The sequence below is a fragment of the Mesobacillus maritimus genome, from assembly GCF_044803185.1.
GTDB classification, from domain to species: Bacteria; Bacillota; Bacilli; order Bacillales; family Cytobacillaceae; genus Mesobacillus_B; species Mesobacillus_B maritimus_B.
Window position 1 is genome coordinate 3,171,134 of the sequence record NZ_CP085225.1, and the last position, 57,671, is coordinate 3,228,804.

A 57,671-nucleotide genomic window follows, 5' to 3' on the forward strand; every position below is an offset into this window, starting at 1 on the left:
GTTTAGTTCATAGTCCAAACAGGGACGAAGGGAACAGGTACATTGTCCCTAAGAAAGAGGCTGAAATAATGAGTCATGGGGACTGGATTCATAGTCCTGTTGTTAATAACCTAACGGGACACGGTACCTGTCCCCTGTGTCCCACCTTGAACAGCCTTTTTCTCACTTATATAACCCTATTTGTTAATTTTCCTATTGCATCAATCTCCAATTCTACCGTATCCCCTGGTTCTAACCATCGTTGAACATCTGGACCTAGTTCTAACAAACACCCTTTGCCGACGGTACCGGAACCAATAATGTCTCCTGGATATAAGGTAACCCCCTGTGCTGCCCGTTCGATCATCTGCCCAAACGTATAATAGACATTTTTAAAATTTCCTTCTGAAAGGATTTTCCCATTTACTTTTGCGGTCATGTTTAAATCATAACGCTCCCCCATCCGGTATGACTCGAGTTCATCCTTTGTGACGATATAAGGGCCAATCGAATTGGCAAAGTCCTTTCCTTTCGCTGGTCCAAGCCCGACTTTCATTTCTTTGGATTGCAAATCCCTTGCCGACCAATCATTTAGAATCGTATACCCAAAGATATAGTCTTCTGCCTCATCTGCTTGAATATTCTTACCTTCCTTCCCTATTACACAAGCAATCTCTAATTCATAGTCTAGCCAATGACAGAACGGCGGCCTCTCAATTTCTTCATTATGACCGCGAATAGCCAAATGATTCGAAAAATAAAACACAGGAATCTCATACCATTCAGGTGCAACAGGTAAGCCAACACGTTTTCCGGCATTGACCATATGTTCTTCAAAAGCGATGAAATCACGAACGCTAGGAGGATTCGGCAACGGCGCTGTTAACGTAACCTGATTCAATTCGAAACCGCCAGCACCATTCCCCTTTAATTGCTGCCATTTCGGTAGGTACCTTTCGTGATTTTTAATAAATTCAAGCACATTGTCTGGCAAATCTCCGTTACTAGTTTCATAACAATCGTAGATTCTATTGTTCTCAACCCATCCAGCTCGTTTTTCTCCTTTATTATTGAAAAAGGTTGTTAACTTCAAAAAAATCATTCCTCTCACGATTTCTTAGGCATGATAATGTCGATGCTTTTGACAAAGATCCCGACCACTTAGAGTAATTTCTACTTTTCTTCTGATAATCCCAGATTCTTTGAGATAGTGTTGGCGAATGAGTTTAGCTAGAATCACAGAAGCCTTTAATGAATCAAAATCTTTCTCTTTTAGATAGCGATTCAGGGCACCCTGGCCATGCTCCAATTGCTTGAGGAAAACCAAATCATCGATGGAAATGCCATCCTCAGCAAGCTCCTGTTCCTTTTCCGTTAATTCCACCAGCAATAACCCACGCTCTGTTAAGGTAAACGTATAGAAACCTGAACCAACATAACTTTTTCTTTGAATAAGCTGTTTTATATCTAGTGATTCAATCAATTGATTACTAATTGAAGAATCTACCCCTAACAGATCACTAATTTCAGCCATGGTGTTGTAACCTAAATGAATGTACATGATGACCAATTTTTCCTGATCACTAGCGGAGGTCGTACTCTCTACATCTTTTAAAATCGTATTCCAGCCTTTCTCAGCATAGTAACTTGGTTTTGTAGCCAAACTGATTAGGACTGTTGCTAGAACCGTCACCACTAATCCGATGACTCCTACATGGGTGTAGGCAGACAAACTAAAGATGCCAAATAAATCTAACAATGTAAAAGTAACGAGCACAACAATCCCTAATACCGCACCGTAAAATGCCCCTTGAACGGTGGTTCGTTTCCACCAAACTCCAAGAAAGACTAGAACGGATGGCGGTCCGAGCCAAGCAGTTGAAAAGGCAAATAAGTAAAGCGGCCCACCAGGATAAAAGCATAACAGCCATACCAATAAACCTAAAAGAAGCGTTATTACTTTAGATGGAACTGTTAACTGCTTTGAAGTTGCCTTCGGCCTCACATAACGCTGGTACAAATCTCGTACAGCTGTACTAGATGCTCCCATAAGTGCCGTCGTTGAGGTCGAAATCGAGGCGGCCAACGCCCCAAGTAAGGCTAACGCTGCGACTCCGATTGGAACCGCTTGCAAAACAACCCCAAATGCAGCCGTTGGATTTCCTTCACCATATGGAGCAAAGAAATCTGGAAAAACCGAGCTCGCGTAGACACCGATAAAGGCCAAAATAATTCCAGGTATTAACAGGAAAAGTGCTCCAAATACATAAGATAAGGTCGCTGTCCGTTCACTTCTTGTAGACGAAACACGCAACCAGTAATAATTATTCCCCCAAACTAAAAAACAGGCGAAAAGGATTGAGAATGTCAGTATACTGGGATATTGCAAGGAGAAAACGGCTAACGAGCTATCTGCTTGCCCATGTGTCCAATACCCTAGATTCCCCGACCAGTTCTGATCCAAAAAGCTCGCCCCACCGAACTTCGATATAAGGGTAATCAATAAAACAGGTAAGGCGATCATCCCTATGCACACCTGAATGAAATCTGTTAAGGTAACAGCCCAGAACCCTCCGATATACGTAAAGAGCAAAAAGATAAAGAAGATACTACTTAGTGTTCCAATCAATGACCACCCTGTAAAACCTGTGGTCACAATCGCCATTGAAACAACGTTATTCGCCATAATCCCTAAGAGACCAAGCATTGAAGCGATTGTAATCAATGTTCTCGTACGCGCATCAAATCGCATTTCTAGCCATTCCGATAAGGTATGAGCGCCAGACCTACGGATATACTTAGCAAAAATCAAGCCATATAAGGCCAATCCCCCAACACTATAAACAAGACCAAACCCCAGAGCTCCCCAAATTCCAGAAGTTATCGCCAAACTTGGGATCAACGTAATCATTGTGCCGGCAAAGCCAATCGCAGTGACCCCAAAAATATTCGTCAGCATCCCAATCTCGCGTCCAGCGATAAAATAATCATTGGAACCAGAGATCCATTTCCTAGTGATAAATCCAACTCCAACCATAATGGCTACAAAGACGATACAATAAAGAAGAAATACGCCATTAAAATTCACTACTTCCCCTCCCCGCTAGTCTATTATAGCGACTGGTCTTGCCCATCCTGCGCTGGCACCAGTAATTTTCACAGGGAAAACGGCTACCGTAAAACCGGTTCGTTTTGGCAATTTTTCTAAGTTTGCTAGTTTCTCAATTTGGCAGTACTCCGCTTCTTTCCCAACAAAATGTGCCGCCCAGAGAACGCCCTCACGAGGATCCTGTTTATAATCCGCTGCTTGCATTGGAAGCGGAATATCCCATCCCCAACCATCTGTCCCCATGACTTTAATGCCTTTTTGGATCAACCATCTTGTTGCTTCTGCAGAGACCCCCGCATGGGAACTAGCATAATCGTTCTCGAATAAACGTTTATCCGCATCCGTTCGAACTAAGACAATGTCATAAGGTTGCAATTCGTAGTCCATCTCTGCTAACTGTTCTTCCAAGTCTTCCACAGTGATTTCATACCCTGCTTCTTTATCGCTAAAATCAAAGAGAACTCCATCCCCATAAAACCATTCAAGTGGAAGTTCATCAATGGTTCGTGATTTTTCTCCTGCCGTTTTTGCTGCGTAATGCCATGGTGCATCCACATGGGTCCCCGTATGGGTTGTCAGTTTTACCGTTTCTACAGCCCATGCTTGACTGTCCGGAAAATCACTCGCCTTTAACCCTAGTAACCCAGCAGCTTGTTCTGCTCCCTGATCATGTGTTACATACTCAATTTCTGGAGGATATGGCTCCTTTGCTCGATTATCCAATGGTGCACTAAGGTCAATAATTTGAAGCGATTTACGATTCATTTCAAATCCCCTTTCGATTTTTAATTAGGATAGGCCACGCTTTCGTACCTAGTATATTAGGAGACGTTTGTATCTAGTCCTTTGTAGTCCAAATAGTCAGAAAATAGCGATTAATTATATGGACGGTAAGTGTAAAAAAAATTGAAGATTCGTATTAATTCATTTTCTAACGGGGCATCTATAAAGCATGGAGAAAAAGGAATGTTTCTACTGTTTATTTTGTGTGGTTAGTAACAGTTTTTTAGAGACAACGTGGTTCAAAAAGACATCATTCATCCCTCATGGAGAAACAAAAAGCGAGCTATCCCAATCCATGGGAACAGCTCGCTTTTTCGTCAAAATAATTTCAATGTATTGAAAAAAACACAGACAACAAATCTGTGTTTTCATCTTGCCTGGCAACGTCCTACTCTCACAGGGGGAAACCCCCAACTACCATCGGCGCTGAGAAGCTTAACTTCCGTGTTCGGCATGGGAACGGGTGTGACCTTCTCGCTATCGTCACCAGACTATTTAATTAAAGGATAGATATTTTGCTTGCGCAAAAATCTTTATTCCTTCAAAACTAGATAATGTGTAAGAAGTAAAAGTAAAACTTGTATCACGTTGTCCAGCTCCGGCTCCTAGCCTTCGCTTTTCGTTTTGGTTAAGTCCTCGATCGATTAGTATCAGTCAGCTCCACACGTCACCGCGCTTCCACCTCTGACCTATCAACCTGATCATCTTTCAGGGATCTTACTAGCTTGACGCTATGGGAAATCTCATCTTGAGGGGGGCTTCATGCTTAGATGCTTTCAGCACTTATCCCGTCCGCACATAGCTACCCAGCGATGCCTTTGGCAAGACAACTGGTACACCAGCGGTGCGTCCATCCCGGTCCTCTCGTACTAAGGACAGCTCCTCTCAAATTTCCTGCGCCCACGACGGATAGGGACCGAACTGTCTCACGACGTTCTGAACCCAGCTCGCGTACCGCTTTAATGGGCGAACAGCCCAACCCTTGGGACCGACTACAGCCCCAGGATGCGATGAGCCGACATCGAGGTGCCAAACCTCCCCGTCGATGTGGACTCTTGGGGGAGATAAGCCTGTTATCCCCGGGGTAGCTTTTATCCGTTGAGCGATGGCCCTTCCATGCGGAACCACCGGATCACTAAGCCCGACTTTCGTCCCTGCTCGACTTGTAGGTCTCGCAGTCAAGCTCCCTTGTGCCTTTACACTCTGCGAATGATTTCCAACCATTCTGAGGGAACCTTTGGGCGCCTCCGTTACATTTTAGGAGGCGACCGCCCCAGTCAAACTGCCCACCTGACACTGTCTCCCACCCCGATCAGGGGTGCGGGTTAGAATTTCAATACAGCCAGGGTAGTATCCCACCGACGCCTCCACCGAAGCTGGCGCTCCGGCTTCCAAGGCTCCTACCTATCCTGTACAAGCTGTACCAAAATTCAATATCAGGCTGCAGTAAAGCTCCACGGGGTCTTTCCGTCCTGTCGCGGGTAACCTGCATCTTCACAGGTACTATAATTTCACCGAGTCTCTCGTTGAGACAGTGCCCAGATCGTTACGCCTTTCGTGCGGGTCGGAACTTACCCGACAAGGAATTTCGCTACCTTAGGACCGTTATAGTTACGGCCGCCGTTTACTGGGGCTTCGATTCAAAGCTTCGCGTGAGCTAACCTCTCCTCTTAACCTTCCAGCACCGGGCAGGCGTCAGCCCCTATACTTCGCCTTGCGGCTTCGCAGAGACCTGTGTTTTTGCTAAACAGTCGCCTGGGCCTATTCACTGCGGCTTTTCAAGGCTTTAACACCCTAAAAAGCACCCCTTCTCCCGAAGTTACGGGGTCATTTTGCCGAGTTCCTTAACGAGAGTTCTCTCGCTCACCTTAGGATTCTCTCCTCGCCTACCTGTGTCGGTTTGCGGTACGGGCACCTTTTATCTCGCTAGAGGCTTTTCTTGGCAGTGTGGAATCAGGAACTTCGGTACTATATTTCCCTCGCTATCACAGCTCAGCCTTCACGGTAACGGGATTTGCCTCGTTACCAGCCTAACTGCTTAGACGCACATATCCAGCAGTGCGCTTACCCTATCCTCCTGCGTCCCCCCATTGCTCAAACGATAAAGAGGTGGTACAGGAATATCAACCTGTTGTCCATCGCCTACGCCTTTCGGCCTCGGCTTAGGTCCCGACTAACCCTGAGAGGACGAGCCTTCCTCAGGAAACCTTAGGCATACGGTGGATGGGATTCTCACCCATCTTTCGCTACTCATACCGGCATTCTCACTTCTAAGCGCTCCACCAGTCCTTACGGTCTAGCTTCAACGCCCTTAGAACGCTCTCCTACCGCGGACATCGTAAGATGTCCACCCACAGCTTCGGTGATACGTTTAGCCCCGGTACATTTTCGGCGCAGAGTCACTCGACCAGTGAGCTATTACGCACTCTTTAAATGGTGGCTGCTTCTAAGCCAACATCCTGGTTGTCTAAGCAACTCCACATCCTTTTCCACTTAACGTATACTTTGGGACCTTAGCTGGTGGTCTGGGCTGTTTCCCTCTTGACTACGGATCTTATCACTCGCAGTCTGACTCCCACGGATAAGTCATTGGCATTCGGAGTTTGTCTGAATTCGGTAACCCGATGAGGGCCCCTAGTCCAAACAGTGCTCTACCTCCAAGACTCTCACTTCGTGAGGCTAGCCCTAAAGCTATTTCGGAGAGAACCAGCTATCTCCAGGTTCGATTGGAATTTCTCCGCTACCCACACCTCATCCCCGCACTTTTCAACGTGCGTGGGTTCGGGCCTCCAGTAGGTGTTACCCTACCTTCACCCTGGACATGGGTAGATCACCTGGTTTCGGGTCTACAACCACATACTTATTCGCCCTATTCAGACTCGCTTTCGCTGCGGCTCCGTCTTCTCGACTTAACCTTGCATGTAATCGTAACTCGCCGGTTCATTCTACAAAAGGCACGCTATCACCCGGCATTTTCCGAAGGAAATATGCACAGGGCTCTAACTACTTGTAGGCACACGGTTTCAGGATCTCTTTCACTCCCCTTCCGGGGTGCTTTTCACCTTTCCCTCACGGTACTGGTTCACTATCGGTCACTAGGGAGTATTTAGCCTTGGGAGATGGTCCTCCCAGCTTCCGACGGGATTTCACGTGTCCCGCCGTACTCAGGATCCACTCAGGAGGGAACGAAGTTTCAACTACAGGGTTTTTACCTTCTCTGACGGGCCTTTCCAGACCACTTCATTTACCCCGTTCCTTTGTAACTCCATGTTGAGTGTCCTACAACCCCAGATAGGCTTGGCCTTCTGGTTTGGGCTAATCCCGTTTCGCTCGCCGCTACTCAGGGAATCGCATTTGCTTTCTCTTCCTCCGGGTACTTAGATGTTTCAGTTCCCCGGGTCTGCCTTCAATACCCTATGTATTCAGGTAAAGATACTGTTCCATTACGAACAGTGGGTTTCCCCATTCGGAAATCTCCGGATCAAAGCTTACTTACAGCTCCCCGAAGCATATCGGTGTTAGTCCCGTCCTTCATCGGCTCCTAGTGCCAAGGCATCCACCGTGCGCCCTTTCTAACTTAACCTATAAGACAATCATGTCTTTGGTTTCTCTTTTTATTAAAAGAGAGAAAAATTAAAAAAGCGATACAAATGTGTGTTTTACTTTTGCCTTCTTACTTACGATTATCTAGTTTTCAAGGAACAAATTAAAAAGCTTTGAGAGAATTGCACTCTCAAAACTAAACAAACAAGCTGTCAAACATTACGAATCGAAAGATTCGCATTCCGAATGCCCTTACGGCATTATCCTTAGAAAGGAGGTGATCCAGCCGCACCTTCCGATACGGCTACCTTGTTACGACTTCACCCCAATCATCTGTCCCACCTTAGGCGGCTGGCTCTATGCTTACGAAGCAAGTTTGCTCCGCAAACTCTTAGTTACCCCACCGACTTCGGGTGTTACAAACTCTCGTGGTGTGACGGGCGGTGTGTACAAGGCCCGGGAACGTATTCACCGCGGCATGCTGATCCGCGATTACTAGCGATTCCGGCTTCATGCAGGCGAGTTGCAGCCTGCAATCCGAACTGAGAATAGATTTATGGGATTTGCTTGACCTCGCGGCTTCGCTGCCCTTTGTTCTATCCATTGTAGCACGTGTGTAGCCCAGGTCATAAGGGGCATGATGATTTGACGTCATCCCCACCTTCCTCCGGTTTGTCACCGGCAGTCTCCTTAGAGTGCCCAACTGAATGCTGGCAACTAAGGACAAGGGTTGCGCTCGTTGCGGGACTTAACCCAACATCTCACGACACGAGCTGACGACAACCATGCACCACCTGTCACTCTGTCCCCCGAAGGGGAACGCTCTGTCTCCAGAGTTGTCAGAGGATGTCAAGACCTGGTAAGGTTCTTCGCGTTGCTTCGAATTAAACCACATGCTCCACCGCTTGTGCGGGCCCCCGTCAATTCCTTTGAGTTTCAGCCTTGCGGCCGTACTCCCCAGGCGGAGTGCTTAATGCGTTTGCTGCAGCACTAAAGGGCGGAAACCCTCTAACACTTAGCACTCATCGTTTACGGCGTGGACTACCAGGGTATCTAATCCTGTTCGCTCCCCACGCTTTCGCGCCTCAGCGTCAGTTACAGACCAGAGAGTCGCCTTCGCCACTGGTGTTCCTCCACATCTCTACGCATTTCACCGCTACACGTGGAATTCCACTCTCCTCTTCTGCACTCAAGTCCCCCAGTTTCCAATGACCCTCCACGGTTGAGCCGTGGGCTTTCACATCAGACTTAAAGGACCGCCTGCGCGCGCTTTACGCCCAATAATTCCGGACAACGCTTGCCACCTACGTATTACCGCGGCTGCTGGCACGTAGTTAGCCGTGGCTTTCTGGTTAGGTACCGTCAAGGTACCGGCAGTTACTCCGGTACTTGTTCTTCCCTAACAACAGAGCTTTACGACCCGAAGGCCTTCATCGCTCACGCGGCGTTGCTCCGTCAGACTTTCGTCCATTGCGGAAGATTCCCTACTGCTGCCTCCCGTAGGAGTCTGGGCCGTGTCTCAGTCCCAGTGTGGCCGATCACCCTCTCAGGTCGGCTACGCATCGTGGCCTTGGTGAGCCGTTACCTCACCAACTAGCTAATGCGCCGCGGGCCCATCTGTAAGTGACAGCCGAAACCGTCTTTCAGCATTCCCTCATGAGAGAGAATGAATTATCCGGTATTAGCCCCGGTTTCCCGGAGTTATCCCAGTCTTACAGGCAGGTTGCCCACGTGTTACTCACCCGTCCGCCGCTAACCAAGAGAAAACAAAGTTTTCTTAGGTTCGCTCGACTTGCATGTATTAGGCACGCCGCCAGCGTTCGTCCTGAGCCAGGATCAAACTCTCCAATAAAGAGTGATTAGCTCATAAAATAAAACGTTGGCTCATGTTTTTCTATATTAATAGAAGAAACATGATAAATATTGTTTGTTGACGCTTGTTTGTTTAGTTTTCAAAGAACAATCATATCAGCGTCGCTCAGAAGCGACATATATTAATATATCACGTATAACTCATGAAATCAAGTAAAATATTATTTTAATATATTTTAATTCAATGAGCAGTCGCTGTCATCAGCAGCGGATACTTAATATATAACACAATCACTAACTCGTCAATACTTTATTTAAAAAGTATTTTCCGAAGAGTTATATTTTGTTGCTATCTGAAACGGTTTAATAAAAATATCACCATTCCTATTAGTAAATCAATAAAAATATTTTACATTTTTTATTCTCGCAGATACTAATTCCAGACTCATCTATAGGGACCGTCAATGGCCTTCTAGTACGTTAATCCTCCCTGTCTATTATTAAAACTCTTACCATTTTAAATCCCTAGTACAACATAGGATAATGACTTTATCTTTGCGATAAACTAGGGAAGTTATCCTAAAACCGAAAACCCCCGATTGGGTAGCCAAAAAACATCCTTCCGCACGAAATGGTTTAATATTGGTGGAAAAATAAAAACAACAGGTTTCATTCACATACGAATGAACCTGTTTATTGTAAGAATTATTTACAACGGAAACCCTCACATTAAGAAGAGGTTAACAACATTAATAGTAGTCTTTTAATAAAACCCGATTCTTTGCATCAGATATGTTTGGTTTAAGTAAGGGATCCTTTCGTATTAATTCAGGAAGAGTCACGATCCCTAGTCTTAATTCCCTTGTAATAGAATTAACATATTCTTCTTTGAGTCCTGGTAGTCTATCCTCTAAAAACATAGATTGTAACTCATCAGCAATTAATTTTTCGAGTTTCATCGATTTCCCCCAGATCAATTAGTTTAGAAGTAAATCAAATCACCTAATTTCCATGTTATGATTTCGTATTAAAAAAGGTATCATGTCTATTCCAAATCAACTCCCCCATTGAGCAACAAAGTTTTATAAAAAGCCAAAATAAAAAAGTGTACACCGTCTGTACGCTTTTAATTTTATCAAGTAAAATCTCAATGCTTCATTATATGACTAGATGGCTCATGAGAAAAGTGGATAGAAAACATGGATTATATAGAGTAAGGGACAAGGATGCCGAATAATTCGAAGGGAGCGGTTTGTTAGTTTATTTTGTTAATAACACTTTTCAAAAATGATCGATATTCGGCTTTTCCCATAGTAATTAGGCTAATCCTCTTTTCCACCAAATCCGCCCAAAGTTATTTCTCTCAGAATAGACCATGTCTCAAGCTGATTCCATTAAGCGCAAGCATCTTCTTTTTTTCATGCTTGGTCATTCCATGAGTTTTATTGGTTTTGCGTTAAGCCTTTTGGTTCGTTTGATTTTAGCCAAAGTCAATATCCCTAATCCAACGGCGAGAAAACCAACCAATACAGGGTGCTTTGAAGCCTTCACATACATGCTTCCTGACCGCTTCCAACCGATATTCGTTCCTCGTTCGTGCATGCCATACCCTGGATGATATAAGTTGCTTTCTTCACGTGGGTTGGACGGTCGATTAGGGTCATATTGGGTTTGGGGCACGAACCTTTCCATGAATTTATCTGTGATGCGAGGAAAGTTGGTACCAAGAACCATTAAAGCCTTTGCTTGCGAACCAATATACATGTCTCTCTTTGGGTGTTCGGCTGCGTAAAGAATCGCTTCCGCTACCGCTTGGGGCGGGTAAATCATTCCTATATGTACAGGTTGGTTATCCAAATAACTTGTCGCGTGCTCGTTGTAAGGCGTATCGATCCGCCCAGGATGAATCAGGGTGACGGAAACCGGCACGTTTTCTTTTTCTAACTCCATTCTTAAGCTTTCTGTCCATCCGTGCACCGCAAATTTAGAAGGAGCATAGGTCGATTGAATAAGCGTCCCTCGATCCCCAAAGAGGCTTCCAACATTAATAAGGGCGCCTGGAACCCCTCTTTTTTGAAAATGTCTCACTGCTGCCTTTGACCCGTAGACAACACCCCAAAAATTCGTATCAAACATTCGTTTCATATCCTCAATCTTTACATCCATTGCATACCCATAAATAGTGACCCCTGCATTATTTACCCAGGTGTCAAAATGACCAAATTCTTTGATAGCCGTCTCAGCGATTTTGTTTACATCTTCTTCTCTGCCGACATCCGCTACCACTTGGATGGCAGAATGCCCCTTTTCCTGTAACTCCTTAACCAGTTCCTTTAATGCGTCTTCATTTCGTGCTGCTACGACTACTTTTGCACCCATTTCAGCTGCCATTCTAGCTGTGACTAGACCAATTCCACTTGAAGCTCCCGTAATCACTATAACCTGATCCTTAATATTCTTTAAATGAATATTCCTAGTTTCATTTACTCTCCTGTTAACCCTATTGTCCTGATTGCTAATATCCCGTTCCATGAGAATGCCTCCCTTTATTATAGCCAATCGATAAATTCAGCAGTTATCCCCAATAGTCTTTGCCCAAGCCGGAAAATCTTTTATGGATATCACTGGTTTCTTTTAAACGAGCAGGAGAGAAACTTAAAAAATTTTCAACACACCATAAGAAATACCCTTTCTGCTTAGTTATCTCCGTTTTACTTTTTGAAGGATTATTTTACTATGAGGAATACTTGGGATACTTACCATGCTGTAGCTTAAGTCTTGATTAGGAACATCATAATCCATTCTGTTTAGGAGAAAATCCAAACTCTCCCTCATAACTTCCATCGTGACATACTCTCCCGCACAACGATGGCCGATCAAGTACTCGCCACCACCCTGCGGAATGAATCCGAACGGACTTCCTTTCCAGTCATGAAACCGTTGTGGATGAAAGACATCAGGGTTATCCCAAATTTCAGGATCATGATTGGTCCCATACAAATCCAAGAAAGTTAACGTATTCTCTTCAAACTGATAGTTTTTCCACACGAAGTCTTTTCTTACCCTTGCTGCAATGAAAGGAAAAAAGGGAAAATACCGACGAACTTCTTGTATAAACATCTCTGCATATTTTTCATCACCTGATGTTAACTTCTGCCTTTCTTCCGGATATTGATGTAAAGCCAGTAAAGTAAAATTCAAGTAAATGGAAATTGCCACAATTGGCCGTAAAATATTGATAACCTCCACTGAAACCGTCTCCGCATCTAAGAGATTCCCTTCTAAATCACGGTGCGTAGCAAACCGAAATAAAGCAGTTACTTCAGGAGGCTGAATCTTTCCATCTCGCACGCTGTGCACTATTTCTTGTATCCGCTTTTCTACTAGGTTCCTTGCATTCCTACCTTTCCAATGATCTGGCCCTAGCGCGGCCGGTGACTCAAACATTGCCTCCAAATGATTGGTTAGATTTTTCAGTTCATCATCTGGCACTGGTACCCCTGCCCACTCACAAGCAGATCTACATAATATTTCCTGAACTTCTTCATAAAAAACAATCTCATCCTTCTGTTCCCACTTCTTGGCAGCTTTCTCCCAATGTCCTTTGACCAATTCTTTTAAACGGTTGAGATTATCAGGGGTCATGAGCGACATAAACATTTCCTTCCGATGTTTATGCTGTTCCCCGTCCAACGTCTGAACCGCCCCTTTTCCAAACAAAGTCTGTTTGATTCGATTCGGTGCCGAACCTTCCCTCTCAAATTTTTCAGGATCATAAAAAACTTCAGCCGCTTCCTTCCCGCCCATACAAATCGCTTTCTTTCCGAGTAATCGGGTTTCAAAAACATCTGAATGGAAACTATTGCGCCTATTTAAAATATATAAATATCCTTCTCTTATTACATCTAAAGTATGGTCCATTCCGTCTTCATGAGGGATTGGATTAGACATAGAATCAGCTCCATTTTCATCATAATCATTCTATTATTTGAATATTTTTTTCGAATCAAAACATAGCTTTTATTCATAAATTTGATCTGCATTTTTGTAGCGCATTTTTTCCGATTGAATCAGATCATGATTTTGATTCTGTTGGTCACCATTGGGATTTGTAGATTGAAAACCCCTACTATTATTTTTAGAATCAGTTTGTTTGTAACTCTTATCCTTTTCCATCCTTTCAGCTCCAGCTCCTTACTCTATTTGTTTGGTAACAACCTTTCATTAAGTCAAACTTACTTTAACCTTTTTACTTTTTTCCATGTATGTATACGAACTGAAATTTTTCGGGACTAACATATCTATTTTTCAAATAAGTTGCTACTATACTCCTTTGTATGACGAAGATATTTTCATTTCACATGAAATTTAACCAATAAGGTTAAAATATTCCTATCAAGTGATATAGGGGGAATCTGAATGTTTAGTGGGAAGAAACACATCGAGGAAATTTTAGGGATGAGTTTCCGAGCAAGGCATAAAGAGGTCAAAAATACAGAGGCATATCCTAATCTGATTATCCATAAGCAAATCCATGGGGACGAAATTTATACACCCTTAAATACAAAATTATGGGAAAAGTCATAGGGACAGGCACCTTGTCCCGCCATTAAAATCAGCTGGGACAAGGTAATACCTGTCCCTCGCGACCCTACCCAAAAGCAATTTCTACAGGAATTTCAAATACTAAAAAATGCTCTTCTTTTACTAGAAGAGCATCAGTTGAATTGGATGAAAGGTAATATAAAACAAATAAAAAGCATTCTTTGCAGCGGATGAACAATTATCCACAATTTTTTCCATGTCTACTAATCCCGATCATTGACTAGGCTTATGACACCAATAATAGCTTCTTCCATGGCCTGCTCTTTTGTATCCCCAAGGCCATTGTGACAATACCATTCGGAGTTTTCTGCAATGGCAATGGCATGCCAGTGATTTCCATTACGGAAAACATCAACTAGGACGCCACAAGTAGGTTCATCATAATGGTATCGTTCCGTTTCCGTTAATAGGTTTGGGTTAATCCTCATCTATATCTATCCCCTTTTGTTTACTCTTATGAAAATGATGTTTCCTATCGGTCAGAATGTGTATGATTCCTTTAATATAACAGTAAGCCCATACTCTCTGTTTAGTAGTTCCGATATACCAGCAGAATCATACCAAAAAAATTCTACTAAGGGATTAAACTCAAACTAATTTTGCAAAAACAAAAAAAGAACAACCCAATAATCAGCTGTCCTTTCGATTTGCCTGGCAACGTCCTACTCTCACAGGGGGAAACCCCCAACTACCAACGGCGTCGAAGCTTAGGACAGACCCCATTTTTCAATTAATTCGCAGACTCCAATACGATTCTTCTTTTCTCTTTAATAGTTGATAGTTCTCTTCTAAGGCTGTCTTTCTGTTCTTTTAATTTTTTGACCATCTCTGATACATCTTTCTTGGTTTTCATGACTTGATCATAACAATCGGATATCTGACCATGGACAAACCAATCAAAGATAAGACCATCAAAAAAGTAATCAGCAAATGTTAGCAATCCGTCAACTTCCAAATTGGTTTTATAATGATTTTCAATATCTAGCAGTTCATCTTGAAAATAGCGTAATTGCTTTTGAACCCGATGGATATGTCCCTTCGCCTCATCCATATGGCTGTGTTTTACAGCGGTTGATATGAGACCCCCGCCAAACATGTCAAAGGTTGACCATCCTTTTGCTGATTCTAATGATTGTATGGCCTCATTAAGGGTTACTAAACCTTCTTCTCCTGCTTCAATCGCTTCCTGATATTCTTTCAGATTGCTAGAGAGACCTGCTTCTTGCTCTGTTAAATCATAGAGTTCCTCGTTCCAGATCGATTTAGTATCAAGGATTAGCCGTTCCTTCGTACTGAGGATTTCCTTGTACTTTTGAGCCACATCATCAACGTAAAGCAACTTATCCTTATATGCTTGTATTTCCTTCCTTAAATCTTCCACGGTTTCCAATGCTTCTGTGAACTTTAACTTAGCAGCTAAAACTTCTTGTTGTTCTTTATCTAACTTTTCTAACTTGCGCCCAGTGATTGTATAAAAAATATTAGTGAATGAAAAACCTTCTAAGCGTTCGATGTCTTCTTCCTCTTTTAATAATTGCCTTTTCAATTCCTCTTGTTTCTTTTCCTCTTCGTTTAAAAACGCTTCTGCACGCTGTAAGTGATCTTCATATTTCTTTTTCTTCCGCAAATTTTCCTTTATCTCTTGGAGTTCCTTGTTTAAGTCGGTGAACATATTGACTCCTCCTTGTAGGGACAGATTCAGTTAGATAAAATTATACCATTTGCTGGTAGCTAACAATATTGCATATAGATGTATTTTATGAAAAATCTCATCCGTCATTTTAATACACCCCCCCATCGTGATATGATAGAAAAAATTAGAATACTGCTGGAGGGCCAACATGAAAAAACAAATAAAAGTCGTGGCAGCAATCATCGAAAATGACCAAAACGAAATCCTCTGCGCCCTGCGGTCCCCAAAGATGTCGATGGGAAATCAGTGGGAATTTCCTGGTGGAAAAGTAGAGGAAAATGAAGAACCTTACTCAGCCTTAGTGAGGGAAATTTCAGAAGAACTTGGGTGTAGACTCGAAACTTCCCGTGAAATATTTAACGAAAACACCCACGAGTACGATTCCTTCGTCATTAACCTCCTTTCAATCAAAGCTAAAATTGTCCTCGGCACCCCAATAGCAAAGGAACATTCAAAGCTCATCTGGCTGAAAAGAGAAAATCTGGAATCCTTAAAGTGGGCACCGGCAGACCTCCCTGCTGTAATACAATTGATGGACGAAAAATAGTCTTCTCGGCATGAGAAGACTATTTTTAACCATACGACTAGGGGGATTGTCTCATCTATTATGATTAAATTTTCTTTCTTTATTAATTCGATTGCCATATGGATTTGTCCACTATATGAAACCGTTGTCGCATTGATGTATTCTTGGTCAAAGATCTCTGACATCCTTATAATCCGTTGACTTACGATTTGCCCATTTATGGTCGATTTATTTCTAAGGCCTCTAAGAATATGGACACCTTTTGCATTTTTATAGTTACGTGGTTTTTCTACCTTCGTGCTCAAATAGGTATCTTCAACAAGAGCTAACCTAACTAGAACAGCGGTTTCAGCACTCATCGGGATCCTTCTATCCTGTAAAACGATTCTTGGTTATCCTCATCAATATGCTGCATTGTTAATTCTCTCAATTCAAGAAATTCATTTTTATGGCTAACACCGTCGAAAAGCAAGCCAAAATAACACCGTCCTGTGCTTTGTCTGCTTCTAATGGGATTTCGAAGAGCAGTTCCTTTTCTAGAATCAAATTCTCTTTTTAGTAAGTCATCTAACTTTTTTCTAGAATCAAAAGCGATCGCTTGATTGACTCTATATTTAGTCTTTTTGTGGGAAATAGCCTAGGCTATGTAGCGTTCAATCGTTGATTTTTTATCCTGAAGGCTTCTAATCGATTTTGCTTGTAATGATTTCAAAACATTCCTTAATTCATCAATTGTAAAATCGTATAAGTCTTTGTATACCCCCAATTTAAATTGATAATTATTAATGAAATGGTAAAAAATAGAGATTAGGAAAGGAGGGGTTAAGAATGTCAGTGAAAAAGTGGTTAGCAGGATTGGTGGTTTTAGTTGCAATGATTATGGTTGTGACAACTTCAGGCTCAATCGGCGTATTTGCCGAATCCCGTGTTGCAACACAGCCTATAGAGACGGAGAAACCGATTGAAGTCGAGTTGAACGATGATTACTTTAATCCAAAGGTCATCACTATTCCCAATGGAAAGACGACAACGTTGATATTGAAAAACGTTGGTAAGAAAGAACACACCTTCACAGTGAAAGAGCTTAGCATCGACGCAGAAGTCCAGCCGGGAAAAGAAAAAACCATTACCGTGAAACCGGAAAAGCCTGGTACATATGAGCTGATATGTCGTTACCATTTAAATGAAGGAATGGTTGGAAAGGTAATAGTCAATTAAAAAGCAGGGCCAATCGGGCCTTGCTTTTTTAATAGGTAACGGTAACTTGCTTTTTATTAAAACCCAGACATTATCTGTTAGTAAAAAGCTTGGGAATGCAGTAACAAGAAACCAAATCAAGAGATATATCCGCCAAGCATTCCTTGAACTAAAGGACGAGGTTCGTACAGGTAATGATTATGTGATTATTGCTAGGAAACCAGCTGCTGAAATGGGGATGCAGGATATAAAGAAAAGTCTCGAACATGTATTAAAGGTTGCGCGCGTTTTGAAAAAAAGGAACAATGGTCATAATGATGGTAGCACCCGTTTTTCTCCACTTATTGGATAAGAATGCTTTAGTATTAGAAAAGTCTCTTAATTCAGATTGTACTTAAAGAAAAAGTTGCGTTAGTTGAAGAAGACTGTTATTTCAGGGCAAAAAGGATCAGATGAGACTCTGATCCTTTTTTGTGTATTTTACTATCAAAACAAAACCTCTCTAATTGACTTCCCTCTCAAAGGTGGCCCCGTCGCGATAGACGACTTTAATGACAAATCGCATATCCTCTTCGTATGGACTGATTTCCCACAATTGAAAATGCCGCAAGTTTTCGTCCTGATCGTTCTCCAATTGTAATGGTTCCTCCCCCATGAACGTACCATCCTGATATTTTAAAAGATAAGCTTCTTCAACAACAGAGGTTTCGCCGCTTGTTTTGTGCTGCATAAGTGTTACACTAGCCTGCTTTCCTTTCCTATGAAGATCTCCTTGAAGAATACCATATTGGTTTGTACCCAAATAATCGAGCGATTCCGACTGAACCTCACTACTCTTGACGGCATCCCCAGATTCAACCGAAACGAAATACTTCAAGGAGTATTGCTCCATTCGCTCCTCTTCCTTTGCCGTTTCAGTCATCTCTTCCATATTTGAGCGAGATTCAATCACCCTAACATCCCATAGCGGTTCTAACTTAACCGTTATCGGGATCTTTGCTTGGAAAAGACCTTGTTCTAGCTCTTCCGCTTGCAACTTTTCGAATTCACTATTTGTGCCGGTCGCATAATGAAAGAAAACCTTCGAATCCGTTTCCCGCTCCTTTACTTGCCATTTGAAACGAACTTGCGCTTGCCCTTCTTCCAAAGCATTTGTATTCACATCCAGTTCAACTGGACCAAGCCAACTCAGTTCTTCCTTGAATTGATTTAAAATTTGTTGCATCTCGCCTGATTGGCTGTTGACGGAATGAAGGATATTCTGTTGGTCGGAAGAGACATGATCTAAACGGTTGTTAAGGTCATTCACTTTTGAAATCAACATAAAATTCATAATCAAACTACCAGATAATGCCACAGCTAGGAAAATCTTAAAATTCTTTTTTAATTTTTCGGTTTCCATTTTGCCCCCTCCTAATGTTTGTATGTATGTATCTATACCAAAGTTTTACATAAAATGGCTTCGAAATCGGATTCTGTCCTCACTTGTATTATTAAAAATACAGCATCAGGATGAGCTTTTACCCGTTCATCCAATTCACCAAACCCACAGGGATTAAGAACTGTGCGCTGGAGCATGATTCTCTTCGTTCTCGTCTTCCCCGTCAACAATCATCTCTTTTTGCTGATAATAGGATTCAAATAGGTTGCGAGTTTTCTGTATTTTTCCATCCTGGACCACGATCGCTTCAACTATGAATATACCTTTCATAGGTTATATATCATTACCAACGAAAAAAAACAAAAACGTCTAGCGAAGGATTCACTAGACGTTTTTGGGGAATGCTCCTCTTTATTTATCCTCTTACTTTGCCCGCGGGGACCCTACGGACAATGAACCTGTCCCTCCGTCCCTGCTCCTTTAATTCAAGGTTTCACTAATGGTAGGTCATTTACTAGTCGCTTTGGGGAAAGGTGATCAATTGGATAACTTGTTTTCCCCTCTACTAAAAGATCAGCAGCTATTTTCCCCATTACCGGGGACATTTTAAAACCGTGACCCGAGAAACCACACATAAAGACCGTATTTTCGATTTCCGGAACTTCTCCGACAATTGGATGTCCATCCGGTGTACAAGCATCCATATAAGCAGTTGCTCTTACAGGATGTGGAACCAATCCTGGAATTTTTTCTTGAATAAATTGGCTGGCGGTCTGGACTTCCTCTAAAGAAACTTCTTTTTCTAACGTACTTGGATCTCCAACAACTTTAAAAGAAGGATTGTTTGAAGCCTTCACCATACTCCCATCCACCGTTGGGGTACCGGTTAGCTTAAAGTCTATACCTAGGTGAGCAAATACCGGGAAATTTTCAATGGTAAACTGATTCATATCTTTTGGCGCATACCAGGACAAAACAACTCGCTTGACGATTAAGGAGTCTTTTAATTGGGGGAGGAGATTACCTGCCCACGGTCCTGCGGTAATCAACACCTTGCCAACTCGGTATTCTCGATCATTAGCGACAATGGTTACACCATCACGATCAGGTACTATCTTTTCAATTTTCGTATACCGAAGAATCCTTGCCCCTAGCTCTTCAGCACGTTGAACCGCAGAAACAATGGACAATTCCGGACGTATAACCCCTGCATTTTTATCATAGATCATGATTTCATCGGAGGTAAGGTGATGTTGTGGATATTTTGCCTTTGCTTGCTCAGGGGTTAGAATCTCATGCTCCAAATCAAACTTTTTGATTGACTTGATAGCATTTTGCATCTCAACAAATTCCGGATTCCCAATCATCACTCCGCCGTTCAATGTGAGCAAGGTATTTCCCGACTCCTCTTCCAACTGTGACCACAACTTCTTGGCTTCTTTTAAAATCGGGACATATTCATCCCCTTCAAAATATACTGTCCGAAATAACCTCGTTTCCCCACCAGCCGCCGACCGGTCATGTCCTGTACCATATTGATCAAAGCCTAGTACGGATACTCCCTTTCTAGCAAGTTGCCACATAGCCATACTTCCCATGGTTCCGACGCCGATAACACCAATATCTGCATCCACTGAGTATATTGCCTCCTTTCCAGCTTACATACAATAATAAAAACAGGATCCTCAGGCATGCCTGAAGCATGCTTGAGGATTGACGAATCCAATCGTTAATAATCTATTCCTTTCGTAACACGCTCGAATAACTCTTTGCCATATTCCTTTTCTAGTTCAGGCCAAATGTTTTTCCGGATTTCTTTGGCAATAGTGTCTAGTTCTTCATCGGTATACTCAATAATTTCAATCCCGGAATCTTGTAGTTTTTGTTCAAAATCTGCTGTTTCTGCTGGAGCTGCTTCAAACCTTGCTTCTGCCAACTCTTTTGCAGTAGTCTGGAAAATTTCCTGCTCCTCTGCAGATAACTTCTCCCAAGTATCATTGCTGATATAGAGGTACCACATTTCGAAATGCGTATTGATCGGTAGGTAATATTTCGTTAAATCACGGAAGTCAGCATAATATCCTTCTGCCCCAGATCCGACCACTCCATCAACAATACCAGTTTGCATGGATGTAAATGCTTCCGCGAATGGTAAAGGCGTCGGTGTATACCCTAATCCCTTTGCTGCTAATTCAAACGCTTTTGTAGCAGGTACACGTACTTTTATATCTTTTTTACTTAAATCAGCTGGGTTTTCAGGTTTCTCCTTCAGGGCGATTCCACCAAAGTATTTTGGATAAGTGGCTAATAGTTTAATATTCTGCTCTTGCAACATTTCATCAACCATCTTGGCAATCTCACTATCAGGACCATAATACTCTAGTGCATCTTCCCAATTTGTCACCAAAAATGGGGTATAAGTTAAGCCCATATTCGGATTAAGAGAGGGACCAACAGGTGCTAGTTGCATTTCAATATCTCCCATACTTACGCGCTCTTGTACAACTGTGTAGTCGCCAAGCTGACTGGCTGGGTAAACCTCAAAGTCAACGTTATTATCTGTTTTTTCCGCAATCTTTTCAGCAAACCACTTTACATCTTCATCCGTTCCAGTACCATCTGGACGAATATGACCAATTTTAAATGTTTTTTTCTCCCCTTCCCCTTCAGACGATGACGAAGAAGAACAGCCTATAAGCCCTACGATTGTTAGAAAAGGAATAATGACAAACAAACTAAATTTTTTAAAATTCACTATTTAGCCCCCTAGAATTAATTGTGAGGAAATCCCCATGTTAATAAAAACCTCCACGAAACTCTCATTGACTATTTTCATCAAAGATTACAAAATATTCCGTAAATTAAACCAAGCCGTTTCCCCTGTTCTGGTATCGAAACTATAAAGGTTTTTATTCCCCTGCCTTACTTATCACCCCCTAAAATCGTTAATAAACTAGTTATCTAGTAAACCAAAGACTCCTGGAAGATATAACGCTAAATCTGGCCAGAAAGTAGTGAGGAATACAACAGGTAAATACCCTAAGAGCAGGAAGACTAATGTTGGTTTAAGGATTTCGGAAAACTCACATTTCCCTATACGCATTCCCAAATATAAAATACTCGCATATGGAGGAGTGACTCCACCCATTGCCAAGTTCACACCCATGATTGCTGCAAAATGAACGGGGTCAATGCCAAGTTCTCTGATTAAAGGTAAAAGTAAAGGGGCAACCAGAATCATTCCGGTGGCGTCATTTACAATCATCCCTACCAGAAACAAGAAAACATTTATAATCAACAACATAATAATAGGGTTATCGGTGATTCCAAAAAACACATCAATAATCGCCTGGGGAACCTGCGCTAATACATAGGTTTGGCTTAACATTAAGGTAAAAAAGATCATCGACATAATCGCACCCACAGAAGTGGCGGATTCTTCAGCAAGCGCAAGAAATTGTTTCATTTTCAATTCCCGGTAGACGAAAAAGCCAATTGGGATTGCAACGATGGTAGCAACAGCTGCAGCTTCTGTCGGTGTAAAAATCCCTCCATAAATACCACCTAAAATGATGATGGGTAGTAGTAACGCCGGAAATGCCAGTAGTCCTCGAGTTTTGACCAGTTTGATTTTTTCTGGTCTTGGAAGTGGTTCTTCCAACTGTATGTTTTTAAATTTACGAGTCCAGACAAGGTTAATGATCGAGAATAACACAACGATTAATAGACCAGGGCCTAGGGTGGATAAAAAGGCAGCTAATATTGATGTATTTGTTACCCAACCATATAAAATCATGATGACACTCGGTGGAATAAGAAGTCCAAGAACGGATGACACGGTAACCAATCCCGTTGCATACCCTCTTGGATAGCCTTGTTTAACCATTCGAGGGATCATAATCGGTCCTGTTGCAGCTACACCAGTAAAACCACTTCCGGAAACGGCTCCAATAAAGGCCGATGTTGTGACACAAACAACACCAATCCCGCCCTTAAGCCTTCCGATAAAAACATCTGCAAAATTCAGTAAATGTTTCGCAATCCCATTTCCTCCCATGACAACACCAGCAAGGATAAACAGCGGACTTGCTAATAGGACGGGACTGATGGTTTGATTAAAAGTCCAAAGCATCATACTCTGCATGGAGACATCCCCAAACACAACCATGAATAATAATGCTCCACCAAAACAAAAAGGAAGAGGTACATTCATGAATAAGAGGAAAACTAGTAAAATCACATCAAGTATTACTACTGTTAACATCAAATCCCCCCTTTACTGATACAGTGTTTCGAAGCTTTTTATAGTTATTGAAAATGTCCATCGCTGCGTATAGGGTCATGAGGAATACTCCGACAAAAACAGCACTTTCCCCAAGAAACATTGGGATATAAAGCAAATTACTTACTTTCCACACCTTAAAGGAATATAGAAAATACTGAAACGCCCAATAGGTAAGCCAACTACTGATTAAAAAGGAGAGGATGGACGTAATTAAATTAAAAAAGTTTTTCGTTTTCTCTTTTTTAATATAAATCGTAAAAACACCACATGAAATATGGTTTCTCTCCATCGACGCATTCGCCCCACCTAACATATATAACCAAATAATAGGAAATAACATCAGTTCCTCAATTCCCATTAATGGTGCTTTAAAAACGTACCTTAAAAGAACTTGAATAAACACCAACAACGGCAATAATAAAATAAGAAAAAGGGTAACAAGGCGTTGGGCTTTTTGTAATTTTTCTATAAATGCTTTCACATTGATCACTCACTTCCAAGAATTAGATTTCTTGTTTGCTTCTATCAAATCTAGTAATGGAATACGGATGAAGTGGCACCGACGTCTCTTCCCCAGATAATAGCTCTGACATTAACGTCCCAACCACCGGAGATAACGTAATCCCACTATGCATCGAGGCGACATAAAGATTTTTATTCCCTGGTATTTCCCCTAATATTGGCAGCCCATCGTGTGGAACGACCCGTACCCCTGAGAAGGAACGGACGATATTTGCATTTGCTAGTGCAGGGACAAAGGAAATGGCCATATTTGCAGTTTCTTGAATTACATCTAGTGTACCCCTTCGGTTATACCCTACCTCTTCCATGGAGTAGCCAATTAACACTTCTCCATTGGTCGCTTGTCTGATTCCTCCTATTGTATAATTCAATAAAGGAGCTAACGGCTCTGTTATTAAAATTTGACCTCTTACTAACTTGACAGGAATATCAACGTTCATAAATTTTCCAATTTGTTTCGCCCAAGGTCCCCCAGCAATCACCAATTTTTTCGTTTTAAACGTTCCTTTTTGGGAGTGTACAACATACCCGTCCCCTTGCTTTTCTATATCGATAACAGCGTTATAAAACGAATACTCTACGCCATTATTTTTAGCTGCTCTTGTATAAAGTTCCAACAAACGAAACGGGTTGACATTTCCATCGATTTTGCTGAAGGTTGCACCAACTACATGAGGGGAAAAGGCAGGTTCTTTTTCAAGGACCTCTTCTCGACTCAGTACTTTTATGTCAATTCCCACCTTGGCTTGACTTTCTGCCAATTTCAAAGCTCGTTCCCGATCACTTTCGGTAAAAAACGGGGCGATTCCACCTGTCCGTTTGTACTCCACGTCCCCGATTTTTCGTTCCAAATAGGGATACAGTTCAGAACTAAATAGGCTTAACTCTCCATAACTTGTTGGGGTTTTTGTATGTACCCACACCCATGCTTGCGTAGACCCAGATGTCCCTCCCAACGGAAATCCTTTATCAATGACAAGAATTTCATCCGACTTTCGTTCGGATAAATGGTAAGCAATACTATTTCCGATCACCCCTGCACCAATGACAATCACGTCATAAACGGTTTGATTCGGATTATTCGTCATCAGGATCACCATCTTCTAAAACTGCTTTTATAGTTGAACCAGACTCTAGATTAGAAGCCATCACACTCATTCTCGTCATTCTTAATGGCATTCTTGCGCGAGCTGGTGGGATCTCTGCAAGAGTCTTTCCTGTATATTCAGATATTAAATCTGCGACAGGTTTAAAACACATTTTCGCCTGACATGGCCCCATTCCACATCTAGTAATTCGTTTAATATCGTCAAATCGTTCGGCACCGAGCTTTAATACGGTTTCGATTTCATCGATGTTAATTTCCTCACAGCGGCAAATAATCACTGATTTATCCAAACTTCGCCCTCCTCAATCGCTTTGTTTAAGATTCATAGACTTTGACTTGCACTTGGTTCTCAGTTCGAACATGTTGGATTCTCGCCTCATGGACCAATGGGTCAAAAGTCTGCTCCACTTTCGATAATGCACTCCAATAATGACTCCTAATCAGGTCTGCCTCTTGTGGCGAAACTTTGCCCAAGGACTCCGCAACACTTAAGCCTGCTAGCTTTCCTGTTATCAGTACCGCTCCTTGGCAAGTAATCCCGGCCGCATTTCCAGCGACAAACACATCATCCGCACTAGATTGAAAGTTTGGCTGATAGCTAGGAATCCATCCTCCAAGTTTTTCATTAAAGGTAAAACTACAATCATATAATTGGCAGAGCTCTACAATTGGATTTAGACCACCATCTACACAAACCAAATCAACTTCATATTCTTCTATCTTCCCATCTTGGTTTAAGAGGACTTTTTCAACTTGCCCGTTTCCTTTTGCCTGTTCAACAAAACTATTGTTTAAAAGGGGAATCCCCTTTGCCCTAACGAGATTCGCAAGGTCCTCGTTCCGATATTGAAACTTAGTCTCTTTTTCAACAATCCCTAAGATCTCAATCCCAACTTCCTGTAGTTGAAGGGCCACTTCTAAAGAAAAATCTGAAGAACCAACCATTAACGAAGCGTTTCCTGGTTTGATTCTTTCCCGATTCACCATGATTTGGCTGGCGCCAATGGTCATTACACCCGGCAAGGTCCATCCTGAAAAAAAGACGGCTTGAATGTCAGCTCCCGTTGCAACGACGACCTTGTCTGCCTGACAAGAAAGGATTTCTCTTCCGTTATTCAGTCCGACTCTTCCGTCCTCGTATATTCCGATGACGGCATGATTGGTATACACATGAATGTTTTCATTGTTTGTTACTTTTTGTACCAATTCCTTTGCTAGCTGAACGCCCCTCATTCTTGGCAATCCCTCCGGCAAGGTATCAAGGAATTGTGTTTGTTGCCTTAATTGCCCTCCAAGATGGTGTGATTCCTCAACAATGGTTACCACCACATCATTCTCGGCTGCTTCGATTGCAGCCATTAACCCGGCTGGCCCACCTCCGACAACTAACAACTCAGTCTTCATGGCAACTACTCCTTACATCTGGGTCTCTTAAATTTGGATGGATCTCCATATGCTCCTCAACCTGGACCATGCAGGAACGAACATGTTCTTCGCCATTAATGGTGACAAAACAACTATGGCACCGACCGATAGCACAAAATACTCCCCTAGATTGATTCATTTTGCGACTTTCCCCAAGCTTTTTCATGCCTTGCTCCATCAGTGCAGCAGCCACACTAACCCCTTTTCTCGTTTTTATAGGTGTACCATCATAATGGATGGTAACTTCTTCAATCTGTACTTCTTGTAATCGTGGGTGTTTGTCGATAAACGACATACTATCTCCCCTCCCGTGAAAATTATGAATATTCAGTTATTTATACCTATAGGCATTGAATGATTCATTCAGTGCCTAGGCCTTTTTACAGTGAAACTTCAATAAAGTAATGCGCATGATCTTGTCGCACAATAAAAGTGGAATACTCAATAATTTCCTCTGATTGTGTATAGGTGATTCGTTTAATCGAGATTAATGGAGTGCCTTTTTTTACATGTAGAAGTTTTCCTTCTTCTTCACTGGCAAAAATAGCTGAAAAGTATATCTTTGCTTTTCCTAGTTTTATATTTTGCTTTTGTAGCGCATTATAAAACAATTGATTTTCAATCGTTGTTTGGGTAATGAATGGACATAATTGATGATTTAAGTAGGTATGCTCGATCCCAATTGGTTTGTCGTTTTCCAATTTAAGTCTCAAGATTTTCACAATGAGGTCTTTGTCTTTTATGCTAAGTAGCGTGGATACTTTTATTCCGGCTTCTTGAATGGAAAATTCAATTGTTTTGTGTGGATACTCTTCTTCCGCTCCGAAAGTTAATAATTTAAATATATCCCCTTCTTTTATTTGCGGAGCGACAAAAGTACCCTTTCCCCTTTGTCGATACAACAACCCTTTATCAACTAGCTCATGAACGGCTCTTTTAACGGTAATATTGCTAATATTGAATTGATCCGCTAGTTCGTTCTCAGTAGGTAATCGATCACCATCTTTCCATTCGCCAGTTGTAATTTTCGTCTCTAAGATTTCCATTACTTGGTGATATAAGGGGATTGGCGAATCTCTCTCTAATTTCATACGGTCCTTCTCCTAACTTATAAAGTTATAACTTTATATTATATAGTGAATTATACAGAGGTTCCCAGTAAAAGTAAATAACTTTTCTGAATTTTTAAAACATTAATTCAGGTTACTTTTTGAAACTTTTATACCACAATTTTGCTGAGTTTATTTACTATTTTTATAAGGGAACATTTAAAACAAGTCATTTATAATCTATTGATTGGCCAAAGAGTATGTTCCAATGTTTGATTTCACTATAACAATACTTTTAGTTTTCTCAAATTATTTTGTTATATAAGTTTACATAGAATTTTTAAGAAAAAGTCATGTTTTTTACGGTCAAAGAAACTTTCAATTCCCAAATATAGACCATGCTTCAATTAAAACAAAAAAAGCTAGTAGAGATTTCTCCTTTCTACTAGCTTTTTGGTTTTCTGTACCGAGGAACTCTGTTCCCTAATAAGGACTGGACGGGCGCGCTAATTGACCCGATTGTACGCCAATACCAATACCCCTCATAACACCTTCCCTAATATCCAAGGTTGTTATCTACTTGGTAAAAAGAAAAACCCTTTGCTAAGGGCTTTTTTTATACTTATTGATTCGTTGCTTTAATCCCCTGTTTACTCTTTAGCCTTTCTTCTTTCACAGAATCCAAGTACTGTGTAAACTCCGACTCCCCTGAATAAGACAAACAAAGATAGTCCTTTGCTCTCGTCATGCCAATATAAAAGAGGGATACTTCTCGCTCCTTATCTTCCTCCAATGGGAAGGGCATAGAGTCGACATTGACAATAAATACAGCTTGAAAATCTAACCCTTTGCTACTGTCAATGGTACTAATTTTAACCCTCTCGTCTTCTCTTTCAAAGGAGCGTTTCGACGTATCGTTCTCTGTAATCCAATAATAAGGCAAACCGGCTTCCTCTAAAGAACGTTTGATTGTATCGATATAAGGGTGCTTATACGTTTTTTTCACTCGGTAAAGAATCAGCATCTCATGAAGTGGGACATTTCTCTGTTGGTGGAGATTTTTAATCATCCTTACCACTAGCTGCATTTCCTCAGGAAAATGTTTCGCCTTAATAATACCAGGCTCAGGTCCTTTCCGTTTTGTACTTTGTGGGGCAATGATTTCTCCTTCTAAATCCCGTTTAACCACTTTCTTCTTAAACATTGAATGCTGCCGATAAAAGTCCCAAGCAAATTTAACGATTTGCTTGGTATTTCGATAATTAATCGAAAGCACCTTGGATCTCCCTTGAAAACTCAGACCTGTGTCTTGCACTAGTGAGCGCTTTCGTTTATAAATACTCTGGGCACGGTCTTCCACTAGCAACAATGATTGCGTCTTTTCATTTAATAACGAACTAACAAGATTCAACCAATCCGGATCGAAATCTTGTCCCTCATCAATCAGAATCGCATCATAAGTAGGTAAAATCGCTTCCTTATTCTTTAACTTCTCCAAAAGCGACGGAAGTTGACGTTCATGAATTTTCAAATCATTCTTTAACCAAGAATGAAAATTCCGAACAACAATATTTTGGTTATCGATTGGATTTTTCGAACTCTCCGCAGAAAAATCAAAATCAAATAAGTCCTCTGGTTCATTCATCATATGTAGAATCATTTGTTGAATCGCATTGGCTAGAGAGATGTTATAGCAAAGGATAAGAATCTTCCAATCAGGATTTTGCTTGGATAACATTTTTGCGCGACTCGCCAAAATGATGGTCTTCCCACTTCCTGCCACCCCTCGAATTAATCGGTTTTTATCCCCAATTTGTTTTGCTAGGTTTTCCTGATGTAAATCCATCGTTTTGATATCATGAAGTGAAAGCAGCAGCTGGTCTTGGTAAGGGACCGGCGGCTTAAATTCCGCACTAATCCGAACCTCTGGGAACAAATGATAGCGAATCGCATTGATATCCTCTAGTGTGAGAGGCTCACGCAGACGATAAGGAACAACAAACATGTTCAAGATTTTTTCCATTAATACTTCTTCTGAAAAACCTTCCTTATCCGGATCAATTTCATCTCTTGTTAAGCAAAACTTTGGGTCAATAACTGAATACAGTCCCTCTTGAATAAAATCCTTTGCATACAGGCGTGTAAACACCGCTCCATGTCCGTATGGAAACTTCAGTTGAAATTTAAACTTTCCATCTAACTGAACAAGGTTTTTATCTTTCTTCAGGACATCCACAACATGAAACATATTATCCCGCGCTTGCTTTAACGGACTTTTTTGAACACTTTGCTGCCCATTTGAAGCAACAATATGCCATTCTTCATGATTCACTTGCAGCAAGGTACTTTTGGTATAATCTTTCACTTCTAAAACCACAATACCCAATTCCGGACCGATAATGACAAAATCGGGCCTTTTACCGAGAATTTCAGGTTCATAATAGACGATATAATCATCCGGTAAATAGAGTTTAAGAGTACGAAACAAAAGTCTCTCACCCGTTGTGGCAGAGCTTCGAATCGTTTCTGGAATCGTAATAGCCATAAATCAACGCCCCAACATACATTTTCCTATATTATACTACAAAAATACGGTTTTTTCCCCATAATTATACATTAATGGAAAACCAAATACCCATGCCCATCGAACTATCAGAATGTAAACAGCGATCGATTTCGCATTTTTAGACATAAAAATCACTATAAAATGAGATAAATAACCAAAATGTATTGTATTTTCCAATATAATATTTTAATAATAGAATAAAAGAAAACCTGGGAACGTTACCCCCTTGGAAAGTGAAGTGAATATTGTGCTTAAAGGAATCATAGATAAATTGTTTAATTCCAACTCTAGTCAACCTAAAACGCAAACCGAAACCAAACCCATCAGTCAATCAGAAATAGAAGCTTTAGTCGATGCAAAAATAAAAGAACATACGGCTACGATGCAACCTACCATGACAGAACAAGCACCACCAGCGAAAGCAGAGTCCAATGAAGATTACACCTTAACCCCAAAACAAATCGAATATGCTCTATCCATGATTGATAAGGTTAAAGATGAATTTGAACTTGCCATTGATTCATCTAAATTAACAATAAAAGACTTGAATCGTTTGATTGCCTATCAGAGATATAAGAATAAGGGCACGCTCGTTACCTTGGTGAAAAAGGGAGTATTGAAGAGAAAGTAAAGGAATTATAATTATAGGGTATATTTCTTAGGATAGCGTATATCCGTACATACAAAAACAGACCCAGATAAACTGGGTCTACTTCGCCTTCCACTCAAAATGGAAATGCAATCGATATTCACAAATTTGTTTGGTCCAATTGCGAACAGTGCCTGGCACTGTTCGCCTAGGAGGAGTACTATGTTAGGAATTCATAACAAACAAATAACTAGAAAATATGTACTGTTGACAAACATTTATTCTTTATATGTAATCCCACCCCAAACATATTCAAAAATTTTGATCAGAATAAAAGGGGTAATTTCGCTTAAGTAAGCTTTAATAAACCTGGTGACTATCGTATTTTCCGGGAAAAACTAACAGTTCCTATAAACATATAGCCAAGATCCCAATGTCTATGTGGTTAAAAAATCCCATTCATATTAGGAGAATTCTCTGTGTAGGTTGTCCTAAATCCCATAAACAATTTGATCATCTTCGAATCGGAAAATATGAACAACAGCTGCTCCAAGATCCCCTGGATTTTGTTTTACATATGAATGAACTGCAACGAGTTCTCCCTCTGCAATCACCCGCTTCACATCAAAGATCTTATCAGGATTCTTGGATGCATTTTCTTCCATTGCTAACATAAGAGAATCTGCATCCCCTCGAAAATAAGGGTTATGGTGGCAAAAGTCCTCACCTATGTATCGGGCATATCCTTCTCGAACTTTTCCAGAAGCAACAAGCTGCAGAAAAAACACTGCTTTTTCATTGTTAGAGAATGCATCATCATTTTGCTGTCCTCAATTCATTTCCATCATCCTTTCATATTTATAGTAGTCAATTAAATCATACCTTATTTTAATTCCATTGTTTAAATTGAGAGTTCATAGTCTCCCAACTATACATAATAAAGCAGCCTTACATAGACTATTTCAAGAAAGAGAGGTGATTAAAATGTTAAATTTCTTTAAGGCGAGATTAAGAGGTGAAAATGAAGTCCCTCCTGTGGAAACAGAAGCTTTTGGAATTGCAAAATTTGCAGCTAATAAAAATAGAACGAAGATAAAATTTGCACTAGAAGTTGAAAACATTAGAAATTTTGTTCAAGCACATATCCACTTTGGCAAACGTGGGGTAAATGGACCTGTCATAGTATTCCTTTTTGGCGCTGACTTAGAAACGCTAGAAGAGCAAAATGGGATTACGACTAGAAGAGGTGTTGTGACTGGAATAATTTCTGATGACGATATTGTAGAAAATGACATAGGGATAGAAACTGTACAAGATTTATTAAAATTCATGGAAAAAGAATTAACCTATGTTAATGCTCATACTGAGCAAAATCCAGCAGGTGAGATTAGAGGTCAAATTGTACCAATTTAAATTCAGTACAGTTCGTTTCTTAAGATGATGGCTCAGGGACGGAGGGTAAGTTCTTTGTCCCAAAGAAAGTGGCTGAAATAGCAGCTAAATATCCCACTTTCTGTAACGTCCAATGAAGTTCCTAGAAGTTTTTCCTATTACGTTGCTAATCATTTTCTCTACTAGCCTACTAAAAACCAACCAGACATGGAAGAAATATTTAAATAAAAAAGCACAGACAATAATCTGTGCTTTTAGTATGCCTGGCAACGTCCTACTCTCACAGGGGGAAACCCCCAACTACCATCGGCGCTGAGAATCTTAACTTCCGTGTTCGGCATGGGAACGGGTGTGACCTTCTCGCTATCGCCACCAGACTATTTTATTAAAGGATAGATATTTTGCTTACGCAAAGATCTTTATTCCCTCAAAACTAGATAATGTGTAAGAAGTAGAAGTAAAACTGAGTATCGTTGTCTAGCTACGGCTCCTAACTTCTCGGCCGTTTCGATCCATCCAAACAAATCCAAAACCGGAATTTGCATAGCTGGCTCTCCAACGTCTATCGAAGTTGAACAGTCGCCTTCGCTTTTCAATTTGGTTAAGTCCTCGATCGATTAGTATCAGTCAGCTCCACACGTCACCGCGCTTCCACCTCTGACCTATCAACCTGATCATCTTTCAGGGATCTTACTAGCTTGACGCTATGGGAAATCTCATCTTGAGGGGGGCTTCATGCTTAGATGCTTTCAGCACTTATCCCGTCCGCACATAGCTACCCAGCGATGCCTTTGGCAAGACAACTGGTACACCAGCGGTGCGTCCATCCCGGTCCTCTCGTACTAAGGACAGCTCCTCTCAAATTTCCTGCGCCCACGACGGATAGGGACCGAACTGTCTCACGACGTTCTGAACCCAGCTCGCGTACCGCTTTAATGGGCGAACAGCCCAACCCTTGGGACCGACTACAGCCCCAGGATGCGATGAGCCGACATCGAGGTGCCAAACCTCCCCGTCGATGTGGACTCTTGGGGGAGATAAGCCTGTTATCCCCGGGGTAGCTTTTATCCGTTGAGCGATGGCCCTTCCATGCGGAACCACCGGATCACTAAGCCCGACTTTCGTCCCTGCTCGACTTGTAGGTCTCGCAGTCAAGCTCCCTTGTGCCTTTACACTCTGCGAATGATTTCCAACCATTCTGAGGGAACCTTTGGGCGCCTCCGTTACATTTTAGGAGGCGACCGCCCCAGTCAAACTGCCCACCTGACACTGTCTCCCACCCCGATCAGGGGTGCGGGTTAGAATTTCAATACAGCCAGGGTAGTATCCCACCGACGCCTCCACCGAAGCTGGCGCTCCGGCTTCCAAGGCTCCTACCTATCCTGTACAAGCTGTACCAAAATTCAATATCAGGCTGCAGTAAAGCTCCACGGGGTCTTTCCGTCCTGTCGCGGGTAACCTGCATCTTCACAGGTACTATAATTTCACCGAGTCTCTCGTTGAGACAGTGCCCAGATCGTTACGCCTTTCGTGCGGGTCGGAACTTACCCGACAAGGAATTTCGCTACCTTAGGACCGTTATAGTTACGGCCGCCGTTTACTGGGGCTTCGATTCAAAGCTTCGCGTGAGCTAACCTCTCCTCTTAACCTTCCAGCACCGGGCAGGCGTCAGCCCCTATACTTCGCCTTGCGGCTTCGCAGAGACCTGTGTTTTTGCTAAACAGTCGCCTGGGCCTATTCACTGCGGCTTTTCAAGGCTTTAACACCCTAAAAAGCACCCCTTCTCCCGAAGTTACGGGGTCATTTTGCCGAGTTCCTTAACGAGAGTTCTCTCGCTCACCTTAGGATTCTCTCCTCGCCTACCTGTGTCGGTTTGCGGTACGGGCACCTTTTATCTCGCTAGAGGCTTTTCTTGGCAGTGTGGAATCAGGAACTTCGGTACTATATTTCCCTCGCTATCACAGCTCAGCCTTCACGGTAACGGGATTTGCCTCGTTACCAGCCTAACTGCTTAGACGCACATATCCAGCAGTGCGCTTACCCTATCCTCCTGCGTCCCCCCATTGCTCAAACGATAAAGAGGTGGTACAGGAATATCAACCTGTTGTCCATCGCCTACGCCTTTCGGCCTCGGCTTAGGTCCCGACTAACCCTGAGAGGACGAGCCTTCCTCAGGAAACCTTAGGCATACGGTGGATGGGATTCTCACCCATCTTTCGCTACTCATACCGGCATTCTCACTTCTAAGCGCTCCACCAGTCCTTACGGTCTAGCTTCAACGCCCTTAGAACGCTCTCCTACCGCGGACATCGTAAGATGTCCACCCACAGCTTCGGTGATACGTTTAGCCCCGGTACATTTTCGGCGCAGAGTCACTCGACCAGTGAGCTATTACGCACTCTTTAAATGGTGGCTGCTTCTAAGCCAACATCCTGGTTGTCTAAGCAACTCCACATCCTTTTCCACTTAACGTATACTTTGGGACCTTAGCTGGTGGTCTGGGCTGTTTCCCTCTTGACTACGGATCTTATCACTCGCAGTCTGACTCCCACGGATAAGTCATTGGCATTCGGAGTTTGTCTGAATTCGGTAACCCGATGAGGGCCCCTAGTCCAAACAGTGCTCTACCTCCAAGACTCTCACTTCGTGAGGCTAGCCCTAAAGCTATTTCGGAGAGAACCAGCTATCTCCAGGTTCGATTGGAATTTCTCCGCTACCCACACCTCATCCCCGCACTTTTCAACGTGCGTGGGTTCGGGCCTCCAGTAGGTGTTACCCTACCTTCACCCTGGACATGGGTAGATCACCTGGTTTCGGGTCTACAACCACATACTTATTCGCCCTATTCAGACTCGCTTTCGCTGCGGCTCCGTCTTCTCGACTTAACCTTGCATGTAATCGTAACTCGCCGGTTCATTCTACAAAAGGCACGCTATCACCCGGCATTTTCCGAAGGAAATATGCACAGGGCTCTAACTACTTGTAGGCACACGGTTTCAGGATCTCTTTCACTCCCCTTCCGGGGTGCTTTTCACCTTTCCCTCACGGTACTGGTTCACTATCGGTCACTAGGGAGTATTTAGCCTTGGGAGATGGTCCTCCCAGCTTCCGACGGGATTTCACGTGTCCCGCCGTACTCAGGATCCACTCAGGAGGGAACGAAGTTTCAACTACAGGGTTTTTACCTTCTTTGACGGGCCTTTCCAGACCACTTCATTTACCCCGTTCCTTTGTAACTCCATGTTGAGTGTCCTACAACCCCAGAAGGACAAGCCTTCTGGTTTGGGCTAATCCCGTTTCGCTCGCCGCTACTCAGGGAATCGCATTTGCTTTCTCTTCCTCCGGGTACTTAGATGTTTCAGTTCCCCGGGTCTGCCTTCAATACCCTATGAATTCAGGTAAAGATACTGTTCCATTACGAACAGTGGGTTTCCCCATTCGGAAATCTCCGGATCAAAGCTTACTTACAGCTCCCCGAAGCATATCGGTGTTAGTCCCGTCCTTCATCGGCTCCTAGTGCCAAGGCATCCACCGTGCGCCCTTTCTAACTTAACCGTTTGACATAAATGTCATGGTTTCTCTTTTTAATAAGAGAGAAAAATTAAAAAAGCGATACAAATGTGTGTTTTACTTTTGCCTTCTTACTTACGATTATCTAGTTTTCAAGGAACAAATAAATCCGCTTTGAGAGAATTGCACTCTCAAAACTAAACAAACAAGCTAATCAACAGTGCAAATTTTTAAATTTGCTTAGTACGAATCGAAAGATTCGCATTCCGAATGCCCTTACGGCATTATCCTTAGAAAGGAGGTGATCCAGCCGCACCTTCCGATACGGCTACCTTGTTACGACTTCACCCCAATCATCTGTCCCACCTTAGGCGGCTGGCTCTATGCTTACGAAGCAAGTTTGCTCCGCAAACTCTTAGTTACCCCACCGACTTCGGGTGTTACAAACTCTCGTGGTGTGACGGGCGGTGTGTACAAGGCCCGGGAACGTATTCACCGCGGCATGCTGATCCGCGATTACTAGCGATTCCGGCTTCATGCAGGCGAGTTGCAGCCTGCAATCCGAACTGAGAATAGATTTATGGGATTTGCTTGACCTCGCGGCTTCGCTGCCCTTTGTTCTATCCATTGTAGCACGTGTGTAGCCCAGGTCATAAGGGGCATGATGATTTGACGTCATCCCCACCTTCCTCCGGTTTGTCACCGGCAGTCTCCTTAGAGTGCCCAACTGAATGCTGGCAACTAAGGACAAGGGTTGCGCTCGTTGCGGGACTTAACCCAACATCTCACGACACGAGCTGACGACAACCATGCACCACCTGTCACTCTGTCCCCCGAAGGGGAACGCTCTGTCTCCAGAGTTGTCAGAGGATGTCAAGACCTGGTAAGGTTCTTCGCGTTGCTTCGAATTAAACCACATGCTCCACCGCTTGTGCGGGCCCCCGTCAATTCCTTTGAGTTTCAGCCTTGCGGCCGTACTCCCCAGGCGGAGTGCTTAATGCGTTTGCTGCAGCACTAAAGGGCGGAAACCCTCTAACACTTAGCACTCATCGTTTACGGCGTGGACTACCAGGGTATCTAATCCTGTTCGCTCCCCACGCTTTCGCGCCTCAGCGTCAGTTACAGACCAGAGAGTCGCCTTCGCCACTGGTGTTCCTCCACATCTCTACGCATTTCACCGCTACACGTGGAATTCCACTCTCCTCTTCTGCACTCAAGTCCCCCAGTTTCCAATGACCCTCCACGGTTGAGCCGTGGGCTTTCACATCAGACTTAAAGGACCGCCTGCGCGCGCTTTACGCCCAATAATTCCGGACAACGCTTGCCACCTACGTATTACCGCGGCTGCTGGCACGTAGTTAGCCGTGGCTTTCTGGTTAGGTACCGTCAAGGTACCGGCAGTTACTCCGGCACTTGTTCTTCACTAACAACAGAGCTTTACGACCCGAAGGCCTTCATCGCTCACGCGGCGTTGCTCCGTCAGACTTTCGTCCATTGCGGAAGATTCCCTACTGCTGCCTCCCGTAGGAGTCTGGGCCGTGTCTCAGTCCCAGTGTGGCCGATCACCCTCTCAGGTCGGCTACGCATCGTGGCCTTGGTGAGCCGTTACCTCACCAACTAGCTAATGCGCCGCGGGCCCATCTGTAAGTGACAGCCGAAACCGTCTTTCAGCTTTTCCCCATGAGGGGAAAAGAATTATCCGGTATTAGCCCCGGTTTCCCGGAGTTATCCCAGTCTTACAGGCAGGTTGCCCACGTGTTACTCACCCGTCCGCCGCTAATCTTTGGGAGCAAGCTCCCTCAGATCCGCTCGACTTGCATGTATTAGGCACGCCGCCAGCGTTCGTCCTGAGCCAGGATCAAACTCTCCAATAAAGAGTGATTAGCTCATAAAATAAAACGTTGGCTCATGTTTTTCTATATTATTATAGAAGAAACATGATAAAAATTGTTTGTTGACGCTTGTTTGTTTAGTTTTCAAAGAACAATTACTTCATCATCGCTCAAAAGCGACATTTATTAATGTATCATATCCAACTCACTAAATCAAGTAAAATATTATTTTAATATAATTTATTGTAATGAGTGGTTGCTGTCATCAACAGCGGATACTTAATATATAACAGAATCACTCTCTCGTCAACACTTTATTACAAAAGTTTTTTAATAGAGTTATTTTGTTGTGCTGTTCGTAACAGCTGAATAAGGGTACTACCTTTCCCATTTACTAAGCAATAGAAGATTTTACATTTAAATATTTTAGAATGTTTTATTCGACAATCTTTATTTTTTCCCCTATTAATATTTGATTTAAAGTGTGAGAGGCGAACAGTGTGAGACACTATTCGCCTCTCACACCTCATTTTTGTAGTAGCTCTCTCATATTTAAATTGTAGTCACTTGCCCAACGATAAAATGTACTGGCCGAAATACCGAGTTTTTTCGCTGCTTCTGAGACACTTTTACTATTTTTTAAGGTTACCATCATTGTTTCCATTTTTGTATCGTTTGCGGCGGCTTGATACAAACTCGTTGTCTCCATTTTTTCTTTTAATTGTCGGTTCATATAATCTGGCAGATCCTCTTCTGTCACTTGATCCTCTTCGCAAAAGAGTTCGATTTGCTCCGTGACATTTTTTAATTCCCTTAAATTTCCTGGCCATTTATATTCATAAAAGAACTTCAAAACCGCCGAGCTAAAAGTTTTTGTTGGCAAATAGTGTTTAACAAACAACTCTATGTCCTGCTTCCGTTTCCTTAATGCTGGAAGGTTCAAAGAAATTACATTCAATCGATAATACAAATCCAAGCGAAATTTATTTTCTTGGACGAGTTGATACAAGTCTTTATTGGTAGCGGCAATGATTCGAACATCAACTGGTTTGCCTTGATTAGCGCCAATGGGTACTACTTCTTTTTCCTCAAGAACCCGAAGTAAATAGGCTTGAAGTTCGAACGGCATTTCGCCAATTTCGTCTAAAAAAAGGGTTCCTCCATTTGCGGCTTCAAATTTCCCCTTCCTTCCGCCTCTAGCCGCGTTGGTGAAGGCCCCGTCGACATACCCAAAAAGTTCACTTGCAATTAATTCTTTGGTAATTGCCCCACAGTTGAGTGCCACAAATGGTTCGGCCTGTCGATTGCTTTTGTTATGTATAGCTTGTGCGAATAATTCCTTTCCTGTACCGCTTTCCCCGATAATCAAAACACTTTTATCGGTGTCAGACGCTTTAGTGCCCAGCTTGATTGCCTTCTTAAACGCTGGATCTACGCCAATGAGCGATGAAAAAGTATGGGTAGCTGTTCGTTTTTTATGTTCTTCGATCTTCTTTTTCCGTAAAAGTAAAATCGTCCCGATTCGCTCTTGAACATCCATCACTTTTCTAGCAGTCACCAATAACTGAAACCCACCATCATATGGATAGGAAATTTCATATTGAGTCATCGCGTCCTTACGATGAATCGCCTTTTGTATAACGTTCATTAAGGGGTGGAGTTGGTCATGACTGTAAATGAACTCGTTTATATTTTCAACACTTGGAATTTTTAGCAGCCGAGTGGCGATTTTATTCAAGCGAATGATCTTTCCAAATTGATTCACCATCATCACTCCATCTGAAAACAAATCGATGGTAGCACCAAAATAGTGATTCATATATTTCTTAATCCCTTGATGTTCAATTAATTTGGTGATGGTTTCTGAAGCCGTTCTGACAATTCCTAATGAATGAGGATGGGCCGAACGAACATACCCAATCAGCGTAATGACGCCAATCAAGTCGTTCGTGAAGGGGTCTTTTATTGGAGCACTGGAACAATGGGAAGAGTGCCAGGAAACACAATAATGTTCAGCACCTATCACTTGTACAGCTTTTCCGGTTGCAATGGATGTTCCAATTGAATTTGTTCCAATAAACTCCTCGGACATACTTGCGCCAACTGTAAAGTTTACCGAAGCCGCATTTAACGCAATTTCACTATCCCCACATAAATCCAACACAACACCATCTGTATCCGAAAAAGCAATGATACTATCTGTGCCTTTAACAATTTCAAATAGGTCATCCATAAAGGGTCTGACCACGGATAAAATCTCTTTGTTTTCAAGCTGTTTTTTCTTTAATGTTTCGATTGTACAGATCGGTGGTTGAGTCACATTTGGGTCGATATGGTAGGATTGCGATCGTTGCCAAGAGGAATGAATCACTGACCGAACTTCCCCAAGGTCGATTCCATATTTAAAATAATTGGTCCAAATCCCTTTTAAAGACTTTTCCCGCTCCGACATTTCTGCGGAATGAAGTCGATTCTTGAAAGTATAGACTTTTTTTTCGATGGTAATCACTCCCAACACACAACATGCTTCTTTTTAAACAAATTCGATGGCTCTGGAAAATTTCCTCCTATAACTTTCGGTAGAATAGGCATTTTGGGATAAGTTCACGCAATACAACCCGAAATTACCTCCAATAGCTACATAAAGTAGGGAAAAGGTTCACAAAAAAACTGTAAGAGAAAACTCCCTTACAGTAAATCCTCCACCTTGATGGTTTCAAAGGCTTGTTTTACTTCTGTTGTAAACTGTGCCCCTGTCACTCCGTCGATAAAGCGATGATCGTAACAAATGGAAAGGGTCATGATTGGTGCAATAACGACTTCATCCTGTTCGTTCACGACCGGAACCTTTTGGACCGCTCCTGCAAATACGATGGTTGATTGCGGAGCATTGATAATTGGCGTCCCAGCTTCAATCCCTAGTGCCCCTAAATTCGAGACGGTAATCGTTCCGTTGGCAAAATCGTCTACGGTAAGCTGATTTTCCTCGGCTTTTTGAGATAGTGCCTTTACTTCTTTAGAAATGTCCGAGACCGATTTTTTCTGGACATTTTTAACAACAGGCACAACCAGACCATGCTGACTATTGACAGCAACAGAGACATTCACTTCATCAAACACAATAATTTCATTATTTTCTAGCCGACTGTTTACAATCGATTGCGCTTGAACCGCGTTTCCGATTGTTTTGATGATCACATCATTCAAAGAGATGTTCCCTATTTCCTTTTTAACCTTTAGGGCGTTCTCCATGTTTACCGAGACCATTTGAGTAAATTGAGGAACACTGTTCCAGCTGTTCACCATATTTTCTGACATCGCCCGTTTTACATGATTTAGGGCGATTTTTTCCTTTATCCCAATACTCTGGCCTGAATCGGCATTGGCTGCTGCATGACGAATGTCTCTTTCTGTAATCAGGCCATCCTTGCCGGTCCCAACAATTTCCTCAATCGAAACGCCCAAATCCTTCGCTAATTTACGGGCTCTAGGAGAGATACTCCCTCGCTGATTCGTTTGGGTTTGAGGCTTGCTTTCTTCCTTCTCCACTACTTGAGCACTGACAGCTACTTCCTCATGAGCCGCTGCGCTTGGTTCATACACAGATAAATCCACTTCTTCATCTTCAGCTGCAATCACAGCAATAATCGTGTTAATTGGGACTTCTTCACCCTCAGGAATCAAAATTTTCTTTAGGATTCCAGATGTTTGCGCTTCTATTTCTAATGTGGATTTTTCCGTTTCTAATTCAAATAAATATTCACCCTTTTCGACTTGGTCCCCTTCGTTCACGAGCCAAGAGGAGACGGTTCCATTTTGCATCGTTACACCTAAACGCGGCATTTTTACTTCAAGCATTCTTTCCACTCCCATCTATTCAAAAAATCTACTGCTTCTAACATGGTTGATAGAAGCAGCTTTTTGATTGATTCGCCGATTAAAATTCCATTAATTCACTGACCACATCTAAAATTTGCTGCTCACTTGGACGGTAGAATTGTTCCAAGTAGATGCTTTGGGCAATTGGGACATCTGGCGACCCAATTCGCTTTACAGGAGCTAGAAGGTCAAACAAGGCATGCTCTGAAATTCGCGCGGCAATTTCTGCCCCAGATCCGCCTGTTTTTGGTTCTTCATGGACAATTAAAACACGCCCCGTTTTCTTTACTGATTGTAAAATCGTATCCATATCAAGAGGAGCCAATGTACGAGGATCAATCACTTCTGCCTCGACCCCTTGCTTAGCTAATGTCTTTGCTGCATCCAATGCCGTATGAACTTGTAAAGCGGTTGCAATAATTGTGATGTCGGTGCCTTCCCGTTTGATATCGGCTTTTCCAAACGGGATTAAGTATTCACCCTCAGGCACTTCGCCTTTCATATCATAGAGAACCTTATGTTCAAAGAAGAGCACCGGATTATTCTCCCTAATCGCCGTTTTTAAGAGTCCTTTTGCATCATAAGGGGTTGAAGGAACAACGATTTGTAAGCCTGGTCCATGCATAAATAATGCTTGTGGACTTTGGGAATGCTCTGGTCCAGCTCCCCCAGCAATCCCAACAGGTAAACGTAAGGTAACTGGAATTTCCATTTGCCCACCATGCATCCAGCGCCATTTTCCTAACTTGTGGAACACTTCATCAAAGGCAACACCTACAAAGTCACCGAACTGTAATTCAGGAATCGGTCTGACATTTCCGGTGATGGCCATCCCAAGTGCCGCTGCTACAATGGTCGTTTCAGCGATTGGAGTGTCAAAAACACGGGAACCGAATTTTTCATGCAAACCTTTTGTCGCACCGAAAACGCCACCAAATTTCCCGACGTCCTCCCCAAACAATACCGTACTTGGATCTCGTTCCATTTCTTCAGACAACGCTTCTATAATCGCATCTCGCATCGATAATGTTCTTACTTTTACGTTACTTTCTTGTTTTGAGATCGTATTCATATCCTTTTCTCCCCCTTATGCAAATAGTCCTTCAAAAATTCGTTCTGGGCTTGGCATAGGCGCATCCTCCGCTTTTTTGATTGCCTTTTCAATCTCCACATCCACCTGCTCTTGGATACTTGCAATCTCGTCCTCCGTACTGATCCCTGCTTCTAGTAAACTAGCTTGGAAGTTTTTAATCGGATCTCTCTTTTCCTTCCATTCTTTTAATACATTCGCATCGACATAATCATAGGGATCCCCTTCAAAGTGTCCGCGATGACGGAAGGTTTTTGCCTCAATGAAGGTTGGTCCTTCTCCCTTTCTTGCACGTTCTACTGCTTCTTTCATTGCTTCATGCATTAACACAACATCGTTTCCATCCACCACATAATTCGGAATGCCATAGCCTTCCGCCCAATCAGCAATATGCTCTTTTACGGAATGGGTTTCAGATACGTGACTAGAGATGGCATACTCATTGTTTTCACAAATATAAATCACAGGTAACTTATAAAGACCGGCCCAGTTTAGCGACCCATGCAATGGTTCTCTTGAAGCGGCACCATCTCCAAAATAGACTACTGTTACTTGATCGGTCCCTTTGAACTTAGAGGAAAAGGCCGTGCCTACACAGATTCCTAGTTGGGAGCCAATTGTTCCTGCTTGGCCCATTACCCCTCTTGAAGGATCGGCACTGTGAACAATTCCTGCCCCTAAGCCTTTAGTAGTACCTTCAATTGTCCCCATAAAGTCTCCATAAAGTTTTGAAAGAGGAACGCCCTTTGCAATCTTTTGGTTGCAGCCTCGATGATTATAGTAGATGTAATCATCTTCTCGTAAATTATGAGTAATTGAACCCGCTGATAAGCCCTCAGAACCGATTCCTGAATGATAGAAACCTGAAACTTTTCCGTCTTGAATCAGTTGGATTAAGCCTTCATCAAACTTCCTTATTTTTATCATCGTTCGGTAAAACTGTAGTAAGAAATCCTTGCTATAATCCTTTACGTTCGTTTCTTTTTGATAGATTTTTGCCACCTAACTCACTCCCTTAAAATAGTAAAGTTTATAAGAAAGATATTCTTTCAGATAGACAATCCAATCTGAAAATAATATCCACTTGGCTGTAAGTACTTTCCTAGACTACGTGCCACCCACCGTCTACTGGCATAATTAAACCAGTAATGTAGCTTGATTCGTCAGAGGATAAAAAGAGGGCCGCGTTTGCGATTTCTTCAGGCTTTCCAACTCTCCCTAGAGGTCCTGCTTCGTAGTTTTTCGCTATCTCTTCCACACTTAAAACTTCGGCAATCATCGGCGTATCAATGGCACCTGGACAAATACAATTGACGCGAATATTATGCTTTCCATAATCTACTGCCATCACTCTAGTAAGGGCAACCACTCCTCCCTTTGACGCTGTATAAGCATCTGCACCGGTTACCCCTAATATTCCGTTAAGAGAAGAGTTGTTCACGATGCTTCCACCTTGTTGTTTGATCATGATTGGCACCGTGTATTTCGCCATCAAATACACTCCATTTAGGTTAATTCCTAAAATTTGATTCCAATCTTCTAATGGAGTTTCTAATAATGGAGCCATTGTATATTTAGAACGGGCTGAAAATCCAATGCCCGCGTTGTTAAACAAAATATCGATTCTGCCATAACGTTCAACTACCTGATTGATGACGTTGCGAACATTCTCCTCATTGGAGACATCTGTTTTCATAAAAATAGCTTCATGGCCGGCCGCTCGAATTTCTTCCTCCACTTGTTTGCCATTCTCCTCATTCCATTCGGCAATCACCACTTTAGCCCCTTCACTGGCAAACAATTTAGCGGACGCTTTCCCTTGACCACTTCCTGCACCCGTAATGATTGCTACTTTCTCTTTTAATCTCATCAAAACCTTCCTCCTTTTAAACATATCTACACAACTAGTAGAACATTTTTAGATTCGGAAATAGATTATGCTCTTTTTCATAGCCAATCGTTGAGGTTTCACCATGCCCAGGGTAAATGGTTAAATCCGGAGGCAAGGTAAACAACTTTGTTTTAATCGAATTTTTCAATTCCTCTCGATTTCCAGATGGTAGGTTCGTAGGGCCAATCATCCCAGCTAATAAAGTGTCTCCAGTAAATAAGTGCTTTTCATTTAAAAGATAACAACTCCCCCCTGGTGAGTGCCCTGGGGTATGAATCACCTTAATCTTGAGAGTTCCGCATTTAATCACTTCATTCCCCTTTAGGAGCAATTCTGGCGTTTCACAACTAATAGGAGAAGCATGGTTACCTGAACCATTTAAGGATGGATTTTTAAGCCATTCTGTTTCTGAATGATGAACAGAAACGGGAGCGCCTGTATGTTTCCTTAGTCGATTTAGACCCGCAATGTGATCGTGGTGACAATGGGTTAAAAAAATATGATCAACTTCTCTACCCTCCAGAAAATGGATTATTTCGACCGGGGCCTCTCCAGGGTCAATCACGATACAGGATTCTTCATCCGTCACAACATAGCAATTGGTCTTCAGTTTTCCTAATGGAAAGCAATGGATGTTCAAAGGGTACAATAAGACCTCCTTCAAATGGGAATCATCGGTCAAAAAGAAAGCGGTGTCATAACTCCCGAATGTTACTTTTATTAATGCAAGAACTATGCCAAAACCCACCTTCTTGATTTTCGCCTATTTCTTGGCATTCCGCTGTCTCTTTTTTATTATTCTTAAGAATTTTCTTATTTCCTTTCTTAATAGTGGGAATTTTGCGGAAGCATAGAATCGTACTCGGGGCGTCCTTCGTTTCTCATAAAACATCGATTCTGTATTACACGACGCATAACAAAAGGATCAGATTATGATCTAATCTGATCCTTTTTGGTCTGGAAACACAGGCTTATTCAATTAACGCGTTAGCACATTAGCGGTTCTTGGTCTATTTTTAATCTTTGCAAGTGAATAACATATATAAAATACGAATAAAATTGCTAAAAACATAAGGATAAATGTAAAACCAGTTTCCATGAACCTATCTAACTTTACCAACAAAGTTCAAACTATCTCTTAAACTATCCAGCCCCGTTCGCACAATAAAAAACTGCCAAAATGACAGCTCCGTTCTTCAACTTTGCTCCCGTTAGTTAGTTAGAAAGTAGTTAGTAGAATAGGTTCTTCCCTCTAAAGTTTATATTTATTAAAAGTTTTATTTGGAGGAAGACCTACCGATTCGTCAGGCACATAACATTCTCTATCATGATAAGGCATTTCTAACTCTTCCCATCCAAAATCATCTTCAACACATTTAATGAATAAATCATATCCCTCGCCATCAGAAGGCATTAGACCTAATCTTGTTTCTTCATGCTTTAAGGCAACATCAATCGCCTCTTTTAATTCCAATAAAGCTGTTCGATTGGCAATAAGGTAAGCGTTACTATGCCACATTTGTTGACCAAAAATATGGCACATAGGCATAGGTTCATCCTCATCATAAAATCGATTGTTAACTACATGGTTTAAATGGTCGAATACCTCTTCAGGACTATCTACATCTAAATAAACGTCCATGCCACTTTCCCAATACCTTTGTCCTCCGCCCCAAAACTGCGAAACAAAGTCATCATATAAATCATTATTTTCCACAAACAAATATCTTTCCAAGTCATCTTCTAAATCCTCGAAATAATAACTGTGAATTTGTTTTTCATCCCTTTTATAAATAAAATGATAAAGATTACTTACCATTTTTGTACTTCCCAACAATTCAAAGTTATATTTCTTTGCCTTTTTAGGCTTTAATACTCCATTGACAAAAGGTGTCTCTGGAATATATATAGCTGTAAATAACTTTTCATTAGCCATTTTTTTATCACCTCTTAACCTCTTATTATACCTACGTATCCTGAAGTAATCTGCCCCTTTAGTACAATAAGAAAAAGCAATCCTCCTTTATTGAAGCATCGCCCCGGTTAGCTTAATAATTATACTTTTAAAACCATTCTTACTGTTTTGAGAATATGACCATCAAAATCATCGTTAAATTCTTCAATTGTTTCAAAACCTTTTGCCTCATAAAAAGTTTTACCTATCTTGTTTTCCTTTTCTACGTTTATGTATATTTCTCTTAAACATTTTAATTTTTTAATTCCTTCTTGTAATAAAGCCGTTCCTATTCCTTTTCCCTGATGTTTTGGATGAAGATATATTGCACCTAACTCTACTTCCCCTTCATTCTTAACTGGAGAGAAATTAGCAAAACCCACAATATTATTTTCTACCACTGCAACAAAGATAAAGCCGTTTAATCTTTATTGCATCATTTCATCATTATAAGCAGATTTTAAAAAGTTTTCTTGTACATCAAATGGGATAATGCCTTCATAGGTATCGTTCCAACTTCTCTTTGCTACATCCTGAACTTGTTTTATATCTTCTTTTATCATTTTACGAATTATGAAACCCACTGTTCCATCCTCTCATCTATTTTCTAAATTGTAACAGAATTGCTTCTTCAACTAACCTGCCCGTTACCTTAAAATAATCAATAGGAGCTGCCACATCGACAACTCCTTATTCAATATTTGCACCCCGTTAGTTAAATAATCCTTGTTCTTTCCAATGGTCGAAATACTTTTGATAACCCATTTCCTCGGCTGTCATAGTGTATTGCGTATCTTCCAGTTTAAAAGTATGAGAACCCGACAAGGCTTCGTAGGTAGGATTTCCTTCTATATCTCCAAAAAGCGTTTCGAATGTATTTATATCAACTGATGTTGTTGTTCCATTCTCATAGGTCTCAAGAAGAATGAAATCAACCTCTCCTTGTTCTGTATGCCCTTTAAACATTAAACCTGCTTTTTTTAATGACAAGTATAATTGTTTCATATTCAACCTCTGCTCTCCCGAAAGATTGTTTACCTTATTGTACTATTCTGCCCGTTAGCACAATAGGAAAAGCCGCCATAAATGACAGCTCCTTACTTCAACTCTTGCTCCCGTTAGCTTAATTAGTTTTAAAAAATGGAGGCGGAATTTTCCTTGATGCCTCTCTTCCAACAGGTTTATTATCTTAATCCCCTAATTTCAATTCAGTTTTGATTAAGAATTTTTCCAATGCTTCACTACAATCAATATTCATACGTTCAGACAAAATAATCAACCACCACATGCATTCACCAATCTTATGTTCAAGTTCAGATGCAGTGTCCCCATTTATTGGCCAACGTCCTTGTTGAGACATTGTTAGACGACCGACCAAACCAGCATCTGTCAGGAAAGCTAACGCATCTTCTTCTACTGTCCATTCTTTTTCATGATACTGTCGTTCTAAACGATGGTAGACTTTTCTTAATTGTATAGAACGTTCAACCGCTTCACTAAAATTCATATTTTTCATTTTGTTTCCTTTCTTTTATAGACATTTATTGTTCACCTGTTTACGGATTTGAAAGGGCTTCTTCTCCTCACTATAAAACACACGTTCGCACCCGTAGTATAACCTTAATCTAAATGAAAATACAATAATTATTTCTTAAACTGTTCTGCTCGTTAGCTTAAGTGCATCGTTTCACAGACTCACCTGAAAATAGGGCCGGTGCTGTGCAGTGAGAGTCTATTATGTAACACAAGAATTAGTCTAGCTCTTATTAAAAAGGTATTCAGTGGTAAAAAATAGCCTGTCATCTAATGGAAATATATTTGGCGCTTGGTGGAAAAAAGTATGGCAATGTTGGTAATTTTTATTGGCAGTAATCATGATGTCTACTATTCCATGTATTTTCACTTGAGATTTGAAAAGTCGAACAATTGATGATTAGGGTGAAGTCTTGGAAATATTCTTCTGGGAGCTAGCATACAACAACTATCATTGGGCTAATAAGTGCATTAACTCCTGAAAGAAGCGTCGAGGTTTAAGCTTGGATAAGATTTATTAAGCCTAGCACTATTCCATTAATATCGATGGGAGAAAGTGTCGTTATCAAACACCCACATTTAAATAAAAAGACTTTCTAACCTTTAAAACAATATAGAAATGATATATTGAAAAAAGCACAGACAACAGTCTGTGCTTTTAGTTTGCCTGGCAACGTCCTACTCTCACAGGGGGAAACCCCCAACTACCATCGGCGCTGAGAAGCTTAACTTCCGTGTTCGGCATGGGAACGGGTGTGACCTTCTCGCTATCGCCACCAGACTATTTAATTAAAGGATAGATCTTTTGCTTGCGCAAAATTCTTTATTCCTTCAAAACTAGATAATGTGTAAGAAGTAAAAGCAAAGTATTTGTATCAATAAAATGGTTAAGTCCTCGATCGATTAGTATCAGTCAGCTCCACACGTCACCGCGCTTCCACCTCTGACCTATCAACCTGATCATCTTTCAGGGATCTTACTAGCTTGACGCTATGGGAAATCTCATCTTGAGGGGGGCTTCATGCTTAGATGCTTTCAGCACTTATCCCGTCCGCACATAGCTACCCAGCGATGCCTTTGGCAAGACAACTGGTACACCAGCGGTGCGTCCATCCCGGTCCTCTCGTACTAAGGACAGCTCCTCTCAAATTTCCTGCGCCCACGACGGATAGGGACCGAACTGTCTCACGACGTTCTGAACCCAGCTCGCGTACCGCTTTAATGGGCGAACAGCCCAACCCTTGGGACCGACTACAGCCCCAGGATGCGATGAGCCGACATCGAGGTGCCAAACCTCCCCGTCGATGTGGACTCTTGGGGGAGATAAGCCTGTTATCCCCGGGGTAGCTTTTATCCGTTGAGCGATGGCCCTTCCATGCGGAACCACCGGATCACTAAGCCCGACTTTCGTCCCTGCTCGACTTGTAGGTCTCGCAGTCAAGCTCCCTTGTGCCTTTACACTCTGCGAATGATTTCCAACCATTCTGAGGGAACCTTTGGGCGCCTCCGTTACATTTTAGGAGGCGACCGCCCCAGTCAAACTGCCCACCTGACACTGTCTCCCACCCCGATCAGGGGTGCGGGTTAGAATTTCAATACAGCCAGGGTAGTATCCCACCGACGCCTCCACCGAAGCTGGCGCTCCGGCTTCCAAGGCTCCTACCTATCCTGTACAAGCTGTACCAAAATTCAATATCAGGCTGCAGTAAAGCTCCACGGGGTCTTTCCGTCCTGTCGCGGGTAACCTGCATCTTCACAGGTACTATAATTTCACCGAGTCTCTCGTTGAGACAGTGCCCAGATCGTTACGCCTTTCGTGCGGGTCGGAACTTACCCGACAAGGAATTTCGCTACCTTAGGACCGTTATAGTTACGGCCGCCGTTTACTGGGGCTTCGATTCAAAGCTTCGCGTGAGCTAACCTCTCCTCTTAACCTTCCAGCACCGGGCAGGCGTCAGCCCCTATACTTCGCCTTGCGGCTTCGCAGAGACCTGTGTTTTTGCTAAACAGTCGCCTGGGCCTATTCACTGCGGCTTTTCAAGGCTTTAACACCCTAAAAAGCACCCCTTCTCCCGAAGTTACGGGGTCATTTTGCCGAGTTCCTTAACGAGAGTTCTCTCGCTCACCTTAGGATTCTCTCCTCGCCTACCTGTGTCGGTTTGCGGTACGGGCACCTTTTATCTCGCTAGAGGCTTTTCTTGGCAGTGTGGAATCAGGAACTTCGGTACTATATTTCCCTCGCTATCACAGCTCAGCCTTCGCGGTAACGGGATTTGCCTCGTTACCAGCCTAACTGCTTAGACGCACATATCCAACAGTGCGCTTACCCTATCCTCCTGCGTCCCCCCATTGCTCAAACGATAAAGAGGTGGTACAGGAATATCAACCTGTTGTCCATCGCCTACGCCTTTCGGCCTCGGCTTAGGTCCCGACTAACCCTGAGAGGACGAGCCTTCCTCAGGAAACCTTAGGCATACGGTGGATGGGATTCTCACCCATCTTTCGCTACTCATACCGGCATTCTCACTTCTAAGCGCTCCACCAGTCCTTACGGTCTAGCTTCAACGCCCTTAGAACGCTCTCCTACCGCGGACATCGTAAGATGTCCACCCACAGCTTCGGTGATACGTTTAGCCCCGGTACATTTTCGGCGCAGAGTCACTCGACCAGTGAGCTATTACGCACTCTTTAAATGGTGGCTGCTTCTAAGCCAACATCCTGGTTGTCTAAGCAACTCCACATCCTTTTCCACTTAACGTATACTTTGGGACCTTAGCTGGTGGTCTGGGCTGTTTCCCTCTTGACTACGGATCTTATCACTCGCAGTCTGACTCCCACGGATAAGTCATTGGCATTCGGAGTTTGTCTGAATTCGGTAACCCGATGAGGGCCCCTAGTCCAAACAGTGCTCTACCTCCAAGACTCTCACTTCGTGAGGCTAGCCCTAAAGCTATTTCGGAGAGAACCAGCTATCTCCAGGTTCGATTGGAATTTCTCCGCTACCCACACCTCATCCCCGCACTTTTCAACGTGCGTGGGTTCGGGCCTCCAGTAGGTGTTACCCTACCTTCACCCTGGACATGGGTAGATCACCTGGTTTCGGGTCTACAACCACATACTTATTCGCCCTATTCAGACTCGCTTTCGCTGCGGCTCCGTCTTCTCGACTTAACCTTGCATGTAATCGTAACTCGCCGGTTCATTCTACAAAAGGCACGCTATCACCCGGCATTTTCCGAAGGAAATATGCACAGGGCTCTAACTACTTGTAGGCACACGGTTTCAGGATCTCTTTCACTCCCCTTCCGGGGTGCTTTTCACCTTTCCCTCACGGTACTGGTTCACTATCGGTCACTAGGGAGTATTTAGCCTTGGGAGATGGTCCTCCCAGCTTCCGACGGGATTTCACGTGTCCCGCCGTACTCAGGATCCACTCAGGAGGGAACGAAGTTTCAACTACAGGGTTTTTACCTTCTTTGACGGGCCTTTCCAGACCACTTCATTTACCCCGTTCCTTTGTAACTCCATGTTGAGTGTCCTACAACCCCAGAAGGACAAGCCTTCTGGTTTGGGCTAATCCCGTTTCGCTCGCCGCTACTCAGGGAATCGCATTTGCTTTCTCTTCCTCCGGGTACTTAGATGTTTCAGTTCCCCGGGTCTGCCTTCAATACCCTATGAATTCAGGTAAAGATACTGTTCCATTACGAACAGTGGGTTTCCCCATTCGGAAATCTCCGGATCAAAGCTTACTTACAGCTCCCCGAAGCATATCGGTGTTAGTCCCGTCCTTCATCGGCTCCTAGTGCCAAGGCATCCACCGTGCGCCCTTTCTAACTTAACCGTTTGACATAAATGTCATGGTTTCTCTTTTTAATAAGAGAGAAAAATTAAAAAAGCGATACAAATGTGTGTTTTACTTTTGCCTTCTTACTTACGATTATCTAGTTTTCAAGGAACAAATAAATCCGCTTTGAGAGAATTGCACTCTCAAAACTAAACAAACAAGCTAATCAACAGTGCAAATTTTTAAATTTGCTTAGTACGAATCGAAAGATTCGCATTCCGAATGCCCTTACGGCATTATCCTTAGAAAGGAGGTGATCCAGCCGCACCTTCCGATACGGCTACCTTGTTACGACTTCACCCCAATCATCTGTCCCACCTTAGGCGGCTGGCCCCTAGGACAAAACTTAACTTCCTATAACGATAATAAGAGGCTAAGTTTTGTCCCAGGTTACCCCACCGACTTCGGGTGTTACAAACTCTCGTGGTGTGACGGGCGGTGTGTACAAGGCCCGGGAACGTATTCACCGCGGCATGCTGATCCGCGATTACTAGCGATTCCGGCTTCATGCAGGCGAGTTGCAGCCTGCAATCCGAACTGAGAATAGATTTATGGGATTTGCTTGACCTCGCGGCTTCGCTGCCCTTTGTTCTATCCATTGTAGCACGTGTGTAGCCCAGGTCATAAGGGGCATGATGATTTGACGTCATCCCCACCTTCCTCCGGTTTGTCACCGGCAGTCTCCTTAGAGTGCCCAACTGAATGCTGGCAACTAAGGACAAGGGTTGCGCTCGTTGCGGGACTTAACCCAACATCTCACGACACGAGCTGACGACAACCATGCACCACCTGTCACTCTGTCCCCCGAAGGGGAACGCTCTGTCTCCAGAGTTGTCAGAGGATGTCAAGACCTGGTAAGGTTCTTCGCGTTGCTTCGAATTAAACCACATGCTCCACCGCTTGTGCGGGCCCCCGTCAATTCCTTTGAGTTTCAGCCTTGCGGCCGTACTCCCCAGGCGGAGTGCTTAATGCGTTTGCTGCAGCACTAAAGGGCGGAAACCCTCTAACACTTAGCACTCATCGTTTACGGCGTGGACTACCAGGGTATCTAATCCTGTTCGCTCCCCACGCTTTCGCGCCTCAGCGTCAGTTACAGACCAGAGAGTCGCCTTCGCCACTGGTGTTCCTCCACATCTCTACGCATTTCACCGCTACACGTGGAATTCCACTCTCCTCTTCTGCACTCAAGTCCCCCAGTTTCCAATGACCCTCCACGGTTGAGCCGTGGGCTTTCACATCAGACTTAAAGGACCGCCTGCGCGCGCTTTACGCCCAATAATTCCGGACAACGCTTGCCACCTACGTATTACCGCGGCTGCTGGCACGTAGTTAGCCGTGGCTTTCTGGTTAGGTACCGTCAAGGTACCGGCAGTTACTCCGGTACTTGTTCTTCCCTAACAACAGAGCTTTACGACCCGAAGGCCTTCATCGCTCACGCGGCGTTGCTCCGTCAGACTTTCGTCCATTGCGGAAGATTCCCTACTGCTGCCTCCCGTAGGAGTCTGGGCCGTGTCTCAGTCCCAGTGTGGCCGATCACCCTCTCAGGTCGGCTACGCATCGTGGCCTTGGTGAGCCGTTACCTCACCAACTAGCTAATGCGCCGCGGGCCCATCTGTAAGTGACAGCCGAAACCGTCTTTCAGCATTCCCTCATGAGAGAGAATGAATTATCCGGTATTAGCCCCGGTTTCCCGGAGTTATCCCAGTCTTACAGGCAGGTTGCCCACGTGTTACTCACCCGTCCGCCGCTAATCTTTGGGAGCAAGCTCCCAAAGATCCGCTCGACTTGCATGTATTAGGCACGCCGCCAGCGTTCGTCCTGAGCCAGGATCAAACTCTCCATTAAAGAGTGATTAGCTCATAAAATAAAACGTTGGCTCATGCTTTTCTATATTAATAGAAGAAACATGATAAATATTGTTTGTTGACGCTTGTTTGTTTAGTTTTCAAAGAGCAATTACTTAAGCGTCGCTCAGAAGCGACATTTATTAATATATCATATTAAACTCATCAAATCAAGCAAAATATTATTTTAATATAATTTTTAATTTGATAAGTTGTTGCTGTCTCAACAGCGGATACTTAATATATAACATAATTGCTAACCCGTCAACACTTTAGTGAAAAAGTTTTTTCGAGGAGTTATGTTTTAATGCTGTCTGAAGCTGTTTTATAAGAGGCCACCATTCCACTAGTGAATCAATAGAAGCATTTAAAATATATAATTCTAGTAGATGCCCCCTTGGTTTCTATCTGATTCATTATCCGTATTATTCATTATATATAAACCTCTTGATCTTCATTTGAAAGCTCTAGTTCTCCTTTTCAATGAATTAGTCTGGTAAATACGCAAGAAATTCGCCTCCGGTCGACCCACCCCTGTCATTTTATCCTAAAAAAAATATAAGGTGCAAAACATGATATCTAAGGGGTATTTTGAAGACAATAAGGGTGTTAACTATTCATTTAGGAGGATGAAAATGAAACAAAATCGCCAAGCTAAGGAAAATTCGGGCTCAATGACGAAACCAGGATTTGCTGGTACGGACCCACAAAAGGTAAAGCAAGAAATACAAAAAGACGTTAGTGCTGGCCAAGGTGCTATGACTTCCCGAGAAGCAGGATCCATGCACGATTAATCACCCACTTCTATGATTCTAAGTACAAGTGGCGCTACAATCGATGCTATTAAAAAATATAGAGAAAAACAGAAACAATAAGACTCTAGCGCCTCCCCCACTCAATTCATGAAGGGAGTGAGGCGCTAACTTTTTGTTCCTACGAAAAACAAGTAGACAAGTTTCTTACCCTTCAAAAAAATATATAAGCTACAATGGTTGCAAATGAGACTGTTCACTCCCCCTTGCCCCAATGTTTTTTTACTTGAAAATTTACGAGACATCATTGGACCAGATTATCATTTCGAACAATTACGTATTGGTCACGAGCTTGCTGAAAAAATCATTAAAAAGAACTTACTGGACCTTAGTGGTTCTTTTTTGTGTTACTAACAGGTGAATTTAATCTTAGATTCAAAATCAATCTATATATTTTCGTTGTTACTTTTCACCGCTCTTCTTCCATATCGGTTTTCAAATAATTGCATTTTCTCATGATTAGTCTCCTATCTTTTATTCTTCTCTTGTTCTCCTCATCGAACTTCTTTATAATTTAAACAAAGTCAATTTTCAGAATAAATGTAGACAATGTTCTTCCTACGAATGAACACACAAAACAGAGGATGGGGATGGGGATGAAATGAAAGAGTTTTTAGATTGGTTAGGCGGTATTGTCTGGGGCCCTCCTACTCTTATCTTGTTGGTTGGTACTGGGATTTTACTCACCTTCCGCTTGGGTTTTTACCAGTTTACGAGTTTGCCTTATGCCTTGAAACTAGCTTTTTCTCGTAAGCAAGACAGAACATCAGAAGGAGATATTTCGCATTTTCAGTCCCTTATGACCGCACTTGCAGCGACGATTGGGACCGGTAATATCGCTGGTGTGGCTACAGCCGTCGTGTTGGGCGGACCTGGTGCGGTTTTTTGGATGTGGATGACCGCTCTTGTAGGAATGGCCACAAAATACGCTGAAGCCATCTTAGCGGTGAAGTACCGTACTGTCGGGGCAAACGGTCAAATGTCTGGCGGACCGATGTATTACATCGAAAAAGGACTCGGTTGGAAATGGTTAGCTGTTTTATTCGCTTTCTTTGGAAGTGTAGCCGCGTTTGGAATCGGAAGCAGTGTTCAATCCAATTCTGTCGCAGCAGCTGTTGAGAACAGTTTTGGATTAAATCCTTGGATCACTGGTGTTTTGTTGACGATTTTCACGGCTCTCGTGATTTTAGGTGGAATTAAGAGTATCGGGAAAGTCTCTTCTTTCTTTGTTCCAATCATGGCTATTTTTTATGTTTTAGGTGGTTTGACCTTAATTTTGACGAACTTGGACCTTCTTCCTTCTGCAATTTCCTTAATCTTTTCGGATGCCTTTACTGGTCAAGCGGTTGCAGGCGGTGCGATTGGAGCGGTTATTCGTTACGGAGTTGCCCGTGGTGTCTTTTCAAACGAAGCCGGGATGGGTTCAGGACCAATCGCAGCTGCCGCCGCAAAAACCGACCACCCTGGCAGGCAAGCACTAATCAGCATGACCGGTACGTTTTTAGACACCATCGTGGTTTGTAGCATCACAGGAATTGCTCTTGTTATGGGGAACCTCTATATCGGTGGAGACTTAACAGGCGCTGCTTTAACAACAGAAACATTTAACAGCCTTCTTCCCGGTAGCGGTTGGATCGTGACCATTGGCATCATTTTCTTTGCCTACTCCACTGTATTAGGATGGGCCTACTACGGGGAAAAATGTTTTTCTTATCTCTTTGGTGATCGTTCCATTCTCCTCTACCGCCTTGTTTATGTCGCTACCGTCCTCATTGGCGCTGGAATGAACTTAGGTCTTGTTTGGACCATTGCTGATGTGTTCAATGGATTAATGGCCATTCCGAACTTGATTGGTCTTCTCATGCTTTCGGGTGTGGTGGTCGCGGAAACCAAGTCTTTTAAAGAATTGAGAGAAAAAGAAAAGCTTCTGCAAGCAAAGGGTAAAGAAATCGGAACATAAAGTAGAATCCTAGATGAATTTTCGTGTAGAACGCCTTGTCATTAAGGCGTTTTTCTTAATGGAACATCTAATCCAATAGGCTACTGGCAGACAGAATACTGTAACAAATAAGAAAACCACCATTAAGGCGGTTTTCTTCAACTCAAATCCGTTCGTAACTTAAAGTAGGCAACACTTTTTTAAAGAAGGCTGTTTTTAAACTTTGTTCCTATAGAAGTTATAAAATTGGTAGGGATGCGGATAATGATGGAATTGCTTCCCCTATCTTATCAGATTCTTGGATGCATTATTTTCCTCGCTTCAAAATCTGCATCTCCACGAAAATAAGGGTTATGGTGGCAAAAACACGGACCTATTTATCGGATATATCCTTCTCGAACTTTACCAGAAGCAACAAGCTGTAGAAACAACACCGCTTTCTTTGTTAGAGAATGCATCATCATTTTTGCCTTCCTCGATTCATTTCCATCCTCCTTTTATTTTTATAATAATCATTAATTCATACCTTATATTAATTCAATTGTTTAAATTGAGAGTTCTTAGTCTCCTAACTATACATAACAAAGCAGCCTTACATAGACTATTTCAAGAAAGAGAGGTGATTGAAATGGTAAAATTCTTAACTATGCAAAATAATTTATATGAATAGATTTAATTTCTATTCGAATTCAAGAGCATCTTTCACGACCATTAACCTATATACAAGAGGAACACACTTACCTCACTAAAGAGAAAGTCTAAAGGCTAATACTTTTATTCCGTCCTCTGCAGGGACAAAATCATACTCTGGGACTCGTGCAAATCCTAGGTTTTCATAGAGCATTCTCGCATCATGCATAAACTCACCAGTATGTAAGCCAATCGATTGATACCCCTTCGCTTTCGCTCTTTTCATGCATTCATTGATTAAACTCTTTGCTGCACCTTTCCCGCGCGCTTCACGAGCAACTGCAAGCATGCGGATTTCAGGATAATCCAATTCATCTATTTTTCCATCATAGGCATCCATTTTTGACGGAAACAATGCAACACTGCCAACAAGTTTTCCATTGGTTTCAGCAACAATTAAATCAACACTCGGATCAGTATCAGCCTCAGATTGAATGGCCTTTTTCAATTCTTGCCAATGACCTTGAGGGATTTTCGCTACATGGTCCTCATAGGCTCTGACTCTTTGTTCCCGTATAAAAGGGATCTCCTCTTTTTTAGCATCACGTATTATTATCAAGTTACCTTCTCCTTCCACATTAGTTTATTAGAAATTTAGAATCAGTTTGACTTAAACGAAGGCGATTATGTTGAGAAAGCAGTCCTGATAAATCTGGCCCTTTCGGTAAAATGTTGTTGTGACCTTTTTGATCATCACTTGAAAGGTGATTCGATAAGTGATAATGCACCTTGATTGCATGAAAATCTGTGGTATCGCCAAAGCCTTCCGTTTGGTACAAATCGCACAAATAACCCCAAAGGTTAGGAAAATCAATGATCCGATTCCGGTTTGTTTTAAAAGCTGAATAATAAGCAACATCAAAACGAATCAATGTGGCATAAAAGCGGACATCTGAATCTGTAATAAAATCGCCAAACAAAAACCGCTGATTGGATAGGCGTTTCTCTAAATCATCTAATCTAGTAAACAGTGTATCGTATGCTTGTTCATAGGCTTCTTGTGTTTGGGCAAATCCACATTTATATACTCCATTGTTTACATCGTGAAAAATCACATGATTTAATGCGTCAATCTCTTCTCTTAGGTCCTCAGGATATAAATCAGGAGCATTTTCTTTATGAAATGGAGCCCAAACCGTTTCAAAGTAATTCGTCAATTTAAAATAGTCATTGTTGACGACTTTTCGTTCTTTTATATCCACGATGGCTGGAACCGTTGGTCGACCCTCATAATCAGCATCCACATTTTTATACACTTCACTTAAAAATCGAATCCCTAATACCGGGTC

At 42.4% G+C, this 57,671-nt stretch carries 41 protein-coding genes, 9 rRNA genes and 2 pseudogenes (1 of these 52 cut by a window edge); 8 read left to right on the forward strand and 44 right to left on the reverse strand.

What is annotated here, in order from left to right; translation table 11 throughout:
- Positions 1–166: 166 nt before the first annotated feature.
- The 10 genes from LG336_RS15290 to LG336_RS15335 form a co-directional block, all read right to left on the reverse strand.
- On the reverse strand, positions 167–1,081 hold the full coding sequence (locus LG336_RS15290) for a fumarylacetoacetate hydrolase family protein (RefSeq protein WP_404328357.1): 915 nt from the start codon (positions 1,079–1,081) through the stop codon (positions 167–169).
- A 15-nt stretch (positions 1,082–1,096) separates the two neighbouring features.
- The gene (locus LG336_RS15295; protein WP_404328358.1) at positions 1,097–3,067 is read right to left on the reverse strand and encodes a sodium:solute symporter; all 1,971 of its coding nucleotides are present in this window, start codon (positions 3,065–3,067) and stop codon (positions 1,097–1,099) included.
- Between the two features lie 15 nt (positions 3,068–3,082).
- Positions 3,083–3,853 carry a cyclase family protein gene (locus tag LG336_RS15300; RefSeq protein WP_404328359.1) on the reverse strand — a complete coding sequence of 257 codons (771 nt, stop codon included), beginning with the start codon at positions 3,851–3,853 and terminating at the stop codon, positions 3,083–3,085.
- 393 nt (positions 3,854–4,246) lie between these two features.
- Positions 4,247–4,362: ribosomal RNA gene (rrf, locus tag LG336_RS15305) — 5S ribosomal RNA — on the reverse strand.
- A gap of 133 nt (positions 4,363–4,495) precedes the next feature.
- Positions 4,496–7,454: ribosomal RNA gene (locus LG336_RS15310) — 23S ribosomal RNA — on the reverse strand.
- 230 nt (positions 7,455–7,684) lie between these two features.
- Positions 7,685–9,266: ribosomal RNA gene (locus tag LG336_RS15315) — 16S ribosomal RNA — on the reverse strand.
- The 16S, 23S and 5S rRNA genes sit together here, the layout of an rRNA operon.
- 709 nt (positions 9,267–9,975) lie before the next feature.
- Positions 9,976–10,185 (reverse strand): hypothetical protein, encoded by a 210-nt coding sequence (locus LG336_RS15320; RefSeq protein ID WP_404328360.1) that lies wholly within the window; start codon positions 10,183–10,185, stop codon positions 9,976–9,978.
- 469 nt (positions 10,186–10,654) lie between these two features.
- Entirely contained in the window at positions 10,655–11,764 is a 1,110-nt protein-coding gene (locus LG336_RS15325) for an SDR family oxidoreductase (protein ID WP_404333180.1), read from the reverse strand.
- Between the two features lie 162 nt (positions 11,765–11,926).
- Positions 11,927–13,177 (reverse strand): cytochrome P450, encoded by a 1,251-nt coding sequence (locus tag LG336_RS15330; RefSeq protein ID WP_404328361.1) that lies wholly within the window; start codon positions 13,175–13,177, stop codon positions 11,927–11,929.
- Positions 13,178–13,246: 69 nt separating this feature from the next.
- Positions 13,247–13,402 (reverse strand): hypothetical protein, encoded by a 156-nt coding sequence (locus tag LG336_RS15335; protein WP_404328362.1) that lies wholly within the window; start codon positions 13,400–13,402, stop codon positions 13,247–13,249.
- Positions 13,403–13,645: 243 nt separating this feature from the next.
- On the opposite strand from LG336_RS15335, the gene LG336_RS15340 reads away from it, so the two are divergent.
- Positions 13,646–13,813, forward strand: a complete 168-nt coding sequence (locus tag LG336_RS15340; protein ID WP_404328363.1) for a hypothetical protein — start codon at positions 13,646–13,648, stop codon at positions 13,811–13,813.
- Positions 13,814–14,034: 221 nt separating this feature from the next.
- Here the strand turns inward: LG336_RS15340 and LG336_RS15345 are convergent, their stop codons facing one another.
- Both LG336_RS15345 and LG336_RS15350 read right to left on the reverse strand, forming a co-directional pair.
- Entirely contained in the window at positions 14,035–14,259 is a 225-nt protein-coding gene (locus tag LG336_RS15345; protein WP_404328364.1) for a hypothetical protein, read from the reverse strand.
- 302 nt (positions 14,260–14,561) lie between these two features.
- Entirely contained in the window at positions 14,562–15,503 is a 942-nt protein-coding gene (locus LG336_RS15350) for a hypothetical protein (RefSeq protein WP_404328365.1), read from the reverse strand.
- Positions 15,504–15,672: 169 nt separating this feature from the next.
- Between LG336_RS15350 and LG336_RS15355 the strand changes: the two genes are divergently transcribed.
- A complete protein-coding gene (locus tag LG336_RS15355) occupies positions 15,673–16,071 on the forward strand; it encodes a (deoxy)nucleoside triphosphate pyrophosphohydrolase (protein WP_404328366.1) in 399 nt (132 codons plus the stop codon).
- 616 nt (positions 16,072–16,687) lie between these two features.
- Here LG336_RS15355 and LG336_RS15360 read toward each other — a convergent pair.
- Positions 16,688–16,924, reverse strand: a complete 237-nt coding sequence (locus tag LG336_RS15360; RefSeq protein WP_404328367.1) for a hypothetical protein — start codon at positions 16,922–16,924, stop codon at positions 16,688–16,690.
- Between LG336_RS15360 and LG336_RS15365 the strand changes: the two genes are divergently transcribed.
- Complete coding sequence (locus LG336_RS15365) at positions 16,879–17,268, forward strand: cupredoxin domain-containing protein (RefSeq protein ID WP_404328368.1); 390 nt, start codon at positions 16,879–16,881, stop codon at positions 17,266–17,268. The genes LG336_RS15360 and LG336_RS15365 overlap by 46 nt on opposite strands.
- Positions 17,264–17,599 carry a ribonuclease P protein component gene (gene rnpA, locus LG336_RS15370; protein WP_404333181.1) on the forward strand — a complete coding sequence of 112 codons (336 nt, stop codon included), beginning with the start codon at positions 17,264–17,266 and terminating at the stop codon, positions 17,597–17,599. The genes LG336_RS15365 and rnpA overlap by 5 nt, the downstream gene beginning before the upstream one ends.
- Before the next feature lie 150 nt (positions 17,600–17,749).
- Here rnpA and LG336_RS15375 read toward each other — a convergent pair whose 3' ends face one another.
- The 12 genes from LG336_RS15375 to LG336_RS15430 form a co-directional block, all read right to left on the reverse strand.
- Positions 17,750–18,649: a hypothetical protein gene (locus LG336_RS15375; protein ID WP_404328369.1), complete on the reverse strand. Its 900-nt coding sequence runs from the start codon at positions 18,647–18,649 to the stop codon at positions 17,750–17,752.
- Between the two features lie 153 nt (positions 18,650–18,802).
- Positions 18,803–18,958: a hypothetical protein gene (locus tag LG336_RS15380; RefSeq protein ID WP_404328370.1), complete on the reverse strand. Its 156-nt coding sequence runs from the start codon at positions 18,956–18,958 to the stop codon at positions 18,803–18,805.
- Between the two features lie 155 nt (positions 18,959–19,113).
- Entirely contained in the window at positions 19,114–20,262 is a 1,149-nt protein-coding gene (gene solA / locus LG336_RS15385; RefSeq protein WP_404328371.1) for an N-methyl-L-tryptophan oxidase, read from the reverse strand.
- Between the two features lie 95 nt (positions 20,263–20,357).
- Positions 20,358–21,383, reverse strand: a complete 1,026-nt coding sequence (dctP, locus tag LG336_RS15390; protein WP_404328372.1) for a TRAP transporter substrate-binding protein DctP — start codon at positions 21,381–21,383, stop codon at positions 20,358–20,360.
- A gap of 198 nt (positions 21,384–21,581) precedes the next feature.
- Positions 21,582–22,892, reverse strand: a complete 1,311-nt coding sequence (locus LG336_RS15395; RefSeq protein ID WP_404328373.1) for a TRAP transporter large permease — start codon at positions 22,890–22,892, stop codon at positions 21,582–21,584.
- The gene (locus tag LG336_RS15400) at positions 22,870–23,394 is read right to left on the reverse strand and encodes a TRAP transporter small permease (RefSeq protein ID WP_404328374.1); all 525 of its coding nucleotides are present in this window, start codon (positions 23,392–23,394) and stop codon (positions 22,870–22,872) included. Before LG336_RS15400 ends, LG336_RS15395 begins: the two co-directional genes overlap by 23 nt.
- A gap of 22 nt (positions 23,395–23,416) precedes the next feature.
- A complete protein-coding gene (locus tag LG336_RS15405) occupies positions 23,417–24,523 on the reverse strand; it encodes an NAD(P)/FAD-dependent oxidoreductase (protein ID WP_404328375.1) in 1,107 nt (368 codons plus the stop codon).
- Entirely contained in the window at positions 24,513–24,833 is a 321-nt protein-coding gene (locus LG336_RS15410; RefSeq protein WP_404328376.1) for a (2Fe-2S)-binding protein, read from the reverse strand. Before LG336_RS15410 ends, LG336_RS15405 begins: the two co-directional genes overlap by 11 nt.
- Before the next feature lie 25 nt (positions 24,834–24,858).
- Positions 24,859–25,947 carry an NAD(P)/FAD-dependent oxidoreductase gene (locus tag LG336_RS15415; RefSeq protein WP_404328377.1) on the reverse strand — a complete coding sequence of 363 codons (1,089 nt, stop codon included), beginning with the start codon at positions 25,945–25,947 and terminating at the stop codon, positions 24,859–24,861.
- Entirely contained in the window at positions 25,937–26,263 is a 327-nt protein-coding gene (locus LG336_RS15420) for a (2Fe-2S)-binding protein (RefSeq protein WP_404328378.1), read from the reverse strand. The genes LG336_RS15415 and LG336_RS15420 overlap by 11 nt, the downstream gene beginning before the upstream one ends.
- A gap of 85 nt (positions 26,264–26,348) precedes the next feature.
- The gene (locus LG336_RS15425) at positions 26,349–27,059 is read right to left on the reverse strand and encodes a GntR family transcriptional regulator (protein WP_404328379.1); all 711 of its coding nucleotides are present in this window, start codon (positions 27,057–27,059) and stop codon (positions 26,349–26,351) included.
- A gap of 580 nt (positions 27,060–27,639) precedes the next feature.
- A complete protein-coding gene (locus LG336_RS15430; RefSeq protein WP_404328380.1) occupies positions 27,640–29,562 on the reverse strand; it encodes a 3'-5' exonuclease in 1,923 nt (640 codons plus the stop codon).
- A gap of 259 nt (positions 29,563–29,821) precedes the next feature.
- Here LG336_RS15430 and LG336_RS15435 point away from each other — a divergent pair, with 259 nt between their 5' ends.
- Positions 29,822–30,214 (forward strand): ABC transporter ATP-binding protein, encoded by a 393-nt coding sequence (locus LG336_RS15435; protein WP_404328381.1) that lies wholly within the window; start codon positions 29,822–29,824, stop codon positions 30,212–30,214.
- Positions 30,215–30,617: 403 nt separating this feature from the next.
- Here the strand turns inward: LG336_RS15435 and LG336_RS15440 are convergent.
- Positions 30,618–30,960: pseudogene (locus tag LG336_RS15440) on the reverse strand (nuclear transport factor 2 family protein).
- A gap of 196 nt (positions 30,961–31,156) precedes the next feature.
- On the opposite strand from LG336_RS15440, the gene LG336_RS15445 reads away from it, so the two are divergent.
- The gene (locus LG336_RS15445) at positions 31,157–31,585 is read left to right on the forward strand and encodes a CHRD domain-containing protein (protein ID WP_404328383.1); all 429 of its coding nucleotides are present in this window, start codon (positions 31,157–31,159) and stop codon (positions 31,583–31,585) included.
- 240 nt (positions 31,586–31,825) lie between these two features.
- Here the strand turns inward: LG336_RS15445 and rrf (LG336_RS15450) are convergent.
- The 16 genes and pseudogenes from rrf (LG336_RS15450) to LG336_RS15525 form a co-directional block, all read right to left on the reverse strand.
- Positions 31,826–31,941, reverse strand: a 5S ribosomal RNA gene (gene rrf, locus LG336_RS15450).
- 220 nt (positions 31,942–32,161) lie between these two features.
- Positions 32,162–35,119: ribosomal RNA gene (locus LG336_RS15455) — 23S ribosomal RNA — on the reverse strand.
- 249 nt (positions 35,120–35,368) lie between these two features.
- Positions 35,369–36,948: ribosomal RNA gene (locus LG336_RS15460) — 16S ribosomal RNA — on the reverse strand.
- A 484-nt stretch (positions 36,949–37,432) separates the two neighbouring features.
- Positions 37,433–39,424 carry a sigma-54-dependent Fis family transcriptional regulator gene (locus LG336_RS15465; protein WP_404328384.1) on the reverse strand — a complete coding sequence of 664 codons (1,992 nt, stop codon included), beginning with the start codon at positions 39,422–39,424 and terminating at the stop codon, positions 37,433–37,435.
- Between the two features lie 170 nt (positions 39,425–39,594).
- Entirely contained in the window at positions 39,595–40,764 is a 1,170-nt protein-coding gene (locus LG336_RS15470; RefSeq protein ID WP_404328385.1) for a dihydrolipoamide acetyltransferase family protein, read from the reverse strand.
- A gap of 79 nt (positions 40,765–40,843) precedes the next feature.
- Positions 40,844–41,857: an alpha-ketoacid dehydrogenase subunit beta gene (locus tag LG336_RS15475; protein ID WP_404328386.1), complete on the reverse strand. Its 1,014-nt coding sequence runs from the start codon at positions 41,855–41,857 to the stop codon at positions 40,844–40,846.
- 15 nt (positions 41,858–41,872) lie between these two features.
- On the reverse strand, positions 41,873–42,877 hold the full coding sequence (locus LG336_RS15480; protein WP_404328387.1) for a thiamine pyrophosphate-dependent dehydrogenase E1 component subunit alpha: 1,005 nt from the start codon (positions 42,875–42,877) through the stop codon (positions 41,873–41,875).
- Between the two features lie 100 nt (positions 42,878–42,977).
- Positions 42,978–43,745, reverse strand: a complete 768-nt coding sequence (locus tag LG336_RS15485) for an SDR family NAD(P)-dependent oxidoreductase (RefSeq protein ID WP_404328388.1) — start codon at positions 43,743–43,745, stop codon at positions 42,978–42,980.
- Between the two features lie 34 nt (positions 43,746–43,779).
- A complete protein-coding gene (locus LG336_RS15490; RefSeq protein ID WP_404328389.1) occupies positions 43,780–44,406 on the reverse strand; it encodes an MBL fold metallo-hydrolase in 627 nt (208 codons plus the stop codon).
- 612 nt (positions 44,407–45,018) lie between these two features.
- The gene (locus tag LG336_RS15495; protein ID WP_404328390.1) at positions 45,019–45,702 is read right to left on the reverse strand and encodes a hypothetical protein; all 684 of its coding nucleotides are present in this window, start codon (positions 45,700–45,702) and stop codon (positions 45,019–45,021) included.
- Between the two features lie 119 nt (positions 45,703–45,821).
- Positions 45,822–46,283, reverse strand: a pseudogene (locus LG336_RS15500) (GNAT family N-acetyltransferase).
- A gap of 148 nt (positions 46,284–46,431) precedes the next feature.
- Positions 46,432–46,725, reverse strand: coding sequence for a hypothetical protein (locus tag LG336_RS15505; RefSeq protein ID WP_404333182.1), 294 nt, complete (start codon positions 46,723–46,725; stop codon positions 46,432–46,434).
- Between the two features lie 184 nt (positions 46,726–46,909).
- Positions 46,910–47,236, reverse strand: a complete 327-nt coding sequence (locus tag LG336_RS15510) for a MazG-like protein (RefSeq protein WP_404328391.1) — start codon at positions 47,234–47,236, stop codon at positions 46,910–46,912.
- Between the two features lie 682 nt (positions 47,237–47,918).
- A 5S ribosomal RNA gene (rrf, locus tag LG336_RS15515) occupies positions 47,919–48,034 on the reverse strand.
- Positions 48,035–48,136: 102 nt separating this feature from the next.
- Positions 48,137–51,094: ribosomal RNA gene (locus tag LG336_RS15520) — 23S ribosomal RNA — on the reverse strand.
- Positions 51,095–51,343: 249 nt separating this feature from the next.
- Positions 51,344–52,942: ribosomal RNA gene (locus LG336_RS15525) — 16S ribosomal RNA — on the reverse strand.
- 634 nt (positions 52,943–53,576) lie between these two features.
- Between LG336_RS15525 and LG336_RS15530 the strand changes: the two genes are divergently transcribed.
- Together LG336_RS15530 and LG336_RS15535 are read left to right on the forward strand one after the other, a co-directional pair.
- Positions 53,577–53,735, forward strand: a complete 159-nt coding sequence (locus LG336_RS15530; protein WP_404328392.1) for a hypothetical protein — start codon at positions 53,577–53,579, stop codon at positions 53,733–53,735.
- Between the two features lie 619 nt (positions 53,736–54,354).
- The gene (locus tag LG336_RS15535; RefSeq protein ID WP_404328393.1) at positions 54,355–55,713 is read left to right on the forward strand and encodes an alanine/glycine:cation symporter family protein; all 1,359 of its coding nucleotides are present in this window, start codon (positions 54,355–54,357) and stop codon (positions 55,711–55,713) included.
- Positions 55,714–56,437: 724 nt separating this feature from the next.
- On the opposite strand, the gene LG336_RS15540 is transcribed toward LG336_RS15535, so the two are convergent.
- Positions 56,438–56,941 (reverse strand): GNAT family N-acetyltransferase, encoded by a 504-nt coding sequence (locus LG336_RS15540; RefSeq protein ID WP_404328394.1) that lies wholly within the window; start codon positions 56,939–56,941, stop codon positions 56,438–56,440.
- A gap of 19 nt (positions 56,942–56,960) precedes the next feature.
- Positions 56,961–57,671, reverse strand: partial view of a glutathione S-transferase family protein gene (locus LG336_RS15545; protein WP_404328395.1) — the 3' portion only. Its footprint extends 306 nt past the window's final position; the window shows 711 of its 1,017 coding nt (coding positions 307–1,017); its start codon lies beyond the right edge, outside the window — the gene reads right to left on this strand; its stop codon occupies positions 56,961–56,963.

Bases quoted from the DNA above. Each gene is read 5' to 3' on its own strand.
- LG336_RS15290 (WP_404328357.1), bottom strand. From the start codon at position 1,081: ATGATTTTTTTGAAGTTAACAACCTTTTTCAATAATAAAGGAGAAAAA.
- LG336_RS15300 (WP_404328359.1), bottom strand. From the start codon at position 3,853: ATGAATCGTAAATCGCTTCAAATTATTGACCTTAGTGCACCATTGGAT.
- LG336_RS15320 (WP_404328360.1), bottom strand. From the start codon at position 10,185: ATGAAACTCGAAAAATTAATTGCTGATGAGTTACAATCTATGTTTTTA.
- LG336_RS15330 (WP_404328361.1), bottom strand. From the start codon at position 13,177: ATGTCTAATCCAATCCCTCATGAAGACGGAATGGACCATACTTTAGAT.
- LG336_RS15335 (WP_404328362.1), bottom strand. From the start codon at position 13,402: ATGGAAAAGGATAAGAGTTACAAACAAACTGATTCTAAAAATAATAGT.
- LG336_RS15340 (WP_404328363.1), top strand. From the start codon at position 13,646: ATGTTTAGTGGGAAGAAACACATCGAGGAAATTTTAGGGATGAGTTTC.
- LG336_RS15345 (WP_404328364.1), bottom strand. From the start codon at position 14,259: ATGAGGATTAACCCAAACCTATTAACGGAAACGGAACGATACCATTAT.
- LG336_RS15350 (WP_404328365.1), bottom strand. From the start codon at position 15,503: ATGTTCACCGACTTAAACAAGGAACTCCAAGAGATAAAGGAAAATTTG.
- LG336_RS15355 (WP_404328366.1), top strand. From the start codon at position 15,673: ATGAAAAAACAAATAAAAGTCGTGGCAGCAATCATCGAAAATGACCAA.
- LG336_RS15365 (WP_404328368.1), top strand. From the start codon at position 16,879: ATGTCAGTGAAAAAGTGGTTAGCAGGATTGGTGGTTTTAGTTGCAATG.
- LG336_RS15375 (WP_404328369.1), bottom strand. From the start codon at position 18,649: ATGGAAACCGAAAAATTAAAAAAGAATTTTAAGATTTTCCTAGCTGTG.
- LG336_RS15380 (WP_404328370.1), bottom strand. From the start codon at position 18,958: ATGAAAGGTATATTCATAGTTGAAGCGATCGTGGTCCAGGATGGAAAA.
- LG336_RS15395 (WP_404328373.1), bottom strand. From the start codon at position 22,892: ATGTTAACAGTAGTAATACTTGATGTGATTTTACTAGTTTTCCTCTTA.
- LG336_RS15405 (WP_404328375.1), bottom strand. From the start codon at position 24,523: ATGACGAATAATCCGAATCAAACCGTTTATGACGTGATTGTCATTGGT.
- LG336_RS15415 (WP_404328377.1), bottom strand. From the start codon at position 25,947: ATGAAGACTGAGTTGTTAGTTGTCGGAGGTGGGCCAGCCGGGTTAATG.
- LG336_RS15420 (WP_404328378.1), bottom strand. From the start codon at position 26,263: ATGTCGTTTATCGACAAACACCCACGATTACAAGAAGTACAGATTGAA.
- LG336_RS15425 (WP_404328379.1), bottom strand. From the start codon at position 27,059: ATGAAATTAGAGAGAGATTCGCCAATCCCCTTATATCACCAAGTAATG.
- LG336_RS15430 (WP_404328380.1), bottom strand. From the start codon at position 29,562: ATGGCTATTACGATTCCAGAAACGATTCGAAGCTCTGCCACAACGGGT.
- LG336_RS15445 (WP_404328383.1), top strand. From the start codon at position 31,157: ATGTTAAATTTCTTTAAGGCGAGATTAAGAGGTGAAAATGAAGTCCCT.
- LG336_RS15470 (WP_404328385.1), bottom strand. From the start codon at position 40,764: ATGCTTGAAGTAAAAATGCCGCGTTTAGGTGTAACGATGCAAAATGGA.
- LG336_RS15475 (WP_404328386.1), bottom strand. From the start codon at position 41,857: ATGAATACGATCTCAAAACAAGAAAGTAACGTAAAAGTAAGAACATTA.
- LG336_RS15485 (WP_404328388.1), bottom strand. From the start codon at position 43,745: ATGAGATTAAAAGAGAAAGTAGCAATCATTACGGGTGCAGGAAGTGGT.
- LG336_RS15495 (WP_404328390.1), bottom strand. From the start codon at position 45,702: ATGGCTAATGAAAAGTTATTTACAGCTATATATATTCCAGAGACACCT.
- LG336_RS15505 (WP_404333182.1), bottom strand. From the start codon at position 46,725: ATGAAACAATTATACTTGTCATTAAAAAAAGCAGGTTTAATGTTTAAA.
- LG336_RS15510 (WP_404328391.1), bottom strand. From the start codon at position 47,236: ATGAAAAATATGAATTTTAGTGAAGCGGTTGAACGTTCTATACAATTA.
- LG336_RS15530 (WP_404328392.1), top strand. From the start codon at position 53,577: ATGAAACAAAATCGCCAAGCTAAGGAAAATTCGGGCTCAATGACGAAA.
- LG336_RS15535 (WP_404328393.1), top strand. From the start codon at position 54,355: ATGAAAGAGTTTTTAGATTGGTTAGGCGGTATTGTCTGGGGCCCTCCT.